The organism is Streptomyces sp. NPDC051963 (assembly GCF_044593495.1).
Classification (GTDB): domain Bacteria; phylum Actinomycetota; class Actinomycetes; order Streptomycetales; family Streptomycetaceae; genus Streptomyces.
In genome coordinates this window covers 813,384-871,054 of the sequence record NZ_JBIUCC010000004.1, presented here as the reverse complement: position 1 = coordinate 871,054, position 57,671 = coordinate 813,384, and the positions used below count along the sequence as shown (strand labels likewise).

General features: G+C 70.3%; 45 protein-coding genes (2 of these 45 cut by a window edge). 33 read left to right on the top strand and 12 right to left on the bottom strand.

What is annotated here, in order from left to right; translation table 11 throughout:
• Together miaB and ACIHFB_RS20490 are read left to right on the top strand one after the other, a co-directional pair.
• Positions 1–607: the final stretch of a tRNA (N6-isopentenyl adenosine(37)-C2)-methylthiotransferase MiaB gene (gene miaB / locus ACIHFB_RS20495; RefSeq protein ID WP_400127539.1), read on the top strand. Its footprint begins 923 nt before the window's first position; the window shows 607 of its 1,530 coding nt (coding positions 924–1,530); its start codon lies beyond the left edge, outside the window; it ends in the stop codon at positions 605–607.
• Between the two features lie 65 nt (positions 608–672).
• Complete coding sequence (locus ACIHFB_RS20490) at positions 673–1,401, top strand: class III extradiol dioxygenase subunit B-like domain-containing protein (RefSeq protein ID WP_400127538.1); 729 nt, start codon at positions 673–675, stop codon at positions 1,399–1,401.
• 79 nt (positions 1,402–1,480) lie between these two features.
• On the opposite strand, the gene ACIHFB_RS20485 is transcribed toward ACIHFB_RS20490, so the two are convergent.
• The gene (locus ACIHFB_RS20485) at positions 1,481–1,753 is read right to left on the bottom strand and encodes an antitoxin (protein WP_365285256.1); all 273 of its coding nucleotides are present in this window, start codon (positions 1,751–1,753) and stop codon (positions 1,481–1,483) included.
• A 25-nt stretch (positions 1,754–1,778) separates the two neighbouring features.
• Positions 1,779–2,045: a hypothetical protein gene (locus ACIHFB_RS20480; protein WP_400127537.1), complete on the bottom strand. Its 267-nt coding sequence runs from the start codon at positions 2,043–2,045 to the stop codon at positions 1,779–1,781.
• 182 nt (positions 2,046–2,227) lie between these two features.
• Here ACIHFB_RS20480 and miaA point away from each other — a divergent pair, with 182 nt between their 5' ends.
• The 6 genes from miaA (at position 2,228) to hflX (ending at position 10,309) form a co-directional block, all read left to right on the top strand.
• Complete coding sequence (gene miaA / locus ACIHFB_RS20475) at positions 2,228–3,166, top strand: tRNA (adenosine(37)-N6)-dimethylallyltransferase MiaA (RefSeq protein ID WP_365285260.1); 939 nt, start codon at positions 2,228–2,230, stop codon at positions 3,164–3,166.
• A gap of 108 nt (positions 3,167–3,274) precedes the next feature.
• Entirely contained in the window at positions 3,275–3,772 is a 498-nt protein-coding gene (locus ACIHFB_RS20470) for a hypothetical protein (protein WP_365285437.1), read from the top strand.
• 45 nt (positions 3,773–3,817) lie between these two features.
• Positions 3,818–4,696 carry a diaminopimelate epimerase gene (gene dapF, locus ACIHFB_RS20465; RefSeq protein ID WP_400127536.1) on the top strand — a complete coding sequence of 293 codons (879 nt, stop codon included), beginning with the start codon at positions 3,818–3,820 and terminating at the stop codon, positions 4,694–4,696.
• 278 nt (positions 4,697–4,974) lie between these two features.
• Positions 4,975–7,089 (top strand): RelA/SpoT family protein, encoded by a 2,115-nt coding sequence (locus ACIHFB_RS20460; RefSeq protein ID WP_400127535.1) that lies wholly within the window; start codon positions 4,975–4,977, stop codon positions 7,087–7,089.
• Positions 7,090–7,217: 128 nt separating this feature from the next.
• Positions 7,218–8,681 carry a M1 family metallopeptidase gene (locus ACIHFB_RS20455; RefSeq protein ID WP_400127534.1) on the top strand — a complete coding sequence of 488 codons (1,464 nt, stop codon included), beginning with the start codon at positions 7,218–7,220 and terminating at the stop codon, positions 8,679–8,681.
• 134 nt (positions 8,682–8,815) lie between these two features.
• Positions 8,816–10,309: a GTPase HflX gene (hflX, locus tag ACIHFB_RS20450; RefSeq protein ID WP_365285268.1), complete on the top strand. Its 1,494-nt coding sequence runs from the start codon at positions 8,816–8,818 to the stop codon at positions 10,307–10,309.
• 55 nt (positions 10,310–10,364) lie between these two features.
• On the opposite strand, the gene ACIHFB_RS20445 is transcribed toward hflX, so the two are convergent.
• Entirely contained in the window at positions 10,365–11,585 is a 1,221-nt protein-coding gene (locus ACIHFB_RS20445) for a trypsin-like serine peptidase (protein ID WP_400127533.1), read from the bottom strand.
• A 264-nt stretch (positions 11,586–11,849) separates the two neighbouring features.
• On the opposite strand from ACIHFB_RS20445, the gene ACIHFB_RS20440 reads away from it, so the two are divergent.
• Complete coding sequence (locus ACIHFB_RS20440; RefSeq protein ID WP_365285272.1) at positions 11,850–12,356, top strand: SigE family RNA polymerase sigma factor; 507 nt, start codon at positions 11,850–11,852, stop codon at positions 12,354–12,356.
• Here ACIHFB_RS20440 and ACIHFB_RS20435 read toward each other — a convergent pair.
• Positions 12,337–12,591, bottom strand: a complete 255-nt coding sequence (locus ACIHFB_RS20435; RefSeq protein WP_365285274.1) for a hypothetical protein — start codon at positions 12,589–12,591, stop codon at positions 12,337–12,339. The genes ACIHFB_RS20440 and ACIHFB_RS20435 overlap by 20 nt on opposite strands.
• Positions 12,588–12,860: a hypothetical protein gene (locus tag ACIHFB_RS20430; protein ID WP_365285276.1), complete on the bottom strand. Its 273-nt coding sequence runs from the start codon at positions 12,858–12,860 to the stop codon at positions 12,588–12,590. The genes ACIHFB_RS20435 and ACIHFB_RS20430 overlap by 4 nt, the downstream gene beginning before the upstream one ends.
• A gap of 147 nt (positions 12,861–13,007) precedes the next feature.
• Here ACIHFB_RS20430 and ACIHFB_RS20425 point away from each other — a divergent pair, with 147 nt between their 5' ends.
• The 3 genes from ACIHFB_RS20425 to ACIHFB_RS20415 are packed head-to-tail and all read left to right on the top strand — an operon-like array spanning position 13,008 to position 16,795.
• Complete coding sequence (locus ACIHFB_RS20425) at positions 13,008–14,252, top strand: glycosyltransferase (protein WP_365285278.1); 1,245 nt, start codon at positions 13,008–13,010, stop codon at positions 14,250–14,252.
• The gene (locus ACIHFB_RS20420; protein WP_400127532.1) at positions 14,249–15,514 is read left to right on the top strand and encodes a hypothetical protein; all 1,266 of its coding nucleotides are present in this window, start codon (positions 14,249–14,251) and stop codon (positions 15,512–15,514) included. Before ACIHFB_RS20425 ends, ACIHFB_RS20420 begins: the two co-directional genes overlap by 4 nt.
• A gap of 36 nt (positions 15,515–15,550) precedes the next feature.
• Positions 15,551–16,795 carry a mannosyltransferase family protein gene (locus ACIHFB_RS20415; RefSeq protein ID WP_400127531.1) on the top strand — a complete coding sequence of 415 codons (1,245 nt, stop codon included), beginning with the start codon at positions 15,551–15,553 and terminating at the stop codon, positions 16,793–16,795.
• A 478-nt stretch (positions 16,796–17,273) separates the two neighbouring features.
• Here the strand turns inward: ACIHFB_RS20415 and ACIHFB_RS20410 are convergent, their stop codons facing one another.
• Complete coding sequence (locus tag ACIHFB_RS20410; RefSeq protein ID WP_400127530.1) at positions 17,274–20,285, bottom strand: CHAT domain-containing protein; 3,012 nt, start codon at positions 20,283–20,285, stop codon at positions 17,274–17,276.
• A gap of 18 nt (positions 20,286–20,303) precedes the next feature.
• Positions 20,304–20,969, bottom strand: coding sequence for a hypothetical protein (locus tag ACIHFB_RS20405; RefSeq protein ID WP_400127529.1), 666 nt, complete (start codon positions 20,967–20,969; stop codon positions 20,304–20,306).
• 140 nt (positions 20,970–21,109) lie between these two features.
• Between ACIHFB_RS20405 and ACIHFB_RS20400 the strand changes: the two genes are divergently transcribed.
• The 6 genes from ACIHFB_RS20400 (at position 21,110) to ACIHFB_RS20375 (ending at position 30,516) form a co-directional block, all read left to right on the top strand.
• The gene (locus tag ACIHFB_RS20400; protein ID WP_365285286.1) at positions 21,110–21,508 is read left to right on the top strand and encodes a hypothetical protein; all 399 of its coding nucleotides are present in this window, start codon (positions 21,110–21,112) and stop codon (positions 21,506–21,508) included.
• A complete protein-coding gene (locus ACIHFB_RS20395) occupies positions 21,508–22,362 on the top strand; it encodes a hypothetical protein (protein WP_365285288.1) in 855 nt (284 codons plus the stop codon). Before ACIHFB_RS20400 ends, ACIHFB_RS20395 begins: the two co-directional genes overlap by 1 nt.
• A 247-nt stretch (positions 22,363–22,609) precedes the next feature.
• Entirely contained in the window at positions 22,610–24,265 is a 1,656-nt protein-coding gene (locus tag ACIHFB_RS20390) for a diaminobutyrate--2-oxoglutarate transaminase family protein (RefSeq protein ID WP_400127528.1), read from the top strand.
• A gap of 153 nt (positions 24,266–24,418) precedes the next feature.
• Positions 24,419–26,638, top strand: coding sequence for an IucA/IucC family protein (locus tag ACIHFB_RS20385; RefSeq protein WP_400127527.1), 2,220 nt, complete (start codon positions 24,419–24,421; stop codon positions 26,636–26,638).
• A gap of 344 nt (positions 26,639–26,982) precedes the next feature.
• Entirely contained in the window at positions 26,983–27,798 is an 816-nt protein-coding gene (locus ACIHFB_RS20380) for a GNAT family N-acetyltransferase (RefSeq protein WP_400127564.1), read from the top strand.
• Positions 27,799–28,425: 627 nt separating this feature from the next.
• Positions 28,426–30,516: an ATP-dependent DNA helicase gene (locus ACIHFB_RS20375; RefSeq protein ID WP_365285290.1), complete on the top strand. Its 2,091-nt coding sequence runs from the start codon at positions 28,426–28,428 to the stop codon at positions 30,514–30,516.
• A gap of 115 nt (positions 30,517–30,631) precedes the next feature.
• Here the strand turns inward: ACIHFB_RS20375 and lexA are convergent, their stop codons facing one another.
• Positions 30,632–31,411, bottom strand: a complete 780-nt coding sequence (gene lexA / locus ACIHFB_RS20370; protein WP_210589133.1) for a transcriptional repressor LexA — start codon at positions 31,409–31,411, stop codon at positions 30,632–30,634.
• Positions 31,412–31,977: 566 nt separating this feature from the next.
• Between lexA and nrdR the strand changes: the two genes are divergently transcribed.
• Positions 31,978–32,529, top strand: a complete 552-nt coding sequence (nrdR, locus tag ACIHFB_RS20365) for a transcriptional regulator NrdR (protein WP_365285293.1) — start codon at positions 31,978–31,980, stop codon at positions 32,527–32,529.
• 145 nt (positions 32,530–32,674) lie between these two features.
• Positions 32,675–35,569, top strand: a complete 2,895-nt coding sequence (locus tag ACIHFB_RS20360) for a vitamin B12-dependent ribonucleotide reductase (protein WP_365285295.1) — start codon at positions 32,675–32,677, stop codon at positions 35,567–35,569.
• A gap of 67 nt (positions 35,570–35,636) precedes the next feature.
• Here ACIHFB_RS20360 and ACIHFB_RS20355 read toward each other — a convergent pair whose 3' ends face one another.
• Positions 35,637–36,170, bottom strand: coding sequence for a TerD family protein (locus ACIHFB_RS20355; RefSeq protein ID WP_365285306.1), 534 nt, complete (start codon positions 36,168–36,170; stop codon positions 35,637–35,639).
• Positions 36,171–36,319: 149 nt separating this feature from the next.
• Here ACIHFB_RS20355 and ACIHFB_RS20350 point away from each other — a divergent pair, with 149 nt between their 5' ends.
• From ACIHFB_RS20350 to ACIHFB_RS20340, 3 genes are all read left to right on the top strand, one after another.
• Positions 36,320–36,925 (top strand): YdbC family protein, encoded by a 606-nt coding sequence (locus ACIHFB_RS20350; protein ID WP_365285308.1) that lies wholly within the window; start codon positions 36,320–36,322, stop codon positions 36,923–36,925.
• 118 nt (positions 36,926–37,043) lie between these two features.
• Positions 37,044–37,703 (top strand): histidine phosphatase family protein, encoded by a 660-nt coding sequence (locus tag ACIHFB_RS20345; protein WP_365285310.1) that lies wholly within the window; start codon positions 37,044–37,046, stop codon positions 37,701–37,703.
• A gap of 12 nt (positions 37,704–37,715) precedes the next feature.
• Positions 37,716–38,621 carry an ADP-ribosylglycohydrolase family protein gene (locus ACIHFB_RS20340; protein ID WP_400127526.1) on the top strand — a complete coding sequence of 302 codons (906 nt, stop codon included), beginning with the start codon at positions 37,716–37,718 and terminating at the stop codon, positions 38,619–38,621.
• A 265-nt stretch (positions 38,622–38,886) separates the two neighbouring features.
• On the opposite strand, the gene ACIHFB_RS20335 is transcribed toward ACIHFB_RS20340, so the two are convergent.
• Positions 38,887–40,434, bottom strand: a complete 1,548-nt coding sequence (locus ACIHFB_RS20335; protein ID WP_365285314.1) for an MFS transporter — start codon at positions 40,432–40,434, stop codon at positions 38,887–38,889.
• Positions 40,435–40,621: 187 nt separating this feature from the next.
• Here ACIHFB_RS20335 and ACIHFB_RS20330 point away from each other — a divergent pair, with 187 nt between their 5' ends.
• The 3 genes from ACIHFB_RS20330 (at position 40,622) to ACIHFB_RS20320 (ending at position 42,730) form a co-directional block, all read left to right on the top strand.
• A complete protein-coding gene (locus ACIHFB_RS20330) occupies positions 40,622–41,245 on the top strand; it encodes a TetR/AcrR family transcriptional regulator (protein ID WP_365285316.1) in 624 nt (207 codons plus the stop codon).
• A gap of 82 nt (positions 41,246–41,327) precedes the next feature.
• Positions 41,328–42,026, top strand: coding sequence for a ribonuclease HII (locus ACIHFB_RS20325; protein WP_365285318.1), 699 nt, complete (start codon positions 41,328–41,330; stop codon positions 42,024–42,026).
• A 68-nt stretch (positions 42,027–42,094) separates the two neighbouring features.
• Complete coding sequence (locus tag ACIHFB_RS20320) at positions 42,095–42,730, top strand: hypothetical protein (protein ID WP_365285320.1); 636 nt, start codon at positions 42,095–42,097, stop codon at positions 42,728–42,730.
• Positions 42,731–43,162: 432 nt separating this feature from the next.
• Here the strand turns inward: ACIHFB_RS20320 and ACIHFB_RS20315 are convergent, their stop codons facing one another.
• Both ACIHFB_RS20315 and ACIHFB_RS20310 read right to left on the bottom strand, forming a co-directional pair.
• Positions 43,163–43,795, bottom strand: coding sequence for a hypothetical protein (locus ACIHFB_RS20315; RefSeq protein WP_365285322.1), 633 nt, complete (start codon positions 43,793–43,795; stop codon positions 43,163–43,165).
• Positions 43,796–44,171: 376 nt separating this feature from the next.
• On the bottom strand, positions 44,172–46,337 hold the full coding sequence (locus ACIHFB_RS20310; RefSeq protein WP_365285324.1) for a RecQ family ATP-dependent DNA helicase: 2,166 nt from the start codon (positions 46,335–46,337) through the stop codon (positions 44,172–44,174).
• Between the two features lie 140 nt (positions 46,338–46,477).
• On the opposite strand from ACIHFB_RS20310, the gene ACIHFB_RS20305 reads away from it, so the two are divergent.
• The 7 genes from ACIHFB_RS20305 to ACIHFB_RS20275 all read left to right on the top strand — a co-directional run.
• Entirely contained in the window at positions 46,478–48,118 is a 1,641-nt protein-coding gene (locus ACIHFB_RS20305) for a DUF4192 domain-containing protein (protein ID WP_400127524.1), read from the top strand.
• Between the two features lie 269 nt (positions 48,119–48,387).
• Positions 48,388–50,547, top strand: coding sequence for a glycogen debranching N-terminal domain-containing protein (locus ACIHFB_RS20300; protein ID WP_400127523.1), 2,160 nt, complete (start codon positions 48,388–48,390; stop codon positions 50,545–50,547).
• Between the two features lie 131 nt (positions 50,548–50,678).
• Entirely contained in the window at positions 50,679–51,437 is a 759-nt protein-coding gene (locus tag ACIHFB_RS20295; RefSeq protein ID WP_400127522.1) for an NUDIX domain-containing protein, read from the top strand.
• 125 nt (positions 51,438–51,562) lie between these two features.
• Positions 51,563–54,055: an ATP-binding cassette domain-containing protein gene (locus tag ACIHFB_RS20290; RefSeq protein WP_400127521.1), complete on the top strand. Its 2,493-nt coding sequence runs from the start codon at positions 51,563–51,565 to the stop codon at positions 54,053–54,055.
• A 163-nt stretch (positions 54,056–54,218) separates the two neighbouring features.
• The gene (locus ACIHFB_RS20285) at positions 54,219–55,106 is read left to right on the top strand and encodes an FCD domain-containing protein (protein WP_365285334.1); all 888 of its coding nucleotides are present in this window, start codon (positions 54,219–54,221) and stop codon (positions 55,104–55,106) included.
• Positions 55,107–55,532: 426 nt separating this feature from the next.
• Positions 55,533–57,068, top strand: a complete 1,536-nt coding sequence (locus tag ACIHFB_RS20280; protein ID WP_365285336.1) for an RNA polymerase sigma factor — start codon at positions 55,533–55,535, stop codon at positions 57,066–57,068.
• A 129-nt stretch (positions 57,069–57,197) separates the two neighbouring features.
• On the top strand, positions 57,198–57,671 hold the 5' portion of the coding sequence (locus ACIHFB_RS20275; RefSeq protein WP_365285338.1) for a serine protease. It continues 393 nt past the right edge of the window; 474 of the gene's 867 nt are visible here — the first part of the coding sequence; the start codon lies at positions 57,198–57,200; its stop codon lies off the right edge, out of view.

The window sequence follows — 57,671 nt, the reverse complement described above, 5'->3', positions numbered from 1 at the left end:
CGCGATCCCGCACGCGGCGATCACCACCGACATCATCGTGGGCTTCCCCGGCGAGACCGAGGAGGACTTCGAGCAGACCCTGCACGCGGTCCGCGAGGCCCGCTTCGCGCAAGCGTTTACGTTCCAGTACTCCAAGCGCCCCGGCACCCCCGCGGCGACCATGGAGAACCAGATCCCCAAGGAGGTCGTCCAGGCGCGCTACGAGCGTCTCGTCGCCCTCCAGGAGGAGATCTCCTGGGACGAGAACAAGAAGCAGGTCGGCCGCACCCTGGACCTGATGGTCGCCGAGGGCGAGGGCCGCAAGGACGGCGCCACCCACCGCCTCTCCGGCCGCGCCCCCGACAACCGCCTGGTCCACTTCACCAAGCCGGACCAGGAGGTCCGCCCCGGCGACGTCGTCACGGTGGAGATCACGTACGCCGCCCCGCACCACCTCCTCGCCGAGGGCCCGGTCCTCGACGTGCGTCGCACGCGCGCGGGCGACGCCTGGGAGAAGCGCAATGCCACCGAGGCGCCCGAGCCGGCCGGCGTGATGCTCGGTCTGCCGAAGATCGGCGTCCCCGAGCCGCTGCCGGTCGCCACGGGCAGCGGCTGCGGCTGCGACTGACCTAGGAGCGGTGGCGGACGGCCCGCGTCGTCCGTCCACTGCCGTACGGGGTTACCCTGCCGATCATGCTTGTCGCCGCCGCCGTCTGCCCCTGCCCACCGCTCCTCGTGCCCGAGGTCGCCGCGGGCGCCGCGCCCGAGCTGAACGACGCGCGCGCCGCCTGCACCGACGCGCTCGGCGTTCTCGCCGCCTCCCGTCCCGACCTGCTCGTGGTGATCGGACCCGCGGAACCGAGCGGACGCGGAACGCACCCGGAGGGCACCCGCGGCTCCTTCCACGGCTTCGGCGTGGATGCCGACGTACGACTGGGCGGCGCCAAGGGCGACGACCCGGAGCCGGTCGCGTCGGAGCCCCGGCTGCCGTCCTCGCTCGCCGTGGCCGGGTGGCTGCTGGAGCGCACCGGGTGGTCGGATGCCCCGATCGAGGGACTCGGTGTGGGGGAACCTCTGGCGGCCGAGCGGTGTATCGAAGTGGGAAGGGGAATCGCCGCGCGTGCCGAGCGGGTGGCGCTGCTGGTGATGGGCGACGCCAGCGCGTGCCGCACGCTGAAGGCCCCCGGCTATCTCGACGAGCGGGCGGCGCCGTTCGACGCGGCAGTCGCGCGTGCGCTGGGGGCGGCGGACGTGCCTGCCCTGAAGGCACTCGACGTGGAGTTGGCGTATGAGCTGAAGGCATCGGGCCGGGCACCCTGGCAGATCCTCGCGGGCGCGGCCGAGGGTGCGGGGCTGGGCGGTGCGCTGCTGTTCGAGGACGCGCCGTACGGCGTGGGGTATCTGGTGGCGACCTGGTCGTAGGGCCGTAGCGGTACGACGGGGGTGAAACGGCGGACGGCCGGGAGCTCATCAACTCCGCGGCCGTCCGTCGGTGTGCCGTTCAGGAAGTCGGCGGCGGCGGCTCCGGCGGCGGCGCCGTGGGTGTGGCGCCCTTGCCGGTGTCGTCCTTGTGCGCGAGTCGGTCCATGGCTCCCTTGGCCTTGCCCGTGCCCGACTGGAGCTTGTCGCTGTACTTGCCCTTGGTCTTCTTGTCGACGGCCTGGGCGGCCTTGTCGAGGCCGTGGGTGACCTTGTCCCCGTGCTGCTGCGCGAGGTCCGAGACCTTGCCCTTGGCCGGGGCGAGTTTGGCCTTCAAATTGTCCAGGAGACGCATGGTCCACCTTCCCTCGCGGGAGCAGTTATGTGCGGGCGCCCTCGTCGGCGTCGCGGTCGGCCGAATCCTCGGCGGAATGCTGCTTGGGGATCTCGACGCCCTCCCCGGCGGTGGCCTCGACGGTTTCCGCCGCCTCCTCCGCGGCCTCGGCCGGCGCCTTCGTCTCCGCAGCCTCAGTGCCTTCCGCCTCGTCCGCCGCGGGTTCGGCCGTTGGTGTACCGGCCTGTGCCTCGGCGGTTGACGCCTCCTCCGTGGCCTTCGACCTCCGGAAGAGTCGTGCAAAAACGCCCATATCCACTCCATACGTTACTCGTGCGGGCGAATTCCCGCGTAGCCCGGTGCGTCCGTTTGTGTCGCCCGGGTCACCGCCTCTCGAAATCGGCGGCGAAAACCTCGCAACAGGGAACGACCCCGGACCCGTGCCGTCACGTAACTCGTTCGAGGCGGCGGCAGCAGGTTTGCGAGACTGAGTCGGTGAGTAGCGCACCCCATGTCCCCCGAGTCATCGCCGTCGTCGGTCCCACCGCGGCCGGAAAGTCCGATCTGGGCGTCTTCCTGGCCCAGCGTCTGGGGGGCGAGGTCGTCAATGCCGACTCCATGCAGCTCTACCGAGGGATGGACATCGGCACCGCCAAGCTGACGCCCGAAGAGCGCGCCGGCATCCCGCACCACCTGCTGGACATCTGGGACGTGACCGTCACGGCGTCCGTCGCCGAGTACCAGAGACTCGCCCGGGAGCGGATCGACGCGCTGCTCGCCGCCGGGCGCTGGCCGATCCTGGTCGGCGGTTCCGGCCTGTACATCCGTGGGGCCGTCGACAACCTGGAGTTCCCGGGCACGGACCCCGATGTCAGGGCCCGGCTGGAGGAGGAGCTGACGCTCCGCGGCTCCGGCGCGCTGCACGCCCGGCTCTCCGCCGCCGACCCCGAGGCCGCGCACGCGATCCTGCCCAGCAACGGCCGCCGTATCGTCCGGGCCCTCGAAGTGATCGAGATCACCGGCAGGCCGTTCACCGCCAACCTCCCCGGCCACGACTCGATCTACGACACCGTCCAGATCGGGGTGGACGTGACGCGCCCCGAACTCGACGACCGCATCGCCCGCCGCGTCGACCGGATGTGGGACGCGGGGCTTGTCGACGAGGTACGCGCGCTTGAGGCGCAGGGGCTGCGCGAGGGGCGTACGGCCTCGCGCGCGCTCGGCTACCAGCAGGTGCTCGCCGCACTCGCCGGGGAGTGCACGGAGGAGGAGGCGCGCGCCGAGACCGTCCGTGCCACCAAGCGCTTCGCGCGCCGTCAGGATTCGTGGTTCAGGCGCGATCCCCGGGTGCACTGGCTGAGTGGGGCTGCGGCGGATCTCACAGAACTTCCGCACCTCGCCCTGGCGTTGCTCGAACGACCGGTCACAGCCTGATCACGTCATGGCATCGGGACGCTCCGGCCGTCATCCCGGCCTCCGGCTCCGTGCCATCATCGAGCTTCGATCGACCAAGTGGAGTCCGAGTTGGGAGGGCGCGTGGCGATGGAGGCCGGCCCTCGCGACACCGCACAAGACACCGAGCCCCTCACCGCCGAGAGCGGTGAGCAGGAGCAGGACGGCGACCGTCTGAGCCCGGACGGGCCCGACGAGGACGGTGTGACCGACGACGGCCCTGAACCGGACGAGATGTTCGCGGGCGGCCCGGAGGTCGAGGTCGAGCTGCGGCCGCAGCGCCGGCTACGCATCTGGCAGCTCGCGCCCATCGTCGCCCTGGCCGCGCTCGGCTCCCTGATGTTCGCGTTCCCGCTGGCCTTCGACTTCGGCGACAGCGGCGCCGTGATCGCCATGCTGGGGCTGCTGATCTGCTCGTGCGCGGCCGGCTGGGGCATGACGGCCGCCCGCCGCGTCGGCTACACCTGGCCCGGCCTGCCCCAGCGCGGCTCGGGGCGGCGCCTGGACTGGCGGGTCGTGATCGCGTACGTCGTGCTGGTCGCGGCCGTGGTGGTGCTGGCCGTCTGGCGAGTGGCCCGGCTGCGCTGAGGCCGGCGTGGGCGCCGTGTCGTACCCACCCCTTACGATCGAGGCATGAGCACGCGCACGCGGATCGCCTTCCTCAAGGGACACGGCACGGAGAACGACTTCGTGATCATCCCGGACCCGGAGAACGCCCTCGACCTGCCCCCGGCCGCCGTCGCCGCCCTGTGCGACCGGCGCGCGGGCATCGGCGGCGACGGCCTGCTGCATGTCGTCCGATCCGCCGCGCACCCCGAGGCCAAGGACATGGCGGCCGAGGCGGAGTGGTTCATGGACTACCGCAACGGCGACGGTTCGATCGCCGAGATGTGCGGCAACGGCGTGCGGGTGTTCGCGCACTACCTCCGGCGTGCCGGACAGATCACCGAAGGTGACCTCGCCGTCGCCACCCGCGGGGGCGTGAAGACCGTGCACATCGCGAAGGACGGTGCCATCACCGTCGGCATGGGCAAGGCGCGTCTCCCTGAAGGGGAGGACGTCACCGTGAGCGTGGGCGACCGCAGCTGGCCCGCCCGGAACGTGAACATGGGCAACCCCCACGCGGTCGCCTTCGTGGAGGACCTCGCGCACGCGGGCAGTCTGTACTCCCCGCCGCCCTTCAGCCCGGCGTCCGCCTACCCGGACGGGGTGAACGTGGAGTTCGTCGTCGACCGCGGCCCCGCCCATGTCGCCCTGCGCGTGCACGAGCGCGGCGCCGGCGAGACCCGCTCGTGCGGCACGGGCGCGTGCGCCGTCGCCGTGGCCGCCGCCCGCAGGGACGGCGCCGACCCCGCGGTCACCGGCACTCCCGCGACGTACACCGTCGATGTGCCCGGCGGCACCCTCGTGATCACCGAGCGGCCCGACGGCGAGATCGAGATGACCGGACCCGCGGTGATCGTGGCCGAGGGAGAGATCGATGCGGAATGGCTGGAAAACGCGGTTCGGTGATGGTCCGTATCGAGGCCCCGATGCCGGGAATCGTTGAATCCAAGGGCTCGTGAGACACGGAACTGCCCTCGGCCGCAGGTCACATGGCGCGAAATCGTAAACATCCAGTCGGTCGCTCGAATGGGTGATCCGTTTCACGCTCGGCGAGAGGCGGTCAGTCACGCGTGGTGGGCTCGGTAGCATCAAGCACCGGCCCGGACGGGGGAACAAGCCATCCCCTGAGCCGCCGTCCGCCATGGGGCAACCCCGTCCGCCGGTCCACGCAGCCGGAGGTGCCCATGAGTGCGGAGGCCACGAACCCTGCCGCAGGTCCCGTAGCCCCCACAGGGCCCCGCAGGAGGTCGCTCCCCAGGATCGACCTGCGCCGCCTGGGCCGCGCCGCGCTGCTCGGCCCCACCTCCCGCGACCGGCTGCCCGACGCCATCGGCCATGTCGTCGAGGCCCACCGCGCCCACTACCCCGACGCCGACATCGAACCCCTGCGCCGCGCCTACGTCCTGGCCGAGTCCTCGCACCGCGGGCAGATGCGCAAGAGCGGCGAGCCGTACATCACACATCCGCTCGCCGTGACCCTGATCCTCGCCGAACTCGGCGCCGAGACCACGACCTTGACGGCCTCTCTGCTCCACGACACCGTCGAGGACACCGAGGTGACGCTCGATCAGGTAGGCGAGCAGTTCGGCCGCGAGGTCCGCTATCTCGTCGACGGCGTCACGAAGTTGGAGAAGGTCGACTACGGCGCCGCCGCCGAACCCGAGACCTTCCGCAAGATGCTCGTCGCCACCGGCAGCGACGTCCGCGTGATGTCGATCAAACTCGCCGACCGGCTGCACAACATGCGCACCCTCGGCGTGATGCGCCCTGAGAAGCAGGCCCGCATCGCCAAGGTCACCCGGGACGTGCTCATCCCGCTCGCCGAACGCCTCGGCGTCCAGGCCCTCAAGACCGAGCTGGAAGACCTCGTCTTCGCGATCCTGCTCCCCGAGGAGCACGAGCACACACGCGATTTGATCGTCGAGAACGCGGTGCGTCCCGACGACCCGCTCGCCGAGATCGCCGACGAGGTGCGCACGGTCCTGCGCGACGCCGACATCCAGGCCGAAGTCCTCATCCGGCCGCGGCACTTCGTCTCCGTGCACCGGGTGGCCCGGAAGCGGGGGCGCCTCAGGGGCTGCGACTTCGGCCGGCTGCTGGTCCTGGTGAGCGAGGACGCGGACTGTTATGGCGTCCTGGGCGAGCTCCACACCTGTATGACGCCCGTCGTCTCGGAGTTCAAGGACTTCATCGCCGTCCCGAAGTTCAACCTCTACCAGTCGCTGCACACCGCCGTCGCCCGGGAGGACGGCCAGGTGGCCGAAGTCCTCATCCGCACACACCAGATGCACAAGGTCGCCGAGGCCGGTGTCGTCGCGCTCGGCAATCCCTACGCACCCGCCCCCGAGGACCCGGCCGACGGCGAGCGCGTCGACCCCACCCGGCCCGGCTGGCTGTCCCGGCTGCTCGACTGGCAGGAGGGCGCCCCCGACCCCGACACCTTCTGGTCCACCCTGCGCGAGGACCTCGCCCAGGACCGCGAGATCGCCGTGTTCCGGCCCGACGGCGGCAGGCTGGGCCTGCCCGACGGCGCGACCTGCGTGGACGCCGCGTACGCGCAGTACGGCGAGGACGCGCACGCCTGCATCGGCGCCCGCGTCAACGGCCGCCTGGCGACGCTGAGCACCGTCCTGCGGGACGGCGACACCGTTCAGCTCCTGATGGGGCAGGACCCGGCCTCCGAGCCCTCCAGGGAGTGGCTGGAGCACGCGCACACCCCGGCGGCCCGGATCGCGATCCAACGGTGGCTCGCGACGCACCCCTCGTCGGCCGAGCCCGAGGCCGAGCGCCGTCCCGAGGCACCGACCGCGTCCCCGCGGCCCGCCGCCGACGGCCCCGCCACCCGGCCGGGCACCGCGAACGCGGTCGTCGACCAGCCCGGCGCGACCGTACGACTCGCCGGCTGCTGCACGCCCGTACCGCCCGACGAGGTCACCGGTTTCTCGGTCCGCGGGGGAGTGGTGACCGTGCACCGCGTCGAGTGCGCCGGGGTGGTGCGGATGAAGAGCGCGGGGCGCCCGGAGGTCGGCGTGCGCTGGGGCGACACCACCGAGTGCCGGGTCACCCTGGTCGCCGAATCGTTCGGCCGCCCCCATCTCCTGGCCGACCTGACGGAAGCCATCGCCCTGGAGGGCGCCGAGATCGTGTCGGCGACCGTCGAACCCCCGAGCCAGCAACGCGTCCGCCACACCTACACCCTCCAACTACCGGACGCCGCCCACCTCCCCGCCCTGATGCGCGCCATGCGGAACGTACCCGGGGTGTACGACGTCGGGCGGGCACAGACGCCGGGAGCGTGAGGCCCGTACCGCGCCGGACGCCGACCACGCGCGCGTGCAGCTCGGTACGGCCTCCTTCAGGACCCCGTTCGAGTGGGCCGGACGCGCGTCGTCACCGCGCTCCGGGTGCGCCCTGGTAGCCGTGGTGCATGCTGCTCACCCTCCGCACCCCCCGACGGCTGAAGGCTGCCCTGCTCGCCTCTGCCGTGTCCGTCTGCCTCGTCGCGGCCGGTGCCCCGCCGACCCCCCTCGGTGTCGGCGACCGCCTCTTCCCGCACCTGGGCAACCCCGGATACGACGTCGCGTCGTACGACCTCTCCTTCAGCTATCCCGGCACCAACGACAAGCCCCTCCAGGCCGTCACGACGATCAGCGCCTGGACGACCACCGCACTGGACCGCGTCAACCTCGACTTCACGCACGGCAAGGTCAAGTCGGTCCAGGTCAACGGGGAGAAGGCGGCCTTCTCCAACGCGGGTGAGGATCTGGTCGTCACCCCCGGGCAACGGCTGCCCGCCGGCAGCTGGATGCGGATCACCGTGCGGCACACCAGCGATCCCCGCCCGGCGGCCGGGGGCCGGGACGGCGGCTGGGTGCGGACCGCCGACGGGCTCGTCATGGCCAATCAGGCCGACGTCGCCCACCTGGTGTTCCCGTGCAACGACCACCCCTCGGACAAGGCGATGTTCACCATCCGGGTCACCGCACCCGACGGTCACACCGCCGTCGCCAACGGGATGCAGACCGACGTCGACCACGCGCGCGGGGCGACGACGTGGACGTACCGGACCCGGCATCCCATGGCCACCGAACTCGCGCAGGTCGCCATCGGCCGCTCCACCGTGCTGCACCGCACCGGACCGCACGGTCTGCCGGTCCGGGACGTCGTCCCCACCAAGGACCGCAAGCGTCTCGAACCGTGGCTCAAGAAGACCCCGGGCCAGATCAAGTGGATGGAGAGCAAGCTCGGGTCGTACCCCTTCGAGACGTACGGCCTGCTCATCGCGGAGGCGGACACCGGGTTCGAACTCGAGACGCAGACCCTCTCTCTCTTCGAGAGAGATCTGTTCGTCGAGTCCGGCTTCCCCGCGTGGTTCGTCGACTCGATCATGGTCCATGAGCTGGCCCACCAGTGGTTCGGCAACAGCGTCAGCCCCCGCACCTGGTCGGACCTGTGGCTCAGCGAGGGACATGCCACCTGGTACGAGGCCCTGTACGCGGAGGAGAAGGCGGACAAGGCGATGCGGACCCGGATGAAGGCCGCCTACGCCAACTCCGACCGCTGGCGTGCCGCCGGGGGACCGCCGGCCGCACCCAAGGTGCCCGGGCCCGGCCAGAAGATCGGCATCTTCCGCCCCAACGTCTACGACGGCGCCGCACTCATCCTGTACGCACTGCGCGAGAAGATCGGCCGCACCGCCTTCGAGCGCCTGGAGCGGGCCTGGGTGCGGGAGCACCAGGACGGCGCCGCGACGACCGCCGAATTCGTGCGCCTCGCCTCCGAGGTGTCCGGACGGGACCTCGGCGGGTTCTTCCAGGGCTGGCTGTACGGCAAGAAGACCCCGCCGATGCCCGGTCACCCGGATTGGAAGCAGAAGGCGGCGGACAAATAACCCGATGACGAGACGCCCCGTCCCGTGCGACCATCTTCAGGTCGGCGCGGTACGGGGCACGGGAATCTCCCGGAGTGCTCGTACGTTGAGAACATTGAGCGCCGTAACGGCATCCCCAACGACGTAAGGACCCAATGACCTCCTCTTCTTCCCCTTCCCAGGACACTGAGCGCCTTGCGCACACCTACCCCGAAGGTCTTCGGGCCGATGCCCTGATGGAAGAGGACGTCGCCTGGAGCCACGAGATCGACGGAGAGCGGGACGGCGAGCAGTTCGACCGCTCCGAGCGCGCGGCCCTGCGCCGCGTGGCAGGCCTCTCCACCGAGCTCGAGGACGTCACCGAGGTCGAGTACCGACAGCTCCGTCTGGAGCGCGTCGTGCTCGTCGGTGTCTGGACCACGGGGACCTCCGACGACGCGGAGAACTCCCTCGCGGAGCTCGCCGCCCTCGCGGAGACCGCGGGCGCGCTTGTGCTCGACGGCGTGATCCAGCGCCGCGACAAGCCCGACGCGGCGACGTACATCGGCTCCGGCAAGGCCGACGAGCTGCGGGACGTCGTCCTCGAATCGGGCGCGGACACCGTAATCTGCGATGGTGAGCTCAGCCCTGGTCAGCTGATCCACCTCGAAGACGTCGTCAAGGTCAAGGTCATCGACCGTACGGCCCTGATCCTCGACATCTTCGCCCAGCACGCCAAGTCCCGAGAGGGCAAGGCGCAGGTCGCGCTCGCGCAGATGCAGTACATGCTGCCGAGGCTGCGCGGCTGGGGTCAGTCGCTGTCCCGGCAGATGGGCGGCGGCAAGGGCGGCGGTCTCGCCACCCGTGGTCCCGGTGAGACCAAGATCGAGACGGACCGGCGCCGGATCCGCGAGAAGATGGCGAAGATGCGCCGGGAGATCGCGGAGATGAAGACCGGCCGCGAGATCAAGCGCCAGGAGCGCAAGCGCCACAAGGTGCCCTCGGTCGCCATCGCGGGCTACACCAACGCCGGAAAGTCCTCGCTGCTCAACCGTCTCACCGGCGCGGGCGTCCTGGTCGAGAACGCTCTGTTCGCGACCCTGGACCCGACCGTCCGCCGGGCCGAGACCCCGAGCGGGCGGCTGTACACGCTGGCGGACACCGTCGGCTTCGTCCGGCATCTGCCGCACCACCTGGTCGAGGCGTTCCGCTCCACGATGGAGGAGGTCGGCGAGTCCGACCTGATCCTGCACGTGGTCGACGGTTCGCACCCGAACCCGGAGGAGCAGCTGGCCGCCGTACGCGAGGTGATCAGGGACGTCGGCGCCACCGACGTACCGGAGATCGTCGTGATCAACAAGGCCGACGCGGCGGACCCGCTGACGCTCCAGCGGCTGCTGCGGATCGAGAAGCGCGCCATCGCCGTCTCGGCCCGCACCGGCATGGGCATGGACGTCCTGCTCGGGCTCATCGACAACGAGCTGCCGCGACCGTCGGTCGAGATCGAGGCGCTGGTGCCGTACACGCACGGCAAGCTGGTCGCCCGCGCCCACACCGAGGGCGAGGTGATCTCCGAGGACCACACCCCGGAGGGCACGCTGCTCAAGGCGCGGGTGCACGAGGAACTGGCGGCGGATCTCGCGCCGTACGTTCCGGCACCGCTCGCCTGACGCCGTACAACACTGAAAGGCCCGCCCCGCGAAAGCAGGGGCGGGCCTTTCGGCGTCACTGGCCGGCGAACTTCTCGCTCACCGAGTCGTACACGCCCTTGGCCACGTCACCCAGCCGTGGACCCGCCAGCCAGCCCGAAGTCGCCGGGCCGATCGAGGTGTTGGACACCAGCGCCTGCTCGCCGTCCGCACCCGTGGTGACCCAGCCGCCGCCGGAGGAACCGCCGGTCATGGTGCACCCGATGCGGTACATGGTCGGGTCGGCGGCGTTGATCGACAGCCGCCCGGGCTTGTCCTGGCACTGGTACATCGTCTCGCCGTCGAAGGGCGCCGCCGCCGGGTAACCGGTCGCCGTGATGCTCTGCACCTGCTGCACGGCCGGAGCCGCGAAGTCCACCGGCAGCGCCGAACCGACGGTCTCCTCCAGCGACTTGCCGTCGCCGTTCTCGGGCGTCACATGGATGACGGCGAAGTCGTACGACGCACCGTCCCCGCCCGTCGCACCGCCCTGCGCGATCCACTGGTCCGAGGTCTGCGCCCACTCGCCCCACCAGACGCCGTACGGAGCGACCTCCTCCTGGGTGGCGTTCGCCAGCTCCGCCGCTGACATGCGCGAGTCGTTGTACGACGGCACGAACGCGATGTTGCGGAACCAGCCGCCGCTCTTGCCCGCGTGCACACAGTGGCCCGCCGTCCACACCATGTTGGACTTGCCGGGGTGTGCCGGGTCCTGCACGACCGTCGCCGAGCAGACCATCGTGCCCTCGGGGGAGTCGAAGAACAGCTTCCCGGCCGTGGGGGCGTTGTCGTGGTACGTAGACGCGACGGCCTCGGCGTCCACCGGCTCCGGCGTCGGGTCGGTCACACCCTGGTCACCGGAGAGGTCGCTGTCGTCCACGCCCTGGTCCAACTCATCGGCTTCCCGCATCCGTTCCGGGTTCCACAGGTCCTCGATGATGGGGTTGACGAAATCCTCGGCCTCGCGCAGCCAGTCGTCCTTGTCCCAGTTCTTCCAGGCGCCGTCCTTCCAGTTGTCCAGGTCGATCCCGTGCTCCTTGAGCCGGTCCACCAGGTCGTCCGGAATCGTGATCTTGTCATCGCCCTCCGCCGCGGCGGAGTCCGAGGCCCGCGCGTCCGTCTCGGCGCCGCCCGAGCCGCAGGCCGTCGCGGTGAGCACCAGGGCGGAGACCAGCGCAACCGCGGCCAGTACGGGGGAGGTTCTGCGGCGCGCGCTCCCTGCTCGGCGAGCGGTGGACGAAGGCCTTGTCGATCGCATGATGCGACTCCCCCTGAGATGAACGAAATTCGGCGCTGCGGCCGTGACCCGTTCTGATGCCACGGCGTCCAGGAACGGCAACTCACACTATGCGCTCGCTGTGGGTGACTTCCGACGGAACGGCAACGGTTTCGCTACGCCGAGCCCTTCAACCGGAGCCGGCCACGGTCTGTGATCCATGTCACCGGCCGCAAGTGCAGCGTGCGGTGGGTGTCAGGGCCTTCTCCCTGGTGTAGGCAGCCGGCGAGAACGGGGACAGCGCGGATGGAACAAGTTCGGGCCGGTGAGTTCGACGAGTTCGTGGCGGCCCGCTGGTCCGGGTTGTTCCACCTGGCCCGTCTGCTCACCGGGGGCGACCGGCATCGGGCCGAGGACCTCTTGCAGGAGTCCTTGGTCAAGCTGTGGTTCGTCTGGCCGAAGATCGCCGAGGAGGCTCCGGAGGCATACGTACGCAAAGTGCTGACGCGGGCGGCGGCCCGCTCGGCCCGTCGGCGCTGGTGGGGCGAGCGCCCGGTGGAGCAGTTGCCCGACGTGGCGGTGCCGGGCGATGTGTCCGCGACCGTGGCGGAGCGCTCGCGGCTGGAGGCCGCGCTGGCCCAGCTGACGCCCCGGCAGCGGGCCGCGGTGGTGCTGCGCTATTACCAGGATCTGCCCGAGGCACAGGTCGCCCAGGCCCTGGGGTGCCCGGTGGGCACCGCACGGTCGCATGCCTCGCGCGGGGTGGCCCGGCTGCGCCGGATCCTGGCCGATGTCATCGAGCCGGTGGGGTGAGGGAGAAGTCATGGACCACTTCGAACGGCAGTTGGCGCAGCTCATGCGCGACACCCAGGAGCACACCCCCTTCGAGCCACAGCACCAGGACCGTCTCCGGGCGGGGGTCCGGGCCCGCCGTCGTGCCCGCGCGGTGCAGGCGGCCGTCGGTTCCGTTCTGGCGGTCGCCGGACTCAGCGTCGGGCTGTTCCTGCTGCCCGACCGTCCGGTCACGGTCGAGCCCAGCGCTCCTCACCCACGGCCGGCCTTCAGCCCGGAGTCCTCCTCCAGTCCCTCCTCCCCACCCGATGTGTCCCCGAGCGCGACCTCGTCCGCGACCTCGTCCACCACCGCCTCGACGAACCCCGACGGGTCCTCCGCCGACCCCACCACCCCGCCCGCCTCGACGAGCCCTCCGGCCACGGAGCCCGGGGTCTCCGACGACAGCACCGTCAACAGCACCACGGGCACGGCCAGTGCACCGCCGCCCACGGCCACGGAGACCACGCACGGGACCACGGGCACCGACGAGCCGACGGCCCCTGTGTCGTCGAGCGTCGGAGCCGCCGACTAGCCCTGTCCTCTCGCGCACTCCTTCACCCCTAACCCCCTCACCCAGTGCCGCGCGTGCCTTCCGCATGCCCCACGCCAGAACGCAGACAGGGACAAAACATGAGAAATGACGGCACGGTCGCTGTGGCGGACACGGAGGGTCTGCCTCGCCCCGCCCCGGTCCCCGCCCACCACCCGGAGCCCGTCCTGGACGTCGTCGTGCCGGTGTTCAACGAGGAAGCGGACCTGGAGCGCAGCGTCCGGCGGCTGCACGCCCACCTGCGCGAGACGTTCCCGTATCCGTTCCGCATCACCATCGCCGACAACGCCAGCACCGACGGCACTCCACGGATCGCCGCCCGGCTGGCCGGCGAGCTGCCCGAGGCGGAGTGGATCCGGCTGGCCGAGAAGGGCAGGGGGCGTGCGCTGCGGGCGGCCTGGTCACAGTCACGGGCCCCGGTGCTGGCGTACGTCGACGTCGACCTGTCGACCGGACTGGCCGCGCTGCTCCCGCTGGTGGCCCCGCTGATCTCCGGGCACTCCGACCTCGCCATCGGCACCCGGCTGGCCCATGGCTCCCGGGTGGTGCGCGGCCCCAAGAGGGAGATCATCTCCCGCTGCTACAACGTCCTGCTGCGCTCCACCCTCGCCGTGGGCTTCTCCGACGCGCAGTGCGGATTCAAGGCGGTGCGGCGCGAGGTCGCCGAGCAACTGCTGCCCCTGGTGCAGGACTCCGGGTGGTTCTTCGACACCGAGCTGCTGGTGATCGCCGAGCGGGCCGGGCTACGGATCCACGAGGTGCCGGTGGACTGGGTGGACGACCCCGACAGCCGGGTCGACCTCCTCGCCACGGCGCTCGCCGATCTGCGCGGCATCGCCCGGATCGGCCGCGCCCTGGCCCGCGGCACCCTGCCACCGGCCACACTGCACCGAGGCGATGACGAGCCGTCCCGAGGGCTGGTCACGCAACTGGCGCGCTTCGCGGCCGTAGGAGCCGTCAGCACCCTCGGATACCTGCTGCTGTACGCGGTGCTGCGTCCGGCGACGGGACCGCAGGCCGCCAACGCGCTGGCCCTGCTGGCCTGTGCCGTCGCCAACACGGCCGCGAACCGGCGGCTCACCTTCGGCCTCCGTGGCCGCAGCGGCGCCCTGCGTCACCAGGCCCGGGGTCTGGTGACCTTCCTCATCGGCCTGGCGCTCACCAGCGGATCGCTCGCCGCACTGCACCACACGGCCCCCACCGCGACCCGCCGCACCGAACTCGCCGTGCTGGTCGCCGCCAACCTGGCCGCGACGCTACTGCGGTTCCTGCTCTTCAGGGCCTGGGTGTTCGGCACCCGGTCACCGGGACGGAGCGCCTCATGAACCCCACGAACACGACGCTCACGGCCCGACCCACCGCCGTGCCCCCGTACCGTGCCGTGCCCGACCGCCGCCGGCAGCTGCGCCGCACGGTCGAGCGCTACGGTCCGCCCCTGGCGATGTTCGGCGTACTGAAGCTCATCGGCTTCTCCGTCTTCATGTACCTCCTCGACTCCGCCGGGGACTTCCGGACGAAGAACCCGCGCTTCGGCGGCGGCACCCATCCCTGGGACGTCCTGGCCACATGGGACGGCTGGTGGTACCAGCAGATCGCCGCGCACGGCTACCACCCCGAACTCCGCCCGATCCCCGGAGCCACCGGACTGATCACCATCGAGGGCAACTCGGCGGCGTTCTTCCCGCTCTACCCGGCACTGATGCGGCTCGTCTCCGAGATCACCGGCCTCGGCCTGTACGGTGCCGGCCTGCTCGTCTCCGTCGTCTCCTCCTTTGCGGCGGCCCTGGCGATCTACGCCGTGACCGCACACTTCGGCGGCCGACGTGCCGGGCTGGCCGCGGCCGGGCTGTGGGCCGTCTGGCCCGGCTCCGGCGTGGAGTGGGCGGTCTACTCCGACTCCCTCTACGTCGCCCTGGCCGCCTGGGCCTGCTATGCGGTCATGACCCGCCGCTGGCTCACCGCCGGTCTCCTCACCTGCGCGGCCGGGCTCAACCGCCCCACCGCCGGCGCACTGATCGCCGCACTCGCCGTCGCCGCGCTCCTCGCGGTCCACCGGAACCGCCGCCAGGAAGGCATCCTGCGCCCACTGGCCGCGGTGGCCGTCGCCCCGCTGGGACTGCTCGGATACCTGGCCTGGGTGGGCCACCGCATGGGCGACTACGGCGGCTACTTCAAGCTCCAGTCGGGCGCCTGGGCCCATGAGTTCGACTACGGCCGCCAGACCCTGGACGTCATCACCTCCGTCGCGGTGGGCCACAACGACTACCTCTACGCATGGCCCGTCGCGGACCTCATCGGCGTCGGCGTGGTCCTGCTGGCGGCCATGCTCGTCCCGCTGCTGATCCGGCTGCGTCCGCCGGCCGTCCTGGTCGTCTACCCGGTCCTCACCCTCGCCCTGGTCCTGGGCAGCCAGCAGATCTTCGGCAACGTCTCCCGCTATCTGCTCCCGGCGTTCCCGCTGTTCATCCCGCTCGCCGTCGCCCTGCGCCGCCTCAGCCTGCGCCTCCAGTGCACGGTGCTCGGCCTCGCCGCCGTGGCCTCCGGCTCGTACGCGGGCTACGTCCTCTTCGAACTCGGCGTCCCGTAACCCGGCCGACCCCACGCATCACAGAACGGACGGACGATGACCACGACCCTGCCCACCTCCGCACCGTCGGAGGCGAGTCCGGCACACCGGGCCCCGGGACGGAAACCCCAGATCCCCGGCGCCCGGGTACGGCGGCTGCTCCACCGACTGACCCCCGGGGATCGCCGGGTACTGCGGCTCTATCTGCTCACGCGGCTGGGACTGTGGCTCGTCGCCTACTGCACCGCGTGGCTGTTCCCCAAAGGGGGGAACGTCAAGGCACCCGCCCCCTGGCTGTCGCACTGGGCGCAGTGGGACTGGGCGCACTACCAACACATAGCGGAATACGGCTACTTCGGCTCCTTCCCCGGGAACGATCCCGCGTCCGACAACCGCGTGGCCTTCTTCCCGGGCTTCCCGTTCGCTCTCCGAGCCGTACACACCGTCATCGCCGACTGGACCGCGGCCGGGCTGCTGATCTCCCTGGTCAGCGGTGCCGTCGCCGTGGTGGCGCTGGCCCGGATCGCCGGGCTGGGCCGTACGGACGGTGCCCGGGCCGGTCAACGGGCCGTCGCCTTCCTGCTGTTGTCGCCCGCCGCGGTGTTCCTGGCCGCCGGATACACCGAGTCGCTCTTCCTCGCGTTCGCGCTGCCGGCCTGGCTCGCGGCGAAGAACCGCAACTGGCTCCTCGCCGGCCTCCTCGGGGCCGCGGCCACCACCACCCGGGTCAGCGGACTGTTCCTGGCCGCGGCGATCGCGGTCGAGTTCCTGACGGCCCGCGACGGCCACCGCGGCACACGGCGACTGCGGGCGCTGTCCTGGTGCGCGCTGCCCGCAGTGCCCGCCGCGGCCTACACGGTCTATCTGCACGCGCACACCGGAGACTGGCTGGCCTGGAAGCACGCCCAGGAACGCGGCTGGTACCGGGACTTCCACAGCCCGGCCGAAGCCCTCCGGAACACCTGGCGGAACGCCTTCGACCACCTCCAGAACACCGGCTACGCCTGGGAGTTCCAGCTCGAACTGGCCGCGATGGCGACCGGACTGCTGCTCCTGGCCCTGCTGTTGTACCGCCGCCGCTGGCCGGAGGTCGTGTTCATCGCGCTCAACCTCTGGGCCCTGGGAACGTCCTACTGGTATCTGTCGGTTCCCCGCGCCACCTTGCTCTGGTGGCCCCTGTGGACCGGCCTGGCCCACTGGAGCCTGCGGCGCCACTGGGTCAGGGACGCGTATCTCGCCGTCGTGGCACCGCTGATGGTGGTCCTCACGGTGACGTTCACCTCGGGCCGCTGGGCAGGCTGACCGAATCGCGACCACCCCGTATCGGTGGCCGAGTGGGACGTCGTCCACGGGGTATGTGTGGCTACCGTGACAGCCGACAGTGAGCGACATTCTGGCGAATCGTGCGGAATCTGTGCCCGGCCGGTGCCCCCCGATCAGATGGAGTCGAAACACCAGGCTCTGACAGAACAGCTCTGGGGAGGCCCCTCTCCGTCCGCCGGCCCTCTCGACGACACCGCCCGCAACTTGTCGAGCGCCATGGAGGCATGGCGGTGCGACCGCTGCGGGCGCTGGATCTGCAACGAGTGCATTCTGCCCTTCGTGATCAAATCCCGGGCTCGCAAGATGCGGCACCGCGACTGCGGCGGGATATTCAAGGCACCCGACGCACCGGCGTGGATCGGCATCGACGGACAGCGTGCCGTCGCACCGGGGTCGTGGAGGGCGTGGTTCGGCATCCGAACGCTCTGAGCGTCCGGCCTCGTTGTCGGCTGGGCCACTACGGTCCGCTGTGGATCAGCGGAGCCCACAGGTCGGGTTGGGTGGGGTGTCGGTCGCGGAGGGCGTGGGCGACCTGGTGCAACGCCTGGGCGGCGTCGACCGCGGTGGGGCTCGGCGGAAGGGCTCGGTAGAAGGCGTGGGCGGCGGTCGCGGCGATGTCGTCGGCCAGGGGCCAGAGGGTCGCGATGACGTGTCGGAACCCCGCCAGCTGGAAGGCCGACGCCAGGTGGATGGACTCCTCGGCGTGCTGCCACCCCCGGTGCGCGGTCGAGCACGCGGACAGGTAGGCGAGTTCGGCGTCGGCCAGTTGGAGGCGGCTGATCTCCGGGATGGTCAGGGTGCCGTCGTACAGCCGTAGTCCTCCTTCCGAAGGCGCGGAGAGGTTGGCGCCGGCATGGCACGCGAAGTGCGCCCACGTGGACTCGGGCAGGTGGGCCAGCACCTGGCCGACGGTGGCGTCCTCGTCGGACAGCAACGGCGCGTCGGGGGCGCGGCTGTGCAGGTTGTCCGCCTCGGCGATGCTGCCGGGAAGGTCGTGAAGCCCCGGGGTGCGGGCCAGGGCGACGACGAGCTGACGCCGGGTGAGGGCGGTGGGCCGGGCGTGTGCGTGGGCGAGTGCCCTCAGGGTCGACGTGTAGGAGGACACCACCGCGTCGAGGGCGCCGGGCCGGCCGGGATGCCCCGCGGCATGCAGGGGAAACAGGCCGATGAGGCCGGTGGGCAGCCACCACACCCTCGGCTGCGGACCGGTGGCGGGAAGGGCACGGACCACCGGCTCCACGATCGTGTCCCACAACCAGCCCAGGATCTTCGGCAGGACGTTGCGGCGCAGCACTCCGGCGAAACCGCCGGTTTCGTGGATGGCTTCCAGCAGTGCCTCGCCGTATGCGTGTACGTCGCTGTGGACGAGGTCCGGCAGAGGCACCGTCAGCGGGTCGCCGCCGGGGCCGAGGAGGATCGCGTCCCCGCGCTGCCGACCGGAGTTGACCATGACCACGGTGCCGTCGGCTGTGGCCGTCCGCAGGTCGGTGAGGCGTGGCGGGAGCAGGAAGCGGCGGAAGGCCGGGTTCCGGCGGATTTCGAGGAGCAACTCGTCGTGCCGGGACCAAGCCCGGGCCCGCTCCTGCGTCGGCCCGGGCGTCGGTGTGTTGAGTTCGTCGCGGACCCGGCGGAATTCGGTGGCGAGGTCGGGCAGCGCCTTGCCGAGGTCGGTGAGATCCGTGCGGGAGTCCAGCTGTGCGGCGAGCAGTACGCCCCGGCCGAGCTCGGCGACCTCCAGCGCACCGGTGGGGTCGCCCACCGCGCAGTGGGCGGCGACGGCCTCGCTGACCAGGCCGAGATGGCTGCCGAGACGGTGCTCCTGGTCGCTCCACGCGGCGTCCCTGGCGGTGACGGCCGGCAGCAACGCCACCGCGGCGTCGAGAACTTGCACGGCGGTGGCGTGCTCCCCCATCGCGTGGGCCAGCGTCCCCACGGACCGGCCGACCCAGACCCGGTCCTGCGGAGCCCCGCCCACGACCGAGGCGACATCCTGAACCAGCGTGCGCAATGCCCGGTCGTCAGGGGGCAAGGCGCCCGAGTCCAGCCCCAGCAGATGGGCGTGGCTGAGATTCGTCAGGAAGATCGGGCGTCGCGCGTGGCCCTCCGGGGCGGTGGCGACCGCATGCTCCAGGAGACCGATCGCCCGCTCCAAGTCGGTGGTTTCCTCACCGCGTTCGTACCTGTGCACGTAGGCGGAGGCGAGGTCGGACAGGATGCCCGGCCGCTTGGCGTGTTCCTCCGGCATTTCCGCGAGGGCACGTTCGTAGAGGACGATCGCCCGCTGCAGATCGACGAGTGCTCCGGCAGTCGCGAAGCGGTCGAGATGGGCGTGCCCGAGCTCCGCCAGCCGGATCGGTTGCTCGAAATGGCCGTCCGGGCTTGCGGCGAGCGCCTCCTCGAGAAGGCCGATCGCGTGGTCCAGCTGGGAGAGTGCCCCGCTGCGGCGGTGCCGCAACTGGTGGGCGACACCGAGGTTGGCGAGGATCGTGGACCGTGCGATGTGTCCCTCCGGAACATTCGGGAGGGCCTGCTGATCGAGCTCGATGGCGCGGTCCAGGTCGGCGAGTACGCCGCCCGACTCGAACCGCTCGACAAAGGCGCGTCCCAGGTTGGATGCCAGCGCCGGGGCATCGGGGTGCCCGTCCGGCAGGGACGCCCCGGCCTGTTCGAGCAGTGCGATCGCCCGGTCCAGGTCGGGCGCCGCGCCGTGGCGCTCGTAGCGCTCCCGGTGTGCCACACCGAGGTTGGACAGCCGATGGGCGAGGGCCGGGTCGCCGTCCCGGGTGACCGCCACGGCCCGCCCGATGCACGCGATGGCCCGGTCCAGATCGCCGGTCGCTCCAGCGAGCCGGTACCGGGTCAGGTGGGCGAGGCCGAGGTTGGACGTCCGCACGGCACCCCTCGCATGGCCCTCGGGGGTCAGGGCGACGGCCTGTTCCTGGCACCGGATGGACTGGTCGAGGTCGCCCGCGGCCCCGCCGGTCTCGAAGCGGTAGAGATGGGCGCCGCCCAGATTGGAGAGGATCCCCGCCCGGTCGGGGTCCGGGGCGCGAGTGATGGTCAACACCCGCTCCAGGTACGCGATCGCCCGGTCGAGGTCGGCGCCGAGCCCGCCGTGCCGGTAACGCTCCCGGTGGGCGAGGCCGAGGTTGGACAGAGCGGTGGTCAGCTGCTCGTCGTCGGGGGAGGACTCCACCGCCTGCTCGATGAAGCCGATCGCACGGTCCAGATCGGCGAGCACACCACGAGCCCCGAAGCGCTCGCGGTAGGCGAGACCGAGCTGGATCAGCCGGGTCGGACGTTCGGGGTCATGGTCGGGGGTGTTCGCCAGCGCCAGCTCGAAGCAGGTGGCCGCCTGGTCGAGGTTGTCGGCCCCGCCGCCCCGGTCGTAGCGCTCCAGCCAGTGCATGCCGAGTTCGGCGAGCTTCCGGCTCTGGTACGACGGACGCGTTTTCCTGCGTCTCCACACGGGTGCCATCGGACCGGTTCACTCCGGGTTGTGGCTCGCACGGTGGGAGCGGGCGAAGAGCCTGGCCGCACAGGTGTGGCAAATCACCCAGCCGCCTTTGTCGGGGCGGAGCGGGCGCACCGGGTCGCCGTCGACGAACCCCTGGCTGCGGAACTCGCCCATGCGGTCCTCGGGAACGGTGAAGGTGAACTCACCGGAGTACATGCTCGCCCGGCAGAGGTCGCAGGAGTCCATGAGGGCCTCGGGCGTCACATTCGCCGGCCACCGGCCGAACACCTGCTCCCACCCCGCGGCGGCGAACAGCACGCACCCGGAGGGATCCACACTGCCCGCGCCGGGAGGCCTGGTGTTCTGGACGGCGTGCGACCGCCCGGAATCGCGGTCGAAGACGAACATCTCGCTGCACTCCTCGCAGATGCTCCACGGAGACCGCTGACCGGCCGTCGACTGCAGGCAGTCCTGGAAAAACTCAAGCAGTTGACCGTCCGCCAAGCCGAATGCGTCCACCATCGGCTTCGACTGCTCGAAGGCGCGCTTCCAGTACGCCCTGGAGAGCACGACGTCCCTCGTCGACAGGAAATACCCGGCCGTACGGTCCAAAACGGCGTTGCAGGAGTCGCACACTCCAACGGGCGCGGCACCGACCGACCTACGGCCCCGCCGCATCTCCTTGAACCATCGCACCGCTCGTCCCTCCGTCGGATCGCGCCGCCGGTCGTGCCCCGCCCGGAACACGACACACCACAGGGCCCGACAGGCCCGATAGGCTCGTCAACCAATGCCAACCGTAGCCGGGTTGGGGCCGAGAAGGGGCTGAGTGGGTCGTGGTCGAGCGGCACGTTGACGAAGAACGACTGGCCATCACCGTGTTGTGCACCGCGCTGCCGACGTTGCGCATCCGGGCCGCGCGCGGGTTCTGGGAGGACATCCTCGACCGCCATGTCGCCGAGGTCTCCGCAGGCGGCTCCGCGGTCGCGGCATGCCGCGAACTGGCCCTGGACGTACACCCCGACGGCCGCCCGGGCACACGCGGTGGCGAGTCCGGCATCGACGGCGCGACCACCGACTGGCTGCCCCCTCCCGTACTCATGGGCGACTACGTCTGTCCGCTACGACGCTGTGCGCGCCGCGCCGACCGGGACGACCACGGCCGACCGCCCCGCTGCGCGCTGTCGGACGAACACATGAGGTTCGTACGCCGGGCCGCGGACCAAGGGCCCTGATGAGCGCACTGATGGTCGAGGTGACCAGGCGCCTGCCCGACCGGTGGCTCGCCTCGACCCTGGGACCGGGCGCGCTGTGGGTCACGGTCGCCGCGCTCGCGGTACGGCTCGGCCACTCCCACGCCTTCTCCGTCGCCGAAGTCAGGGCCGACGCACGGGCGTTGGGCACCCTCGTACGCGACCACCCGGCGGAGGCGCTGGCGTACGGACTGCTCGCGGTGGGCGCCGCCGTGGCGGTCAGCTCGCTGGCACGGCTGGTCGGCGGCGCCGTACGCGCGTTGTGGCTCGGACGCTGGCGCGGCCCGCTGGCGGCCCTCGGTAACGGGCTCACCCGGCGGCGGGCCGATAGGGCACGAGCAAGACTTCGTACGGCACAGGCGTGGTTGCCCGCCGACTACCTGCCGCAGACAGCCACTTGGATCGGCGACCGGCTGCTGCTGGCCGACACCAGGATCAGTGCCCAGTACGGACTGTCACTCGCGCTCGTCTGGCCCCGACTGTGGCAGCTGGTGGACGAAGACACCCGGGCACTGGTCCAGCAGGCGCGGGCCCGCATCGACCTGGCCTGCACCATCGCCGGGTGGGCCGCGTGCTACGCGGCCCTGACGGTGTTCTGGTGGCCGGCGGCGATCGTGGCGGGCGTGGTGTTCACGGCGGCCTGGCGACGCGGCCGGCTCGCAGCGGCTGTCTTCGCCGACGCCGTCGAGGCCACGGTGGACCTCCAGCACCGAACACTCGCCGAGGAACTCGGCCATCACCTCGAGCCGGGCAAGGCGCTGCCGCCGTCCGTCGCCGACGCGATCAACGACCAGCTGCACAAGGGAGGCACGCCTCAGCGGCGGGGCGAGGCGTGAACGTCGGGTTGGCTGTCAGACATCTCCTCACCTGGGGCCCTGCTGGACCGGCAACGGTTCCGTCACGGCAAGGATCTTGAAACAACCCGTAACCCGGCCGTCGGTGCGCGGTTGGTAGCGGTGGGGGGCGGCCTGCTGTCTGCGTGCGCGGCCCCCTGCGCCAAGCGCGCGAGCAAGGTCGGGTGTCGGACGTCGGGCGGTGCTGCCGGGACTCGGGCACCCCTGGACAGCGGGAGGACAGGGAGCCGTGACCGTGACCGAGTCTGCGCCCGGGGGCATCAGCGAGTCGGCGGGCGTGTCCATGGTGGGTCAGTCCACGGGGTCGGGCTCCGTGCACGAGGGGATCCTGCGGCGCCAGTCGGCGCGCGAATCGGCGGCACGCACCTACGCGCGCGCCCTGCCGATCGTGCCCGTGCGGGCACGCGGACTGACCATCGAGGGCGCGGACGGACGCCGATACCTCGACTGCCTCTCCGGCGCCGGAACCCTCGCCCTCGGCCACAACCACCCCGTGGTCCTGGAGGCCATCCGCAACGTCCTCGACTCCGGCGCACCCCTGCACGTCCTCGACCTGGCGACACCCGTCAAGGACGCCTTCATCACCGAACTGTTCGGTACCCTGCCGCCCGGCCTCGCCGACCGCGCGCGCGTGCAGTTCTGCGGACCCGCCGGCACGGACGCCGTGGAGGCCGCCTTCAAGCTCGTACGGTCCGCCACCGGACGCACCGGAATGCTCGCCTTCACCGGCGCATACCACGGGATGACCGCCGGCGCCCTCGAAGCGTCCGGACACGCCTTCGACGTACGGGTCACCCGGCTGCCCTATCCGCAGGACTACCGCTGCCCGTTCGGCGTCGGCGGCGCACACGGTGCCGAACTCGCCGCCCGCTGGACCGAGTCCGTTCTCGACGACCCGAAGTCCGGGGTACCGCGCCCCGCCGGGATGATCCTCGAACCCGTGCAGGGCGAGGGCGGGGTGATGCCCGCGCCCGACACCTGGATGCGCCGAATCCGGGAGATCACCGCCGCTCGGTCCATCCCGCTGATCGCCGACGAGGTCCAGACGGGCGTCGGGCGCACCGGCGCCTTCTGGGCGGTCGAGCACAGCGGAGTCACCCCCGACGTGATGGTCCTCTCCAAGGCCATCGGCGGCAGCCTGCCGCTGGCGCTCGTGGTCTACCGCGACGACCTCGACGTCTGGGAACCCGGCGCCCACGCAGGCACGTTCCGCGGCAATCAGCTCGCCATGGCCGCGGGGACGGCCACGCTCGCCTACGTCCGCGAGAACCGACTCGCCGAGCGCGCGGCCGAACTCGGTACCCGGATGCTCTCCCAACTCCACTCCCTTGCCGATGAGTTCCCTTGCGTGGGCGATGTGCGGGGGCGGGGGCTGATGATGGGGGTTGAGGTGGTGGACCCGGAGGCCGAGGCGGGCGCGGAGGGTGAGCCGGGGGTCGAGGGCGAGGGCGAGGGCGAGGGGTGTGTCGGGGGTACCTCGGCGGGGGGCCGCGGAGGGTTGAGGAGCGGTTCGGATTCTTCGGATTCTGCTGATGGTCGGGCAGGTGCAAGTCCCACCGCACTCGACCGATCTGACAGGGCAGTTGGCCGGGCGGATGCCCTGACAGCCGTACGTTCCCCTCGTCCCGCCTCTCCCGAACTCGCGGCCGCCGTACAGCGGGAGTGCCTGCGCCGCGGCCTGATCGTCGAACTCGGCGGTCGGCACTCGAGCGTCGTACGGCTCCTGCCACCACTGACGATCACCGACGAGCAGGCGGCCGCGGTACTCGACCGACTGGCCGACGCCGTGGCAGCGGTGGCCCGCGGCCACACCCGTCCCGACGAGCCGCACCCGACGCACCCGTCGCGCCGCCGTGCCGGCGCCCGTGCCGAGCGAGCGGGGTAGACCCGGCGACCAGGGCCAGGCCGGCCCCGAACGTCCGTGCACGCACTGCTCGTTCAGGCATCGGCCTGCCGCCCGGTCGGCCCTTTCACACATCCCGTCCCACCTCCAGATCTCGTCGCGCAACGAACCAGAACCGCCTCACGAGGAACCGCGTTGAACACCACCCCCGCACCCGACGCCCACGCCCACACCGCTCCGGCCGACTCCGCCGAGCTCGGGAGTCCCCTGACGGCGACGAGCGAGCCGACCTCCCCGTCAGCCGCCGAGCGGCCGGAAAGGGTCCCGGAGCAGGGCGGGGCTCCCGACCGGGAACGCCCACCCGAGCAGGACGTAGGCCTCGACGCCGGATGGTCAAAGGGTGCCGCCGTCGACCTCTTGGAACATGCCGACCCGCATACGGCGGCTCAGGCGGCGGCCGTGGAGAACCTGCTGCGCTGCTGGGTACGCGAGAACAACCTCCCTTCTCCCGGCGCCGATCCCGGTACCGACATCGGTAGCGGCAGCGGCAGTGCGAGCGACACCGGCACCGATGCCGACGCCGGCACCGGATCCCAGGCCGGCAGCGGCACGCTCCGTATCCCCCTGCCGGTCAGCGGCGTGACCCTGCTCGTCCCGGTCCACTACTGGTCCCCGACGGGCTGCCACCGCTTCGGCCTGCCCCGCCTCGTCGACGCCCCTGAGACCTCTCCACCGATCGACGCCGTCATGGTCGCGGCGCTCCTCACCAGGGAGACAACTCCGGGAGAAGGAAAGGCCGACGCGTCTGCCACGGCCTCGGAGGCCTGCGCCCAGCCCTATGAGAGCACCGTCCCCGACGTCGCCGATCGCACCGGTCCCTACCCCTCCGAGAGCACTGCCCTCCACCCTTCCGAGAGCACCGCCCCCGGCGTCGCCCATCGCACCGATCTCGTCGCCCGCGTCGCCGACTCCGTCCGGCTGACCAGCTCCTTCATCACGGACCGTCGGCAGCACACCTCCGACCCACCCGACCACTTCCTCGCGGCGGAACAAGCACTCCTCCTCGGCCACCCGCTGCATCCGACCCCGAAGAGCCGAGAAGGTCTCTCCGAGGGCGAAGCGCGGCGGTACTCACCCGAGTTGCGCGGCTCCTTCCCCTTGCACTGGCTCGCTGTCGCCCCCTCCTTGTTCGCCACCGACTCCGCCTGGACCGAACGCGGCCGCCCCGTCCCGGCCCTGCACCTCACAGCACGACTGGCCGAGGCGGAACTGCCTCTGCCCGACGGCTACGCCGCCCTTCCGCTGCATCCCTGGCAACTGCGCGAGGTTCACCACCGCCCCGAGACCGCGGCCCTGCTCGACGCAGGACTGCTCCGTGACCTCGGCGAGCATGGCCCGCCCTGGCATCCCACCTCTTCCGTGCGAACCGTCTACCGCCCCGACGCCCCCGCGATGCTCAAGCTGTCCTTGGGCCTGCGCATCACCAACTCTCGCCGGGAGAACCTCCGTAAGGAGCTTCACCGAGGCGTCGAGGTCCACCGTCTGCTGCGCAGCGGCCTCGCCAAGCAGTGGCAGGCGGTCCACCCGGGCTTCGACATCGTCCGCGACCCTGCCTGGCTCGCCGTGGACGCGCCGGACGGCAATGCCGTGGCCGGCCTCGACGTGATGATCCGGCACAACCCGTTTGGCCCTTCGGACGACGTCGCCTGCATCGCAGGACTCGTCTCGCCCCTGCCCTGCCGTCCATCGGGTAGGGCCGGCCGTTCCAGGGCCGGCGGGCTGCGGGGAGCACCCGTCAAGTCCCGTCTGGCAGAGCTGGTCACGCGTCTCGCCGCCCGGACCGGTCGCCCACTGGCCGCGGTTGCCACCGAGTGGTTCCTCCGCTACCTGGAGCAGGTTGTCCGCCCGATCCTGTGGCTGGACGCGGAGGCGGGGATCGCGCTGGAGGCACACCAGCAGAACACGCTGCTCCTGCTGGACGCCGACGGCTGGCCCATCGGAGGCCGCTACCGAGACAACCAGGGCTACTACTTCCGCGAATCCTGGCGCGCGGAACTCGAAGCCCGGCTACCTGGTGTCGGCCGGCAGAGCGGCACCTTTGTCTCCGACGAGGTCACCGACGAGCGCTTCGCCTACTACCTGGCGATCAACAACGTGCTCGGTCTCATCGGGGCCTTCGGCTCCCAGCGCCTCGCCGGTGAGCAACTGCTGCTCGCCGCCTTCCGCCGTTTCCTCGGCGAGGTCGCTTCCGGCCCAGCACGCTTGCGCAGCTCCCTGCCCGCCCACCTCCTCGATTCACCCGTGCTTCGTTGCAAGGCCAACCTGCTGACCCGGCTGCACGGCCTCGACGAGCTGATCGGCCCGGTCGACACCCAGTCCGTCTACGTCACCATCGCCAACCCCCTCCACTCCTGAACATCACCAACTCCCTTCAATTCCGAGGAACATGCCCCACCCCGTCTCCTGAGAGGAGCGTCGCAGTGCCTCCCACCGACGCGAGCGCCGACGCGGGTACCGCAGGTACCACCGAATGCGGTCCCGCCCCCGCTGACCAGAGCGGCACACGCCCAAGCCCTGATGCCGGCGAGAGCAGCACCGGGACGAGCGACCTCCCGGGGACGGACGCAGAGGACACGCTCGACCTGCGGCTGCCCGACGAGTTCATCGCGCTCCTCGCGAAGGAACGGGCCGACGCGGAGAAGCGGACGAACGCGTACGAGCAGGGGGACGCGGAGGAGCCGACGGACACGGGTGAGCCGGTGGACGCGGGGGAGCCGGTGGACGCGGGGGAGCGCACGGGCACGTACGAGCAGGCCGACGTGGAGGAGCACACGGACGCGCATGTGCACGCTCACTCCGGGAGGCGAGCGGACGTCTACGAGCGGGCCGCGGCAGGCACGCATGCCGACACCGACGGGAAGCGGAGCCGCGGTGGGGACGCGCCTCGTTCCCTCTCTTCCACCCAGGCCCATCATGATCTGCGCGACCATGATCTGCTCGACCACGACTTGCTCGACCGCGTCGCCGACTGGGGGCCGACCGTCACACCAGCAGGCGTGTTCCAGCTTGTTCCCGTGAGCGTCGAACGGGACCTGCCGCTCATCAGCCACTGGATGAACGACCCTGCCGTGACGGCATTCTGGGGGCTGGGAGGTTCCCAGAATGCGACCGAGGACCATGTGTGGGCCCAGCTCACCGGAGACGGACGCAGCATCCCCTGCCTCGGCCTGCTGGAGGGCACGCCGATGAGCTACTGGGAGATCTACCGAGCGGACCTCGACCCGCTGGCCCGTCACTATCCCGCTCGACCTCACGACACCGGAATCCACCTCCTCATCGGTGGTGTCGCCGATCGCGGACGGGGACTCGGCAGCACCCTGCTCAGAGCCGTCGCCGACCTCGCGCTCGACAAGCGGCTCGCTTGCGCACGCGTCATCGCGGAACCTGACCTTCGCAACACCCCCTCCGTAGCCGCTTTCCTGGCTGCAGGCTTCCGGTTCTCGGCCGAGATCGAGCTGCCTGCCAAGCGGGCCGCCCTGATGGTCCGAGACCGTTCCCTACGCGATCTGCTGTAACGCCGTGTCGGCGCGTCCTCACTTTTGGTACACCGCTCGCGCCGATCCGGTTCCCACTCGCGCCGGACTGATCTCGGATCGAGCAGGTCGACGCCATGCGGCCCGTGCCCGGTCGGCGTGCTGTGGCTCGTACCCGATCGTCCTCCTGTCCGCGTCCGATCGGCGTCTTGTCCGCGTCCGATCGGCGTCCTGCCCAGGTCCGTACAGCACCCTGCAAAAGGCCGGTCAACCTGCCAGAGGCCGACCAGCGCCGTGACAGTCCTTGGCGTGGGCGATCTCCAGCCACCCATCTCCACCCATCCCCAGCCCCAGATGTCCAGCCACCGACACATGCCAGGCCCAACCGGCCGGCGCTGGACCACGGACCGGCACCCCCGCGCACCGACCCGCCCTCGGCCCCGCATTTCCGCAGAATCGCCCCGCAGCTCCGCTCCGCGACCAACCCACCCGCACCCACAACCGAAAAGATCCGTGCACCCACTGCGCCGCATCCGCGCCGATCAGGTCACCACCGACCGGCAACCGAAACGATCCGATCCCTCACCACAGAGCCCACGGTCTTGATCCAGCCCCTCGCCCCGCCTTGACGACTCGTGTGTCAGTGGCGGGTCGTAGGGTGGTCGCCCTATGACGAAGCCCTCACTCCCCGAACTCCTGCATGCTGCCGTCACTGCCGTCGGCGGTACGGAGCGCCCCGGTCAGGTGACCATGGCCGAATCCGTCGCGCAGGCGATCGACGACTCCTCCCATTTGTTGGTCCAGGCCGGCACAGGCACCGGAAAGTCGCTCGGCTATCTCGTGCCCGCGCTCGCGCACGGGGAGCGTGTCGTAGTGGCGACCGCCACGCTCGCACTTCAGCGCCAGCTCGTGGAGCGGGACCTGCCGCGCACGGTCGAGGCGTTGCACCCGCTGCTGCGCAGGCGTCCGGACTTCGCGATGCTCAAGGGCCGGTCGAACTACCTGTGTCTGCACCGCCTCCACGAGGGAGTCCCGCAGGACGAGGAGGAGGGCCTCTTCGACCAGTTCGAAGCAGCCGCCCCCACCAGCAAGCTGGGCCAGGACCTGCTGAGGCTGCGCGACTGGTCCCAGGACACCGAGACCGGCGACCGCGACGGCCTCACTCCTGGCGTGTCCGACCGCGCCTGGGCGCAGGTGTCGGTCTCGTCGCGGGAGTGCCTGGGTGCCACGAAGTGCGCCTACGGCGCCGAGTGCTTCGCCGAGATGTCCCGCGAGCGCGCCAAGCTCGCCGACGTGATCGTCACCAACCACGCCCTGCTCGCGATCGACGCCATCGAGGGCGCCCCGGTCCTTCCGCAGCATGAGGTACTGATCGTCGACGAGGCGCACGAACTGGTCTCCCGGGTCACTGGTGCAGCCACCGGTGAGCTCACTCCCGGCCAGGTCAACCGCGCGGTGCGGCGCGCCGCGAAGCTCGTCAACGAGAAGGCCGCCGACCAGCTCCAGACCGCCGCCGAGGGCTTCGAGCGGCTGATGGAACTGGCCCTGCCCGGCCGTCTCGAGGAGATCCCCGAGGACCTCGGCTACGCGCTCATGGCACTGCGTGACGCCGCCCGCACCGTCATCTCCGCGATCGGATCGACCCGCGACAAGTCCGTCCAGGACGAGGACGCGGTCCGCAAACAGGCCCTGGCCTCCGTGGAGACCGTGCATGACGTGGCGGAGCGGATCACGAACGGCTCCGAGTGGGACGTCGTCTGGTACGAGCGTCATGACCGCTTCGGTGCTTCCCTGCGTGTCGCCCCGATGTCCGTGTCGGGCCTCCTCAGGGAGAAGCTCTTCACCGACCGCTCGGTCGTCCTGACCTCGGCGACCTTGAAGCTGGGCGGCGATTTCAACGGCGTCGGTGCGTCCCTCGGACTGGCCCCCGAGGGCACGGAGGGCGACGACCTCCCGCAGTGGAAGGGCGTCGACGTCGGCTCGCCCTTCGACTACCGCAAGCAGGGCATCCTGTACGTCGCGAAGCACTTGTCGCGGCCCGCGCGGGACGGCGACCGCGCTGACATGCTGGACGAGCTGACCGAACTGATCCAGGCGGCCGGAGGCCGCACCCTGGGCCTGTTCTCCTCGATGCGGGCCGCCCAGCTGGCCGCCGAGGAACTGCGCTCCCGCATCCCCGAGTTCCCGATCCTCCTCCAGGGCGAGGAAACGCTGGGCGAGCTCATCAAGAACTTCGGGGCCGATCCCAGGACGTGCCTCTTCGGCACGCTCTCCCTGTGGCAGGGCGTCGACGTCCCGGGACCGAGCTGTCAGCTGGTCGTGATGGACAAGATCCCCTTCCCGCGCCCGGACGACCCCTTGATGAGCGCCCGCCAGAAGGCCGTGGAGGACGCCGGCGGCAACGGCTTCATGGCGGTCGCAGCCACCCACGCGGCCCTGCTCATGGCACAGGGCGCCGGCCGCCTCGTACGGGCGTCGGGAGACCGCGGCGTGGTCGCCGTACTGGATCAGCGGCTGGCCACGGCGCGCTACGGCAGCTATTTGAAGGCGTCACTGCCCGACTTCTGGTACACCACGGACCGCAACCAGGTCCGGAGGTCGCTGACCGCCATCGACGCGGCAGCGCAACAGACGGAAAACGCAGCAGCGGAACGCGCGGAAAACGCGGCAGCGGAACAGGCGGAAAACGCAGCAGCGCGACAGACGGAAGACGCGGTAGCGAAACAGACCGGAGCCGCGTCGGCGACAGCGGCGGAATGAGAAACCGGCTCCGCCCCGAAAGGGGTGGAGCCGGACATCACAGGGCCCCGGAACCGGCGCAGGGGTTCCGGGGCCCGGTCAGGGGGCGAGCTTGTCGGCCCGCCCGCCGCAGCCGTCACACGCGCCGCAGCACAGCCACCACCTTGCCGAGGATGGTGGCGTCGTCGCCAGGAATCGGCTCGTACGCCGAGTTGTGCGGGAGGAGCCAGACGTGGCCGTCCTCGCGCTTGAAGCGCTTGACGGTGGCTTCGCCGTCGAGCATCGCGGCCACGATGTCGCCGTTCTCGGCGACGGGCTGGCGGCGGACCGTGACCCAGTCGCCGTCGCAGATCGCGGCCTCGATCATCGAGTCGCCGACGACCTTCAGCACGAACAGCTCACCGTCGCCGACCAGCTGCCGGGGGAGGGGGAAGACGTCCTCGACCGACTCCTCTGCCAGGATCGGGCCACCGGCGGCGATGCGGCCGACCAGCGGGACGTACGACGCGGCCGGTTTGCCCGCGGTGTCGGTGGGCTGTACCGAGGCGGCCTGGTCGGAGCCGCGGACCTCGTACGCGCGCGGGCGGTGCGGATCGCGGCGCAGGAAGCCCTTGCGCTCCAGTGCCATCAGCTGGTGTGCGACCGAGGAGGTGCTGGAAAGCCCGACAGCCTGGCCGATCTCGCGCATCGACGGTGGGTAGCCGCGTCGCTGCACGGAGTCCCTGATGACCTCGATGACACGGCGCTGCCGGTCTGTGAGGCCCGAGCTGTCTGCCCTGATGCCTGGAGGTCGGCCCGGCAGGGAGCGCTTGTGCCCCTCGGGATTCGTGGCTTCGTTCATCGCATGCACCGGCTCGAGTCGGCCCTGGGAGCGGTCCTGGGCAGTGATGGTGGCACTGTCTGCGGTGGTGGTCACGTCGGCCCCTCTCGATGGTCTCCCTGCTGGACAACGGTAGTTGCTTTCGAAAGGTTGCGCCAAACACACGTTCGAGTGAAAAATCGCGGAGCGCCTTCCGCGATCATGTGTCTGGGTGTATGGCTAACGCAGTGCCTGGCGGACAAAAGGGCCCATAGTTGTACTCTTTACCGCCGGGGTGACGACCTTGTGGGTTGTTGCGCCAGTCTGCCATCCGGCATCCCGTCAACCCGGAACCGACCCTCATCTGTGCGGGAGTCGCACGACCTCTCCCTGCGGTGCCCACGGTATCCCCGCATGTGCCGCAGCGGTACGGCTGTGCATCCGCGCGTGCCGAAGTGGCGGAGCTGTCGTGTGGCATGTGCCAGTACGAGCGCGACACGCGCGAGTGGCGTGCATGTATGAGCCAATCCCCACATGTAGTGGTTGGATTGCAGCAGCAGCCCAGAAGTTGTGGTCCCCCGGGTCTTCGGGCCCTCGATCATCGCCTATGCTTGGGGCTGCTTCGAGGGGCCCAAGTGGCCTTTCGAGGCTATTGAGTCTGCTGTGAGGAGGGTTGGGAGATCATGCACTGTCCCTTCTGCAGGCACCCCGACAGCCGCGTCGTCGACAGTCGTACGACCGACGACGGCACGTCGATCCGCAGGCGCCGCCAGTGTCCGGACTGCTCCCGTCGTTTTACGACCGTGGAGACGTGCTCGCTGATGGTGGTCAAGCGGTCCGGAGTCACCGAGCCTTTCAGTCGTACCAAGGTCATCAACGGCGTGCGCAAGGCATGCCAGGGACGACCTGTCACCGAGGACGCACTCGCCCAGCTCGGCCAACGGGTCGAGGAGGCGGTGCGGGCCACCGGAAGCGCCGAGCTGACCACCCATGACGTGGGGCTGGCCATCCTCGGCCCGTTGCAGGAGCTCGACCTCGTCGCCTATCTGCGATTCGCCTCCGTCTACCGGGCGTTCGGCTCGCTGGAGGACTTCGAGGCCGCCATCGCGGAACTCAGGGACGAGACGCGACGTCCCGGCGCCGACGACGAAGACGTGCGCACGGGGAGCCAGGAAGACGAATGCGGGCCCGGAGGGACCACTCAGGTCCCCGTGCCCGCCAACGCCGCCGACTGACGGACGGGCCGGGCCCGGGCCGGTCGGCGGCCAGCGAAGACCTGTTGTGGGCGGCAGTCAGAGATGCCCGCAGCACCAGACAGAACACCGTGTCACGGGAACATCGTGGCACTTCAGGGCGTTTTAGCCCGTACAGGGAGGCGGCATGACAGAGACGGCGAGCGGTCCGGCACGAGGTTCCCGAGCCAAGGGAACCAAGACGGCCAAGGGCCTGCGTATCGAGCGCATCCACACGACCCCCGGCGTACACCCGTACGACGAGGTGGCCTGGGAGCGCCGTGACGTCGTCATGACCAACTGGCGCGACGGCTCGGTCAACTTCGAGCAGCGTGGCGTCGAGTTCCCCGACTTCTGGTCGGTGAACGCGGTCAACATCGTCACCAGCAAGTACTTCCGGGGTGCCGTCGGCACCCCGCAGCGCGAGACCGGCCTCAAGCAGCTGATCGACCGCATCGTGAAGACGTATCGAAAGGCAGGCGAGGACTACAAGTACTTCGCCTCGCCCGCCGACGCCGAGATCTTCGAGCACGAGCTGGCGTACGCCCTCCTGCACCAGATCTTCAGCTTCAACAGCCCCGTGTGGTTCAACGTGGGCACGCCTCAGCCGCAGCAGGTCTCCGCCTGCTTCATCCTGGCCGTCGACGACTCCATGGACTCGATTCTCGACTGGTACAAGGAAGAGGGCATGATCTTCAAGGGCGGCTCCGGTGCCGGCCTGAACCTGTCCCGCATCCGCTCCTCCAAGGAGCTGCTGTCCTCCGGTGGCAACGCCTCCGGCCCGGTGTCCTTCATGCGCGGCGCCGACGCCTCCGCAGGGACGATCAAGTCGGGTGGCGCCACCCGCCGCGCCGCCAAGATGGTCATCCTCGATGTCGACCACCCCGACATCGAGGACTTCATCGAGACCAAGGTGAAGGAAGAGGAGAAGATCCGCGCCCTGCGTGACGCGGGCTTCGACATGGACCTCGGCGGCGAGGACATCACCTCCGTCCAGTACCAGAACGCCAACAACTCGGTCCGTGTGAACGACGAGTTCATGAAGGCCGTGGAGAACGGCGACAAGTTCGGCCTGCGTGCCCGTATGACCGGCGAGGTCATCGAGGAGGTGGACGCCAAGGTCCTCTTCCGCAAGATGGCCGAGGCCGCCTGGGCCTGCGCCGACCCCGGCATTCAGTACGACGACACCATCAACCACTGGCACACGTGCCCGGAGTCCGGCCGCATCAACGGCTCGAACCCCTGCAGCGAGTACATGCACCTGGACAACACGTCCTGCAACCTCGCCTCGCTGAACCTGATGAAGTTCCTGAAGGACGACGGCAAGGGCAACCAGTCCTTCGCCGCCGAGCGCTTCGCCAAGGTCGTCGAGCTTGTCATCACCGCGATGGACATCTCCATCTGCTTCGCGGACTTCCCGACCCAGAAGATCGGCGAGAACACGCGCGCGTTCCGCCAGCTGGGCATCGGCTACGCCAACCTCGGCGCCCTGCTGATGGCCACCGGCCACGCGTACGACTCGGACGGCGGCCGCGCTCTCGCCGGCGCCATCACCTCCCTGATGACCGGCACGTCGTACCGCCGCTCCGCCGAGCTCGCCGCGGTCGTGGGGCCGTACGACGGCTACGCCCGTAACGCGCAGCCGCACCTGCGGGTCATGAAGCAGCACTCCGACGCCAACGACAAGGCCGTCCGCATGGACGACCTGGACACGCCGATCTGGGCCGCCGCCTCGGAGGCCTGGCAGGACGTACTGCGTGTTGGCGAGAAGAACGGTTTCCGTAACGCCCAGGCGTCCGTCATCGCGCCGACCGGCACCATCGGTCTGGCGATGTCCTGCGACACCACCGGCCTCGAGCCCGACCTCGCCCTGGTCAAGTTCAAGAAGCTGGTCGGCGGCGGCTCCATGCAGATCGTCAACGGCACCGTCCCGCAGGCCCTGCGCCGCATGGGCTACCAAGAGGAGCAGATCGAGGCGATCGTCGCCCACATCGCCGACAACGGCAATGTGGTCGACGCCCCGGGACTCAAGCACGAGCACTACGAGGTGTTCGACTGCGCCATGGGCGAGCGCTCCATCTCCGCGATGGGCCACGTCCGCATGATGGCCGCGATCCAGCCGTGGATCTCCGGCGCCCTGTCCAAGACGGTCAACATGCCGGAGTCGGCGACCGTCGAGGAGGTCGAGGAGATCTACTTCGAGGCCTGGAAGATGGGCGTCAAGGCGCTCGCGATCTACCGCGACAACTGCAAGGTCGGCCAGCCGCTCTCCGCGAAGACCAAGGAGAAGGAGAAGGCCGAGATCACCGAGAAGGCCGAGGACACGATCCGTGCCGCGGTCGAGAAGGTGGTCGAGTACCGCCCGGTCCGCAAGCGCCTCCCGAAGGGCCGTCCCGGCATCACGACCTCCTTCACCGTCGGCGGCGCCGAGGGCTACATGACCGCCAATTCCTACCCGGACGACGGTCTCGGCGAGGTCTTCCTGAAGATGTCCAAGCAGGGCTCCACCCTCGCGGGCATGATGGACGCCTTCTCGATCGCCGTCTCGGTGGGTCTGCAGTACGGCGTGCCGCTAGAGACGTACGTCTCGAAGTTCACGAACATGCGCTTCGAGCCGGCCGGTATGACGGACGACCCGGACGTGCGGATGGCCCAGTCGATCGTCGACTACATCTTCCGTCGCCTGGCGCTGGACTTCCTGCCCTTCGAGACGCGTTCCGCGCTCGGCATCCACTCCGCCGAGGAGCGCCAGCGTCACCTGGAGACCGGTTCCTACGAGTCGTCCGACGACGACGTCGACGTCGAGGGCCTGGCCCAGTCGGCGCCGCGAGCCCAGGAACTGAAGGCCGTCGCCACGCCGAAGGCGGTCGTCGAGGCGGCCAAGCCCGCCCCGCAGCAGGCCCACACCAGCGCCGAGCTGGTGGAGATGCAGCTGGGCATCCAGGCCGACGCTCCGTTGTGCTTCTCCTGCGGTACGAAGATGCAGCGGGCCGGCTCCTGCTACATCTGCGAGGGCTGCGGCTCGACCAGCGGTTGCAGCTGATTGCGGCTGACAGCCAGTGCCTGTAGCTGATGGGCGCCGACCACCGGTCGGCGCCCATCAGTGTTGTTCAGGGCTTGTGCGTCTTGCCCATGACCCTGGTGAAGGTCGCGGGATCGTCCTCGAAACCGTGCACCCCGGCGTGGAAATCCCATGTGCCCGCCGACTCGCGCACGAACTGGCCGACCGTCGCCGCCGTCGCCCCCAGGACATCGCCGAAGTCGTCCTCGGCCAGGACGGTGTAGCCCTCCCGGATGCGCAGGGCCGGGTTGAGCACGCTGACGAAGGTCCGGTGTGCCGAACGCTGCTGGATGATGACGCCGACGACCACGCGCGCGTACTGGCCGTTGAGCCGGTCGAGCTCCACGGTCATGACTTCGTCCCAGCCGAAGCCCTTGCCGTCCTTGCTGTCCCGGTTGAGCGTGATGGTGCCGTCGGGAGAGCGGCTGTCGAAGTGCACCACAAAGGCGGGATCGCCGTACGGATCGCTCGCCAAGTAGGTCGCGGCCACGATGTCCAGGTCGGTGGGCGGTTGCCCCACCGGACTCGGGTCCCACTTCAGTGCGACCTCGGCCTTCCGAATCCCCTTGCTGAGCCCGTTCACCAGACGTCCCCTTCCCCGTGTGAGCCATGCCCCAACTGCCGGACAGCCAGAGTCGGTTGTCCATCGTGCCACGCGCGCGTGGGCAAGTGCGCGGATACGGTCCGCGCGAGCGTGACCGAGGCCACGCTCCGTGGCCTTACGATGGCGCGGTGCTGGTCAAGTGGATTCGCTGCACCGTGGTGGACCGCCGCGGCTTCGAGCGGGGGCAGCGAAAGTGGGCGGGGCTTCTGGGAGAGCCGGGGTTTCGAGGACAGGGCGGAGGCTGGAGCCGGGGGCGGCAATCCGTCGCGCACATCTTCGCCTTCTGGGAGAGCCGTGCCTTCTACGACTCCTTCATGGCCCGTTCCCATGACCGGCTTGCCGCGGCACAGTCGGGCACTTTCAAAGACGCCCAGGTCAGGCTGTTCGACTACCGCTTCGACGTGAAGACTGGCTTCGAGCCGCGTTTCACGGACGCCGATCTGCTCCGGGTCGCCCACTGCCGAGTCCACGAGGACCGGGCAGAGCACTTCATGCTGATGCAGGAGAAGGTGTGGAACCCCGCCATGGCCGGCTCGCCGGGCATGATCCGCGGGCTGTTCGGAGAGGCACCGGGCAGCGAGTTCCTGGTGCTGTCGATGTGGCAGTCGGCCGCCGAACACGGCAAGTACCGCACCGAGCGCGTGGAGCGACTCGCTCTGCGCGCCCAGACCGAGGCGGACATCGCGGTCCTCAGAGGCGACATCGTGGCGTTGGAACCGGCCTGGATAGTTTGATTTCCGGACGCGCAACTTGTGTGTCCAGTGTGACCAGTGGTGCAAGAACTATGTGACCTACGCCGTATGGAGCCCGTACGAGTGCTCGATCAGCCGTCACTCGATCTAGGGTTTTGGCATGGCACGACCACGGCGCATCTTCCTTGTCCGGCATGGTGAGTCAACCGGCAATGTTGATGACACCGTGTACGAGCGCGAGCCCGACCACGCGCTGGCACTGACCGAGCGCGGCTGGCGACAGGCCGAGGAGACCGGGAAACGGCTGCGCGAGGTGGTCGGCCGCGAGCGTGTCAGCGTCTACGTCTCCCCGTACCGCCGTACGCACGAGACGTTCCGCGCCTTCCACCTCGACCCCGAGCTCGTCCGCGTGCGCGAGGAACCCCGGCTGCGCGAGCAGGACTGGGGCAACTGGCAGGACCGGGACGACGTACGACTCCAGAAGGCCTACCGGGACGCGTACGGCCACTTCTTCTACCGCTTCGCCCAAGGCGAGTCCGGCGCCGATGTGTACGACCGGGTCGGCGGCTTCCTGGAGAGCCTCTACCGCAGCTTCGAGGCCCCCGACCATCCGCCGAACGTGTTGCTGGTGACCCACGGCCTGGCGATGCGGCTGTTCTGCATGCGCTGGTTCCACTGGACGGTCGCGGAATTCGAGTCACTGTCGAATCCGGGGAACGCGGAGATGCGGATGCTCGTTCTCGGGGACGACGGCAAGTACTCGCTTGACCGGCCGTTCGACCAATGGCGAGATCCGGAGCCGTACGGGATCACCGGATAGAGTGGCAGAGCAATGACCGCTGATTCCTCTCCCGACGGGCGCCTGGACCGCGCCCTGGCCAGCCTGCGTGGACTCGCGGTGGGGGACGCGCTGGGCTCGCAGTTCTTCGTGCCGGTGAACTACCCGCTGCTGAAGACCCGCGAGCTGCCGCAGGCTCCCTGGCAGTGGACGGACGACACCGAGATGGCCTGCTCCGTGGTGGCCGTCCTGGCCGCCCACCACCGCATCGACCAGGACGCCCTGGCCCGCTCCTTCGCCGAGCACCACGACTTCGACCGTGGCTACGGCCCGGCGGTCAACCGTCTGCTGCGGCTGGTCCGTGAAGGCGGCGACTGGCGTGAGCTTTCCTCCGCGCTCTTCAAGGGACAGGGGTCCTGGGGCAACGGCGCCGCGATGCGGATCGCCCCCCTGGGTGCCTGGTACGCGGACGACCCGGAACAGGCGACCCACCAGGCCGAGATCTCCGCGTATCCCACGCACCAGCACCGCGAGGCCGTGGTCGGTGCCATGGCCGTCGCCGCTGCCGCCTCGATCGCCGCGGCCCCGGGCGGCCCGCCCAGTGCCCAGGCACTCCTCGACGGTGTCATTGCGCTCGTTCCCAAGAGCGCTGTCGGAGCCGGACTGCGGCGCGCCCGCGACATGCTCGACTACGCCGATGCGGGTACGGTCGCGGCGGTGCTGGGCTGTGGGCGGCGTACGTCGGCCCACGACACCGTGCCTTTCGCGCTCTGGTCGGCCGCGCGAGCCCTCGGCGACTACGAAGAGGCGTTCTGGACCACCGCCCAGGTCGGCGGCGACGTGGACACGACCTGCGCCATCGTGGGCGGGGTGATCGCCTCAGGGAAGGCGGGGACGCCGCCCAGCGCCTGGGTGGAGCGGACGGAAGCGCTGCCGGACTGGGTGCCGGCCTCGGCGTAGCGCCTCGAAACTCGCTGTGCGAACTCTCTGTGCATGGCGGGAACTCTGAGTGACCGCGTGTTCGTTGTCGTGGCAGTTGCTGTGCGGCGCACGGGTCCGTTCATGCAGGTGACATACGAGGCGCGCGGGGGTGGTCGTGGAGTTCTTGGTGATGGTGCTCGTGCTGCTCTTCATGGCGGTCGTGGCGCCTTGGGTCCCCGGTGTGGTCAGGGGGCGCGCTATCGCGCCCCCTGACAGCGTGCGGCCCGTTGCGGGCCCGGCCGGGTCAGACGACCGTCGGGCCCGACGTACCGGCGAGCGCCTCCAGGTCGCTCTTGCGGACTCTGATCACCAGCCAGGCAGTGGCCAGCGCGAGTACGGCCATCGCCGCCGCTGCGACGAACCCCATCGAGATGCCGTGGGTGAGCACGTCGTGCCCCCAGGGCGCAGGCAGCTGCTGCGTCTTGGCGAACTCGGCCTTCTGCTCGGCCGAACCGTCGGCCATGAACTTCGGCAGCTGCTTCTCTGCCTCGTCCTTGCTGGCCGAGCCGAACACCGTCGTCAGGATGGACAGGCCCAGCGAACCGCCCACCTGCTGCGTGGCGTTGAGCAGTCCGGACGCGGCACCCGCTTCGTGCTGGGCGACACCGGAGACCGCGGTGACCGTCAGGGTCACGAAGTTCAGGCCCATACCGAAGCCGAACACCAGCATCGGCCCGAGCACCCCGCCGACGTACGAGCTGTCCGAGCTGATCAAGGTCTGCCAGACAAGGCCGATCACCGCGAGGGCCGAGCCGACGACCATGAACGGCTTGGGGCCGAGCACCGGCAGGAACCGCTGCGACAGTCCCGCGCCGATCGCGATCACCACCGTCACCGGCAGGAAGGCCACACCGGCCGCGATCGGGCTGTACCCCAGCACGTTCTGCACGAAGAGCACGATGTAGAAGAACATGCCGAACATTGCCGCCGCCAGGCTCAGCATGATCACATACGTGCCCGAGCGATTTCGGTCGGTGAACATGCGCAGCGGCGTGATCGGGTCCGCGGCTCGGGTCTCGACGAACGCGAAGGCGAGCAACAGGACCACCGCGGCGCCGAAGGAGCCGAGCGTCATGCTGTCCTGCCAGCCCTCGTCGGCAGCGCTGATGAATCCGTAGACCAGCGCTGCCATGCCGAGCGTCGACGTGAGTGCGCCCGATATGTCGAAGCGCCCAGGGTGCCGTTCCGACTCGCTGATGTAGAGCGGCGTGAGGACGGCGATCAGCACACCGATCGGCACGTTGACGAAGAGGACCCAGCGCCAGTCGAGCCACTCGGTGAGCATTCCGCCCGCGAGCAGGCCGACGGCACCGCCGCCCGCGGAGACGGCGGCGAAGACGCCGAACGCCCGGTTCCGTTCCGGACCTTCGGGGAACGTGGTGGTGATCAGCGCCAGCGAGGTGGGCGACGCGATCGCGCCACCCACGCCCTGAAGGGCGCGCGCGGCCAGCAACTGCCAGGGTTCCTGGGCGAGTCCGCCGAGCAGCGAGGCGAAGGTGAACAGCAGGATGCCGGTCATGAACACCCGGCGGCGGCCGAGGATGTCACCGGCCCGGCCGCCGAGCAACAGCAGGCCACCGAAGGTGAGCGTGTAGGAGCTGACCACCCACGTGAGGTCGGTGGTGCTGAACTTGAGAGCGTCTTGAATGTGCGGGAGCGCGATGTTCACAATCGTCGCGTCGAGTACCACCATGAGTTGGCAGGCCGCGATGACGGTGAGCGCGATACCGGGATGCCCTTCCCGGCGGGCCGCACCTGGTTTCTGGTCCTTGATCAACTGAGAGGCTGTCACTATGGGTCCCCCACAAGTACGTTAGTGAACGCCCGCGTTCACTGTCGCGCCAACCGTAGTGAGTCCCAGACAGTGAACGCAAGCGTTCACTTAGCAGTGTGTCGCGCGGCCTTTCCCTCGTCGCTGTCGCGCGGCATGTCCCCCTTCCCCGGAATTACCGCTTCCGCTGTTCGTTGGAGACGCTCAGATGGTTACTTCGCGCTGGACGGCCGCCCCCGCTCAGACGGCCTCCTTCCGCCGGCGCGGCGCCGTACTCGAACGCGCAATCCTCGACGCCGCGTTGGATCAGCTCAGTACGGTCGGCTGGAACGGCCTGACGATGGAGGGTGTCGCCGCCGGCGCCCAGACCGGGAAGGCCGCGGTCTATCGCCGATGGCCGTCCAAGGAGGATCTCGTCGCGGACGCGCTACGGGCCGGACTGCCGTCCTTCGAGGCGGCGCCCAACCTCGGAAGCGTGCGCGACGATCTGCTGGAGCTGTGCCGGCAGGCGCGTGACGCGATGTATTCGCGACCTGGTTTCGCCTTGCGTTCGGTGATTCACGAATGCGACAACATTCAGGCGGACCGCTTCCATGGAGTGATCATCAAGGGTGTCGTGGAGCCGACCATCCGACTGCTCCGAGAGGTCATCGACCGTGGAATCGAGCGGGGAGAGGTGCGAGCGGACGCGGCCAACGGGTATGTCGTCGATGCCATCCCGGCGATGATGATGTACCGATCGAAGATGTGCGCAAGCGAATGGCCTGATCATGACATTGAGGAGATGGTGGACCAGCTGATGGTCCCGCTGCTGCGACCGCGCGGTGCCTGACCCCGGGGCTCGGGGGCGCTGAAGTCGCCCCGGTGAACCAGGGTGTCGCCGGGGGTTCCGGGCGGCGTACGCTAAGGGCGCCATGCCGTACGAACCACCTACACACACCGTCGAGCGCTCCCTTCGCGCCACGACCGGAGCGAAGGTCATTGCCGGTGTCGACGAGGTCGGGCGCGGCGCCTGGGCCGGCCCCGTCACCGTCTGCGCGGCGATCACCGGACTGCGCCGGCCCCCCGAAGGCCTCACCGACTCCAAGCTGCTCACCGTCAAGCGGCGTACCGAACTCGCCAAGGTGCTCCACAAGTGGGTGACCTCCTACGCCCTGGGGCACGCCTCCCCGGAGGAGATCGACGAGTTGGGCATGACGGCCGCGCTGCGCCTGGCGGCAGTGCGCGCCCTGGAAGCCCTGCCGGTCCGTCCCGAAGCGGTGATCCTCGACGGGAAGCACGACTATCTCGGAGTGCCCTGGAAGGTCCGCACGGTGATCAAGGGGGACCAGTCCTGTGTGGCGGTTGCGGCGGCCTCGGTGATCGCCAAGGTTCAGCGCGACAAAATGATGGCCGAACTGGGTATCGACCATGCAGACTTCGGTTTTGCGGACAACGCCGGGTATCCGTCGCCCGTGCACAAGGCCGCGCTGGAGGAGCGGGGACCTACCCCGTACCACCGGTTGTCGTGGGCGTATCTTGATGCGCTGCCCCAGTGGCGGCACCTCAAGAAGGTCCGCTGGGTGGACGGAAGCGTTCCGGAGATCGAGGGACAGCTCGGCTTCGACTTCTGACGATTCCGCTCGCACTGTTGTGCCACCCGCCGACGCGAGCCGTACCAACGTTTGATAAACATCAGCTCATGCCTCTCATTCCCGAGGAGCCTCAGATTCACGAGAGTGCCCAGGGTCCCCGCGTTACTCCGGCCAGTGGCCGCACCGCGCCGACCCCCCGTCCTGTACCTGGCCCCCGCCCCGCGGCTCCGTCGCGTCCCGGCCGTCATGGGCCCCTCAGGCCCACGCCGCCGGTGCAACACGCGCCGCGTGACGTGGCCGAGCCCGGACCGTCGGGTCCGGCCGTCCGCGCCGCCTCCGATGCGGCCCCGGCGACTCCACAGATCCAGTTGATCCCGGCCTCGGCGGAAGGCGCGCTCGACGCCGCCGAGGAGGCCGTGGATCTGCTGCTGGACTCGGGTCGCGCCCCAGGTGACGTGCTGGTGATCACTACGGGTGAACAGCATCCGTGGGCCGATCACGAGCTGTCCTTCGGTGAAGCCGCCTATTGGGCGCAGCATGACTCCGGTGACGACGTCTTCTACACGGACGCCGCCGTCGCGAGCCGTGCCGCGTCGCGTCCGGTGGTCGTCGTCGCCGTCAACGGCGGTTCCGACACCGTTGCCGCCACTGCTCTCCCTCTTGCCCTCACCCGGGCAGGCGCCCTGCTGATCGTCTGCGGTGACCCGCAGCAGATCAACTCGGTGCTGGGCGCGGGCGTCTGAGCCCGTTCCGCAACGTTCAGGGGGGCGGCGGGGCGATGGTGATGTCGCCGCGGTCGTGTTTGCACGGTGGGGGGTTTGGCGTGCACCGGTAGGTGGGGCGCGCGGGGCATGAGTGTCGCCTGCTCCGAGACGTACGCTCCGATTCCCTTTCGCTGAGAGTGGCGTGCGTGACGGGTGGGGACGTCGGGATGTGGAACGTGGCGTACGTGCCCGGGTGGTGAACGGAATGCGGCGACCGTGTCCGGGACGATCCACGGGCGTGGCGTGTGTCCGAGACGGCGCCTGGCGGCTCGGCAGTGGTGCTTCCTGAGAACCGGTGGCGACGGATGGTCGTCGACCCCGGGCGGGAGATCTTTCGTGTGGGCGTGAACCTGGCGGTCGTACTGCCGGGCAGGAACGTTCTGCCAGCGTCTTCCGTAGAGCTGGACGTCCTTATCGAGCCGCCGCGCGGCGCAGGATTTCCGAGGCGGCGCCGCCGGTCCGTGGGATCGGCGGCGGTGCCTCGGACGTGGCGAAGGGCTCCGGCGTGGAATCCGCGTTGGGCCGACGTCCGCCACGCCCTTCGCCCAGGACCTGCCAGCCGTCACGGGTCAACGTGATGTACGCCCCGCAGCGCAGCCCGTGCAGGGTGCAGGCGTCGCGCAGCCCCCACATCCACGCGCCGTCCTCTTCCGTCCAACGGGCGTCGCCCTCACGGCAGTAGAGCAGCACTGCGGTGCGCACGGGGGTGCGGCGCCGCAGGTCGTGGGGGATGACCCGGCGCAGTTGGGCAAGCAGGACGTTGCGGAACATCCAGCCGTCGGCCGGGGACGGGCGGCGTGTGAAGGAGGCGCTGGCGCAGAGCCGCTCGTCCGGATCGAGCACGGCCACGATCGCGGTCGCCGGCCGGGGGCGATGCCGGGAGTGCAGTCCGCTGACGACCTCCCGTGGATTGCGCAGCAGCGGGATGCCGGCCGCGGCCCACTCCGCCGGTTCGAGCATGCGGGCCAGAGGGTTGGCGGACGCGGCGGACAGGTCGGCAGACGACGTGGATGCCGCCGGGGACGGAGCGAATCCGAAGGTCACGGTCCTCCCTTCGGCTACGCGCCCACACTGCGGGCGAGGTCGGATTCGGGGGAGCGCACACCGCAGCTGGGCCCTGCCGGATCACGGACGAGCCGTGCGGGGAGCGGACCCCAATTCTTCCTGTCGAACGGGGATGCGGCAACGAGCAATTGGGGCCACCGACCGATATCGCACGGTGCGTGGTTTATATCCCTACGCGGGGTGCCATCGTGCGACGCATGGTGCGACTGTGCCACACGGCGTACGCCGTTGAGGCGAGAGCGGTGCAGGGGGCGGGCTCTGCGCGGCGCGTGCGACTGGCGAGCACCTTTCCCTTCGGCGCCCGCCCGTATGGGGGAGAGCTGCTGTATGGGGGAGAACTGCTCGATCGGCGTGATCAACCTTGCACGGCCAGGACCAGCGGCAGCACCCCCTGGGCGCCCGCACGTCGGAGCATGCGGGCTGCGACCGCGAGAGTCCAGCCGGTCTCGGTGAAGTCGTCCACCAGGAGGACGGGACCCCTGACGTCGGACAGAGCGGAAGCGAGGCCGGGCGGCAGGGTCAGGACTCCGTCGAGGACCTTGAGCCGCTGGGCGCTGTTGCTCCGGGAAACCTGGTACCCGTCGCCCGTGTACTCAACGGAGCCTAGCAGAGGCAGTCGGCCCACCTCCGAGATGTGCGTGCCCAAGGAACTGATCAGCCGAGGCCGTGAGCGCGAGGCGATGGTGACGACACCGACGGGACGCGCCTGGGCGTCTGCCGCACCCGGAGCCCAGCCCCCGGGCCCCTTGGCCCAGTCGGCGAGCACGCCGACGACAGCCTTTGCCACGTCGTCCGGCACGGGGCCGTCCGGGGCATGAGGGGCAAACAACGGCCTGAGCCGATTGCCCCAGCCGATGTCCGACAGTCGTCCCAGGGCCCGACCCGAACCGGCCTGTTCACCTGCGGGAATGCGTCCCTTGAGGTCGACGCCGATGGCAGGCAGCCCAGTCGGCCACATCCTGCGCGGCTCCACCTCGACGCCAGCTCGGCCGAGGTCGTCGCGCGCGGCGGCCAAAGCGGCCGTGGACGTGTCGGCTGTGAAGCGTGCGCCCGCGCAGTTGTCGCAGCGGCCGCAGGGCTTGGCCCCCTCGTCGTCCAACTGACGTTGCAGGAACTGCATGCGGCAGCCTGTAGTAGACGCGTACTCGCGCATCGCCTGCTGCTCGGTCTTGCGCTGCCTGGCCACCCAGTCGTACCGCTCCGCTTCGTACGTCCACGGCTGCCCGGTGGCGATCCAGCCGCCCTTGACCCGCTTGACCGCTCCGTCCACGTCGAGGACCTTGAGCATGGTCTCCAGGCGGGACCGGCGCAGCTCCACCAACGGTTCCAGAGCGGGCAGCGACAGGGGCCGCTCCGCGCGCGCGAGTACGTCGAGCGTGCGCCGCACCAGGTCCTCCGACGGGAAGGCGAGCGAGGCGAAGTACTCCCAGATCGCCTCGTCCTCCTTCCCCGGCAGGAGGAGTACTTCGGCGTGCTCGACGCCGCGTCCGGCTCGGCCCACCTGCTGGTAGTAGGCGATGGGCGAGGAGGGCGAGCCCAGATGCACCACGAAGCCGAGGTCGGGTTTGTCGAAGCCCATACCGAGTGCGGAAGTGGCGACCAGTGCCTTGACCCGGTTGGCGATCAAGTCGTCCTCGGCCTGCTGCCGGTCGGCGTTCTCCGTCTTGCCCGTGTACGGGGCGACCGTGTGTCCGCGGTGCCGCAGGAAGGCGGTGACCTCCTCGGCGGCGGCCACGGTAAGCGTGTAGATGATCCCGGAGCCCGGCAGCTCATCGATGTGGTCGGCGAGCCAGGCCATCCGGTGCGCGGCGTCCGGCAGCCGGAGCACGCTCAGGCTCAGGCTCTCCCGGTCCAGCGGGCCGCGCAGCACCAGGGCGTCCGATGTGCCCCCGGTGCCGAGCTGCTCCGCGACGTCGGCGGTCACGCGCGCGTTGGCGGTGGCCGTGGTCGCAAGAACGGGTACGCCGGGCGGAAGATCCGTGAGCATCGTGCGGAGCCGGCGGTAGTCCGGACGGAAGTCATGTCCCCAATCGGAGATGCAGTGGGCCTCGTCGACCACGAGGAGTCCGGTCGCAGCGGCGAGTTTGGGCAGTACCTGGTCGCGGAAGTCCGGATTGTTGAGCCGCTCCGGACTGACCAGCAGGACATCGACCTCGCCCGCGGCGATCTCGCTCTGGACCGTGTCCCACTCCTCGGTATTGGAGGAGTTGATGGTCCGTGCGTGGATACCGGCACGGGCCGCGGCCTCGACCTGGTTGCGCATCAGCGCGAGCAGCGGGGAGACGATCACGGTGGGGCCGCTGCCACGGGCACGCAGCAGGGATGTAGCGACGAAGTACACCGCCGACTTGCCCCACCCTGTGCGCTGGACGACCAGGGCCCGGCGTCTGTCGGCCACCAACGCCTCGATCGCCAGCCACTGGTCCTCGCGCAGCCTGGCCGCCCCCATGGCGTCCGGGACGAGGCGGGCGAGGACCGCGTCGGCGGCCGCCCGGAGATCCGCGTTGCTCGTGTGCTCCATGCGTCCCATACAACAGGACCGCAGTGACAATCCGGCCCGGCTGTGGACGACGAGGGGCCACCTGACCGGATTGACGTGTCCCTGGTCGGACTTATCCACAGGCCAAAGCGGAGGCTCGGAATCCGGGAGATCGTCGGCGCATGACGAATCACAGCGAAACGACTGGATCTCCCGAAAACGAAGGCATGGCCGGACGCGACGGGCTCGATGAACACGGCGCGAGGGCGGGGTGCGGCGGATCCCAAGAGCCCTTCGGCCGGGACGAGTCCGAGAGCCCTGACGCGCTCAACGCACCTGATGTGTACGACGGCCATGCCGGCGAGCACCAGGTCACCCTGCGCACCCCGGCCGAATTGGCCGATGCCCTGCCGTATCTCCTCGGGTACCGCCCCGAGGACAGCGTCGTCCTGGTCGCCCTCTACGACAGGGACGGCCGGGGCCGATTCGGTGGCCGGGCCCGACTCGGCATCCCCGCGAACTCGGACGACTGGCCGTCCGCTGCCCGGCAGCTGGCACATGGCCTGGTGACGGGCAGCGAGCGTCGGGGTGTGCGGCCGGAGCAGTTGGTCGCCTACGTCTGTCAGGAACCGGCGAAGGGCGAATCGGGCCGACAGGTCATGGAACGACTGCAGCCGCTGGCCCAGCGGCTGCGCGTCGAGTGCGGCCTGATGGACGTGCCGGTGATCGAGGCACTGTGCATCTCGGACGGCCGCTACTGGTCCTACTGCTGCGCAAACGCGCGGTGCTGCCCGCCCGAGGGCGTGCCGATGGGCCTGCCAGGCACCTCCGTGCTGGCGGCCGCCGCCACCTATGCGGGCCTGCAAGTGCGTGGCTCCCTGCGCGAACTGCGGGCCCGGCTGCTGCCCTGGGAGACGGCGGCCGCCGTGGAGCAGGAGGTCGCCCTGGACACCGCCGGCATGTCCCTTGTCCCCCGGATCCTCGACGACGAGAGCCGGGCGTGTGTGGCCCGGGAGACGCTGGAGCTGGCCCGGCAGGTCATGAGCCGACTGGCCGAAGCCCCAGCCGTGTCCGGCTCGCTTCTGGCAGATCTCCGCGACGACGGACTGCTCGGACACGACGAAGCCGCGACGCTCATTCTCGGCTTGCAGGACCGTACGACCCGTGATCGAGCGGCTGAATGGATGGAGGGCGACGAGGCAGGTCCGGCGCTGCGCCTCTGGCGCACCCTGGCCCGCCGCTGCGTCGGCCCGTACGGCGAACACGCCGCGGCGCCACTCACGCTCGCCGGGTGGGTCGCCTGGTCGACGGGCGACGACCTGGAGGCCAGGGAAGCCCTCGCGATGGCACTCGGCGCGGACCCCGGCTACCTCTTCGCCCGTCTGCTGCACCAGGCCTGCAACGAGGGGCTGGCCCCGGAGTCGATCCGCCGCTGCCTGCGTGCCGAACGCGACAGCCGTGAGTCGGCACCGGTCGTCGATGTGGAGGTTACCGACGGGACGGTGCGGGGCGAGGCCGCGGGGGTTGACCGATGCACTCCCACGGCGGCGCCGGCTTCTCGCCGTCGACGCCGCGCACGGTCGGTGGTTGCAGCCGACAGGTCGCCTCGCCCCGCGAAGCCGGGGGCTCGAGAGACACGGCCGAACCCCGCCCGGTCCCGCGGGACAGCTTCGGGTGACGCGACAGCTTCGGGTGATACGCGCGCGGCGGCCGCTCGCACGGGCGGCACTCGCCCGCGTGCCTCAGCCAAAGGTGCGATCCGTGGCCGTGGCACTCCGCGAGACACGCATCCCAAGAGCGAGGTCACCGAGGGAGAGGCGTGAGCGAAGCACGCACGGCCGGACTCGCACGGACGGCGGCCGAGGAATGACAAACGTTCGACAACCGGGGCCCGCCGCCGTCAGCGACCCGTTCCACGGCCACTTCGCTCAGTCGACCTGCCGTGGGCGTTACCCCGAGCAGCCCCATTCCGTTCACCTGAGTGGCGGAACGCCCGGACGGGCAAGGCCGCCGCACAACCCGTGTCACTCCGGACGCATTCAGCACGGTACCGACCCCGCCCAAGGCGCACCGAGCGCAGAAGGAGCCGCCCATGCATCAGCTGACTCCGCCTTCCATCGCCTCCGTCGACGACCCCTCTGCGCACGGCGGGTCCGGCCCACCGCCGCCCGTGGACACTGTCGGCACTCGCAAGTCCAGGTTGCCGCGCGGTGCCATTGGCTGGGCACCGTTCCGGCCCTCGGGCCCGGCGCGAACTCCGGCTGTGAGCCCGCCTCACGCCGCCCCACCGACCTCGCGTCGCCGCCTGGATTTGCCGCCCGCCCACACCGCTCTGATCTGCGTCGCCCTCCCCGGCTTCGTCATCTCCACGGACCAGGGGCAGCTGACCGGCTGTGGGCTGGAGGGGTTCTACCGCGCGGGTCGGCGGGCGCTCTCCCGTTGTCAGATTCGCGTGGCCGGACACGAACCACTCGCGGTGCACGCCCGGATGACCGCGGCCGACAGAGCCCGGTTCGTGGGCACCCTGCGCACGTCCACATGCGTCGGCCCGGACCCGGACATCGTCGTCGAGCGCATCCGCGACGCGGACGGTACGGAACGGATCACGCTGCACAGTGCGGCTCTCCGTCCACTGCGCCTGCCGGTCGAGGTGGCCCTCGGCACGGATCTGGCCGACCTGGGCGCCATCGCGAGCGGCAGCGCGGGACCCGAACTGCCCGCCAGCGTCCACGACTCCGGCCTGCGCTGGTCCTGCGCCACCGGGACGTCATCGGTCACGGCCGACCCGCCGCCGCACGATGCGCTGGCCTCCGCGGGGCTGCTGCGCTGGGAGCTCGAACTGCCCCCGGGCGGCAGGACGACCGTGGAGCTGAGGGTACGGCCGGACGGAGCGGGACCCGTCCGAGCCGTGGGCCGCGCGGCGACGAGCCCTCTCGCTCCCGCGCGGGCAGCGGGGGACAGCTCCGGAGCACAGGCACTCCTGCGGACGAGCATCGAGGACCTCCAGTCCCTGTTGCTGCGCGATCCCGCGCACCCCGTCGACACGCACCTGGCCGTCGGCGTGCCCTGGCGCTGCGGTCTGGCCCCGGCGGAGGCGCTGGCCGCCGCGCGGATGACCTTGCCCCTCGGTACCCGGCTCGCGGCGGGCACGCTGCGCACCCTTGCCCGCACTCAACTCGACGGCCCGGGGGTCCGGTTCGGGATGATCCCGGGCCCGCGGCGGGACGCGGGCATGCATCTGCCGCCGGCCTGCACAGGCACGGAGGCCACGCTCGTCTTCCCCGCGCTCCTGGCCGAGGCCCGCCGCTGGGGCCTGTCCGAACACGAGACACAGGAGCTGCTCCCGACGGCCGAGCGCTGCCTGACCTGGCTGCGCACCACAGTGGGCGACGGCACCTATCTGCGCGATCCGTACCCTGGCGGGCCCGTCCGCTGCGAGACACAGGCGTACGCCCACCGCGCCGCGCTGCTCGGTGCCGATCTGCTCGACGCCTACGACAGACCGGGCGGCGCGGGACTGCGCCAGTGGGCCCAGACCTTGCGGACCGCGTTCCGGGCGGACTTCTGGGTCGACGACCTGGGTGGCGGCCGACCTGCGGCCGCGCGTACCCCGGACGGCCGGCTCGTGCCGCACCTGGGCACGGCCGCCGTCCACCTACTCGACACGGGTCTTCTGGGCGAGGGCCGGCAGGCACCTGGTCTGCTCGACAAGGTGCAGACCGAGCAGCTCGCCCGGCTGCTCGGGGGCCCGGCCATGGACTCGGGCTGGGGGTTGCGCGGGCTGGGAGCGAAAGAACCGGGATACAACCCGTTCGGCCACCGCACAGGGGCCGTGCGGGTCCAGGAGACGGCCATCGCCGTGGCGGGGCTGACCGCAGCCGGATACGAGAAGGAAGCGGGTGCCCTGCTGCGGGGTGTCCTGGCCGCGGCCGAGACCTTCGGCCACCGATTGCCCGAGATGTACGCGGGGGAGCAGCGGGCCGACGGGAGCGCCCCCCTCCCGCACCCCGCCGCCTGTCGCCCGGCCGCCACGGCCGCGGCTGCCGGTGTGCTGCTGCTGACCACTCTCGCCGGCATCCGTCCCGACGCCCCCGCCGGGACGGTCACGCTGCGCCCCATGGGCAGTGCACCCCTGGGCGAGGTCGTCCTGACCGGGCTGCGTGTGGCGGACGCCCCCTTCTCCGTACGGGTCAGCCGACTCGGTCTCGCCATGGTCGAGGAGGCTGCCGACCAGCTGCAATTGGGAGGGTGACCTCGCACGCCGCGGCACCGCAAGACCGCCGGGAGGGCAGGGTGGGACCCATACCGAGCCAAAGTGGATCAGCCATTGATGCGGCCGACGAAGGGAGTGTTTATCGTCAGGCAGACGACTATGATCGCCGCATGCCCTACGACCCGTCAGCCTTTCCGCCCTTTGCCGTCACCGTGGATCTGGTCGTGCTGACCGTGCGCCGCCATGCCCTGTGCGCGCTGGCGGTACGCAGGGGCGAGCCGCCGTTCCAGGGACGCTGGGCGCTTCCCGGCGGCTTCGTACGGGGCGACGAGGATCTGGCACAGGCAGCAGCCCGTGAGTTGGCCGAGGAGACGGGGCTGCGCGCCCACGATCCGTCCGTCCCCGTCCAGGACAACGGCGCCCACCTCGAACAGCTCGCGACGTACGGCGACCCCAAGCGGGATCCCCGGATGCGCGTGGTCAGTGTCGCGCACCTGGCGCTCGCCCCCGACCTGCCCGCACCCCGCGCCGGCGGCGACGCCAGCAACGCGCGCTGGGCGCCCGTAGAGGAACTGCTCCAGCAGAGCGGTTACGGCCGTGACGAAGAACCCGTGGCTCCGCTCGCCTTCGACCATGCGCAGATCCTGTCGGACGGGGTGGAGCGAGCCCGATCCAAGATCGAGTACTCGTCCCTGGCCACGGCGTTCTGCCCCACCGAGTTCACCGTCGGAGAGCTGCGCCGTGTCTACGAAGCGGTGTGGGCTGTCGCGCTCGACCCGCGCAACTTCCACCGCAAGGTGACGGGTACGCCGGGATTCCTCGTGCCCACCGGCGGCACCACCACGCGCCAGGGCGGTCGCCCGGCCCAGCTCTTCCGGGCCGGCGGCGCCACACTGCTCAACCCTCCGATGCTGCGCCCCGAGGTGTGAAGCCGAGCGACGGCACCGGGCACGGAAGTAAACGGCGAACTGGAGTCCGACCGGGCCGACGGCCGCCAGGGCAACGAACCGTGCGGTGCCCGAAAAAACGGACATAGCGCGCTATCTTGCTTTGGGTGATCGAGGTCTTCGGATTGACCAGCAACCCCCGCAAGGAGCTTCCCCCGGCCGTCGACGACGTCACCTTCGAGGCGCGCGCGGGTCACGTCACCGCCCTGCTCGGCGCGCCGGGGGCGGGCAAGACGACGGCACTCAAGCTGATGCTCGAACTTCAACAGGGCCGCGGAATCACCTACTTCAGAGGCCGCCCCCTGCACCGCATCGCCCATCCCTCGCGCGAAGTAGGCGTGCTCCTCGGCGATGTCCCCGGACACCCGGCCCGGACCGTCCGCGGGCACCTTCGCATGCTGTGCGCCGCCGCTGGCGTTTCCGTGCGCCGCGCCGACGAGGTCCTCGAGGTGGTCGGTCTGGTCAGCCTGCGTGAAGAGCGTCTCGGCACCCTCTCGCGCGGTTTGGACCGCCGCCTCGGTCTGGCTTGTGCGCTGATCTCCGACCCGCACACGCTCGTGCTCGACGACCCCACCGAGGGCCTCTCCGCCCGCGAGAGCCATTGGCTGTACGGCATGCTCCGCGCGCACGCGTCCCAGGGCGGCACGGTCCTGCACACCACCGCCGATCCCAAGGAAGCCGCCCGCACCGCCGACCGCGTGATCACGCTGGAGCGGGGCAGCCTCGTCGCCGACCAGGAGGCCGCCGAGTTCGCCCGCACCCGGCTGCGCCCCCGGGTCGCCGTCCGCAGCCCGCACGCCGTACGCCTCGCGGCCCTGCTCACCAAGGAGGCCCGCGCGGCGCAGCGCTCCCTCGAGGTCGTGCGCGAGGGGGGTAACCGGCTCTCCGTGTACGGCAGTACCTGCGCGGATGTCGGCGAGACCGCGTTCCGTCACGGCATCCTCGTACATCAACTCGCCGATGAGATCGGGGACATGGGTCCGGGTACGACGGCCGTACGCACGGAGGAACCGCAAGCGGACGGCGATCGGTGCCAGGCGGCGGAGGGTCGCGCACCTGACGTACCGCGGCAACCCGACGAGCCCCCGGCCTCTGGTGAAAGGCCACTCGACGCCGCAGATGCCTCGCGAGCGCAGGCTGACGCATTGCCGATCTCGTCGGAGACGCGCCGAGAGCCACTCGACGTATCGAAGAACGCGGTGGGCGCACCGCGAGCGCCACTGGACGCGTCGCAGAAGCCCACGGACCCACCGCGCGCGCAGCTCGAAGCACCACGGAACTCCTCAGACGAACCGCGAGCGCCGCTCGACGCTGCGCCGCATGCCGCTGACGCATCCCCTGCGGCTGTCGACGCGCCGCAGGATGCATCTGTGTGTCGTGAGGCGTCGCGGGCCCGGGCTGACGCATCGCAGGGCTCCTCGGGCGGATCGCGAGCGTCGCTCGACGCTGCACCGGACGCTGCTGACGCACCCACAGCGGCTGTCGATGGGCCGGAGGGTGGCTCTGTGTGTCGTGAGGCGTCGCGGGCCCGGGCTGACGCATCGCAGGGCTCCTCGGGCGGATCGCGAGCGTCGCTCGACGCTGCACCGGACGCTGCTGACGCACCCACAGCGGCTCTCGACGCGACGCAGGATGCCTCGGCTCATCTCGAGGCAACGCAGGCCCAGGCCGACGGGCCGCGGGTCGAGCCCGGAACGCCCCTGAGGGCGAACGTCTCCGACGATGCGCGCGTCGTGGCCAGCCCTCCGCAAGCGCCCTCCCGTCGCCCCGTCGAGGCCCGTGGTCTCGGCGCCCTGTCCCCGCTGCCTCCCCCCATCTCCGTCCGCCCCTCGCCCAGCCCGCTGCGCCCGCTCCGCTACGAGCTGCGGCGTGCCACCGGAATCGGCACCGGATTCCTCACCGGGGCCGTCGTGCTCGTCGTGTCCGCCTTCACCGCCGTACTCCTGGCTCGCATCGGCCACACTCCGCAGCCGCGGCTGCTGGCCGCGTGGCCGCAGGAGCTGCCGCTGCCGCCCGCGGCGCTCGGCGCGGGGCTGCTCGGCGCGCTCGCTTTCGGCGACGAGTTCCGCCACCCCGCCCTGGCGGCGGACCGTGGCACCGTGCCCCGCCGACTGGGGCTGCTCTCCGCCAAACTTCTCGTCACCGCGGCCACCGGTCTGCTGCTGGCCTTCCTCACGGTCGGCTGCAACGCCGAAGCGCTCTATCTCGTCTACGGACGGGAGCTCGCGCAAGTTCCCGCCGACTGGCTCCCGCTGAGCGCGAGTTGGCTCGGACTCGTGATCGGCTGCGCCTGGGCCGGAGTGCTGGCCGCCGGCATCTTCCGGTCCACCACGGCCGGGCTCGCGGCGGTGGTCGCCGTACCGATCCTCGTCGTACCCCTCGTACACAGGGCTCTGGAGGGACCGGCTGTGCGAACTGCGGCCGGGTTCCCCATGCGGCTGCGCGAGGTGCTCCTGATGCAGTGGCCCTTCGGCGGAGAACGATATCTGGCCGTCGCGGCACGGATGGTCGCCCAACCCGTGGGCGGCGCATTGGCGTTGTCACTGAGCGTCCTGCTCTGCGCATATCTGCTCACGACCCTGCGTAGCAGGGTCCGATGACGACCGTCCGAGCCCTTCCGATCCGGCCCTGTGCACAACTCCCCCGGGGAAAGCCCATTTCTTTCCGATAAGGCGTCAATTGCGACGGGGTGAGCGATCACCCTTTCGTGTGCTTTTCACCAAAGACCTCAAGGGAGTTGGAGACGACGCCGACAAAGGATCCGTGAGTACCCTTGCGCACACCATGATGACCGCCGCCCGCTCCGCAGACTCTGGTCTCTCCGGCCCGGGCGAACTCGACCGCTACCCCTACGCCGAGGCGCCCGCCGCGGACCGTGTCGGGGCCCCCGCCTGGGACGGCGTGGATCCGGAGCTGGGCCGCGTGGGCCGGCGCGCCGCAGGCAGCCGCGGACGCGGCCTGCACGGCCAACTCGTCCAGCAGCTTGGCCAGATGATCGTCTCGGGCGACCTGGGCGCCGACCGTCCGCTCGTGCCCGAGGAGATCGGCCAGCGTTTCGAGGTCTCCCGCACCGTCGTCCGTGAGTCGCTCCGGGTGCTGGAGGCCAAGGGCCTGGTCAGCGCCCGCCCGAACGTCGGCACGCGCGTGCGGCCCGTCAGCGACTGGAACCTCCTCGACCCGGACATCATCGAATGGCGGGCTTTCGGACCGCAGCGCGACGACCAGCGGCGTGAGCTGAGCGAGCTGCGCTGGACGATCGAGCCGCTCGCCGCACGCCTGGCCGCGGGACACGGGCGCGAGGACGTCCAGCAGCGGCTCGCGGACATGGTCGAGATCATGGGCCATGCCATGGGGCAGGGCGACGCGCTCACCTTCTCCCGCGCGGACGCCGAGTTCCACTCCCTGCTCATCCAGGTCGCTGGCAATCGCATGCTGGAGCACCTGTCCGGAATCGTGTCGGCCGCCCTCCAGGTCTCCGGCGGCCCCGTGACGGGCTGCGACAGGCCGAACGAGACGTCGCTGACGCATCACGGCAGGATCGTCGACGCCCTGGCAGCCGCCGACGGCGCGGCCGCCGAGGCCGCCATGCGCCAACTGCTCACCGTCCACCCTGAGGTGGAGCGCGTGGTGCCTGCCCCACGCGAGCACTGACCGCGCACCACGGGCGGCGCGGCCGGGGTTGCCTCCCCCTCCTGTGGCATCGCCGGTCGGCGGACCGCCCCCTGTCGGACCCCGCAGGAGCCCTCGGGTTCCTGCGGGGTCCGACGGCGCGAACGGGCTGTTAGGTACATGGCAGGGGTCGGTCACGGGCACGGGTGGCCTCCTCTGCCCGTATCTGACCGTTTTTGAGCGCTTACGGGGTGTGACTCGGGCCACGCAGATTGGGCGTAACGCTCGTGGGAACAGCGCGATGACCTAAGAGGTGACTGCCGCGGAGGGAATACGGACGCCGTTCAAGGCGCTGTGCATCTTCCCGGCCCCCGCCCGCACCGTCGGCTCATCCCCAAGTCGGCGGTCGGCTCCTGTCCGCCGTGGACGGGGCCGGAAGCCGTTTTCCAACGTTCCGAGAGGTTGTTCGTGTCGGCCAGCACATCCCGTACGCTCCCGCCGGAGATCGCCGAGTCCGTCTCTGTCATGGCGCTCATTGAGCGGGGAAAGGCTGAGGGGCAGATCGCCGGCGATGACGTGCGTCGGGCCTTCGAAGCTGACCAGATTCCGGCCACTCAGTGGAAGAACGTACTGCGCAGCCTCAACCAGATCCTCGAGGAAGAGGGTGTGACGCTGATGGTCAGTGCCGCGGAGCCCAAGCGCACCCGTAAGAGCGTCGCAGCGAAGAGTCCGGCCAAGCGCACCGCCACCAAGACGGTCGCGGCAAAGACGGTGACCGCCAAGAAGGCCACCGCCACCGCCACGCCGGCGGCGCCCGCCGTAGAGGCGCCCGTCGAGGACGAGGCGTCCGCGAAGAAGGTCGCTGCCAAGAAGACGACCGCCAAGAAGGCGGCCGTGAAGAAGACCGTCGCCAAGAAGACTGCGGCCAAGAAGACCACCGACCCGGCCAAGAAGGACGACGCCGAGCCGGTCGACGAGGAAGCCATCGAGGAGGCCAAGGCGGGCGAGGAGCCCGAGGGCACCGAGAGCGCCGGGTTCGTACTCTCCGACGAGGACGAGGACGACGCGCCCGCGCAGCAGGTCGCCGCCGCCGGTGCCACCGCCGACCCGGTCAAGGACTACCTCAAGCAGATCGGCAAGGTCCCGCTGCTCAACGCCGAGCAGGAGGTCGAGCTCGCCAAGCGCATCGAGGCCGGTCTGTTCGCCGAGGACAAGCTGGCCAACGCCGACAAGCTCGCTCCCAAGCTCAAGCGTGAGCTGGAGATCATCGCCGAGGACGGCCGCCGCGCCAAGAACCACCTGCTGGAGGCCAACCTCCGCCTCGTGGTCTCCCTGGCCAAGCGCTACACCGGCCGCGGCATGCTCTTCCTGGACCTCATCCAGGAGGGCAACCTCGGTCTGATCCGCGCGGTCGAGAAGTTCGACTACACCAAGGGCTACAAGTTCTCCACGTATGCCACCTGGTGGATCCGTCAGGCGATCACCCGCGCGATGGCCGACCAGGCCCGCACCATCCGTATCCCGGTGCACATGGTCGAGGTCATCAACAAGCTCGCGCGCGTGCAGCGCCAGATGCTCCAGGACCTGGGCCGCGAGCCCACCCCGGAGGAGCTGGCCAAGGAGCTCGACATGACCCCGGAGAAGGTCATCGAGGTCCAGAAGTACGGCCGTGAGCCCATCTCCCTGCACACCCCGCTCGGCGAGGACGGCGACAGCGAGTTCGGTGACCTCATCGAGGATTCCGAGGCCGTCGTTCCGGCCGACGCGGTCAGCTTCACGCTCCTCCAGGAGCAGCTGCACTCCGTCCTGGACACCCTGTCCGAGCGCGAGGCGGGCGTCGTCTCCATGCGGTTCGGTCTCACCGACGGTCAGCCGAAGACCCTCGACGAGATCGGCAAGGTGTACGGCGTCACGCGCGAGCGCATCCGTCAGATCGAGTCCAAGACCATGTCGAAGCTGCGCCACCCGTCCCGTTCGCAGGTGTTGCGCGACTACCTCGACTAGGTCGCGGTGGTACGACGTCGAAGGCCCGGCCCCCTCCAGGGGAGCCGGGCTTCGCGCTGAGCGGGTGCGGGCAACTGCGTTGTGAATCACTCTGAGGTTCTCAAGACCACCCCAGAGTGAGGAACGTGTATGCGTTTTCCCTTTGCCCGGGTGCTGTCCCGGCCGCTGGTTCTTGCGGTCGCCGCGGCCGCCATACCGGTCGTGTCCGCCGTTCCGGTGTCCGCGGACAGTGTCGTCGTCGGGGGGTTCCCGGTCGAGATAGCGGAGAGCCCGTGGACCGTGGCGCTGTCCACTCGTGACCGGTTCGGGGGTACGCGCGCGGGGCAGTTCTGTGACGGTGTGGCGGTGGGCCCCAGAACCGTGCTCACCGCGGCTCACTGCCTGAGCGAGGACGTCCTGGGTGCGCCACCGGACCAGGTACGCGACCTCAAGGTCATCACAGGCCGTACGGACCTGCTCTCCGACAAGGGCCGGGAGATCGACGTACGCGACACCTGGGTGAATCCCGGCTACGACAGCGTCAGCAACGCCGGCGACTTCGCGGTGGTGACCCTGGCGAAGGCCCTTGCGAAGACATCGGTCGTCGCGATGGCCAGGGCCGGT

Bases quoted from the DNA above. Each gene is read 5' to 3' on its own strand.
- ACIHFB_RS20455 (WP_400127534.1), top strand. From the start codon at position 7,218: ATGCTGCTCACCCTCCGCACCCCCCGACGGCTGAAGGCTGCCCTGCTC.
- ACIHFB_RS20415 (WP_400127531.1), top strand. From the start codon at position 15,551: ATGACCACGACCCTGCCCACCTCCGCACCGTCGGAGGCGAGTCCGGCA.
- ACIHFB_RS20440 (WP_365285272.1), top strand. From the start codon at position 11,850: ATGGAACAAGTTCGGGCCGGTGAGTTCGACGAGTTCGTGGCGGCCCGC.
- ACIHFB_RS20300 (WP_400127523.1), top strand. From the start codon at position 48,388: ATGCATCAGCTGACTCCGCCTTCCATCGCCTCCGTCGACGACCCCTCT.
- ACIHFB_RS20295 (WP_400127522.1), top strand. From the start codon at position 50,679: ATGCCCTACGACCCGTCAGCCTTTCCGCCCTTTGCCGTCACCGTGGAT.
- ACIHFB_RS20480 (WP_400127537.1), bottom strand. From the start codon at position 2,045: ATGGGCGTTTTTGCACGACTCTTCCGGAGGTCGAAGGCCACGGAGGAG.
- ACIHFB_RS20460 (WP_400127535.1), top strand. From the start codon at position 4,975: ATGAGTGCGGAGGCCACGAACCCTGCCGCAGGTCCCGTAGCCCCCACA.
- ACIHFB_RS20470 (WP_365285437.1), top strand. From the start codon at position 3,275: ATGGAGGCCGGCCCTCGCGACACCGCACAAGACACCGAGCCCCTCACC.
- ACIHFB_RS20490 (WP_400127538.1), top strand. From the start codon at position 673: ATGCTTGTCGCCGCCGCCGTCTGCCCCTGCCCACCGCTCCTCGTGCCC.
- ACIHFB_RS20340 (WP_400127526.1), top strand. From the start codon at position 37,716: ATGACCGCTGATTCCTCTCCCGACGGGCGCCTGGACCGCGCCCTGGCC.
- ACIHFB_RS20330 (WP_365285316.1), top strand. From the start codon at position 40,622: ATGGTTACTTCGCGCTGGACGGCCGCCCCCGCTCAGACGGCCTCCTTC.
- ACIHFB_RS20360 (WP_365285295.1), top strand. From the start codon at position 32,675: ATGACAGAGACGGCGAGCGGTCCGGCACGAGGTTCCCGAGCCAAGGGA.
- ACIHFB_RS20375 (WP_365285290.1), top strand. From the start codon at position 28,426: ATGACGAAGCCCTCACTCCCCGAACTCCTGCATGCTGCCGTCACTGCC.
- ACIHFB_RS20425 (WP_365285278.1), top strand. From the start codon at position 13,008: ATGAGAAATGACGGCACGGTCGCTGTGGCGGACACGGAGGGTCTGCCT.
- ACIHFB_RS20420 (WP_400127532.1), top strand. From the start codon at position 14,249: ATGAACCCCACGAACACGACGCTCACGGCCCGACCCACCGCCGTGCCC.
- ACIHFB_RS20345 (WP_365285310.1), top strand. From the start codon at position 37,044: ATGGCACGACCACGGCGCATCTTCCTTGTCCGGCATGGTGAGTCAACC.
- hflX (WP_365285268.1), top strand. From the start codon at position 8,816: ATGACCTCCTCTTCTTCCCCTTCCCAGGACACTGAGCGCCTTGCGCAC.
- nrdR (WP_365285293.1), top strand. From the start codon at position 31,978: ATGCACTGTCCCTTCTGCAGGCACCCCGACAGCCGCGTCGTCGACAGT.
- ACIHFB_RS20485 (WP_365285256.1), bottom strand. From the start codon at position 1,753: ATGCGTCTCCTGGACAATTTGAAGGCCAAACTCGCCCCGGCCAAGGGC.
- ACIHFB_RS20325 (WP_365285318.1), top strand. From the start codon at position 41,328: ATGCCGTACGAACCACCTACACACACCGTCGAGCGCTCCCTTCGCGCC.
- ACIHFB_RS20445 (WP_400127533.1), bottom strand. From the start codon at position 11,585: ATGCGATCGACAAGGCCTTCGTCCACCGCTCGCCGAGCAGGGAGCGCG.
- ACIHFB_RS20320 (WP_365285320.1), top strand. From the start codon at position 42,095: ATGCCTCTCATTCCCGAGGAGCCTCAGATTCACGAGAGTGCCCAGGGT.
- ACIHFB_RS20395 (WP_365285288.1), top strand. From the start codon at position 21,508: ATGAGCGCACTGATGGTCGAGGTGACCAGGCGCCTGCCCGACCGGTGG.
- ACIHFB_RS20305 (WP_400127524.1), top strand. From the start codon at position 46,478: ATGACGAATCACAGCGAAACGACTGGATCTCCCGAAAACGAAGGCATG.
- ACIHFB_RS20310 (WP_365285324.1), bottom strand. From the start codon at position 46,337: ATGGAGCACACGAGCAACGCGGATCTCCGGGCGGCCGCCGACGCGGTC.
- dapF (WP_400127536.1), top strand. From the start codon at position 3,818: ATGAGCACGCGCACGCGGATCGCCTTCCTCAAGGGACACGGCACGGAG.